Here is a 57671-nt window from a genome sequence, read left to right as displayed (position 1 = left end):
TGCGGCAGCTTCAACGGCAACATCATCAGTGCCGCTCTGAAGCTCGCCAAGGAGAAAACAGCGGCCGGCATGCAGGTCAGTTTCGCCTGCGTGGGCCGCAAGGGCCGCGACACGGTACGCAAAAGCGATTACGCCATGCTCTCCTCCTATGGCGACCGCATGGGCAGCATTGACTTCGCCCTGGCCAGCTCCGTGGCCCAGGAGGTCATTCACGGCTATGAAACCCTGGCCTTTGACGAAGTCTGGCTGGTGTACGGCGAATTCGAGTCCATGGGACACCAGCCGCCGCGCACGCTCTGCCTGCTGCCGTTGAAGACGCCGGAGGCCGAAGAAATCGCTGAGGAGGCCGGTGAAGCCCGTTGCGAGTATGTGTACGAGCCGCATGAGGAAAAGCTGCTGGCGGAACTTCTGCCGCGCTACGTCAAAGTGCAGGTCTACCGTGGCCTTCTGGACACCTCGGCCAGCGAGCACGCCGCCCGCATGGCCGCCATGGACAACGCCACGCGCAACTGCAACGAGATGATCAACATGCTGACCCTGCTCTACAACAAGACGCGGCAGGCTTCCATTACCAGCGAACTCATCGACATCGTCGGCGGCGCGGAAGCGCTGAACGGTTAAGGAGCCCAAACATGAGCAAAAACATCGGTAAAGTCGTTCAGGTTATCGGCGCCGTGGTGGACGTTGAGTTCAGCGACGGCAACCTGCCGGATATCTTCACCGCCCTGGAGATAAAAAACCCGAACAACAGCGACGCTCCGGATCTGATCTGTGAAGTGGCGCAGCACTTGGGCGACAACGTCGTGCGCACCATCGCCATGGACGCCACCGAAGGTCTGGTGCGCGGCATGGACGTGGTGGACACGGGCCAGCCCATTATGGTGCCCGTGGGCAAAGCCGCAGTGGGCCGCATCCTCAACGTCATCGGCCGTCCGGTGGACGAACTGGGCCCGGTCAATGCCGAAAAGTACTACCCCATCCACCGTCCCGCTCCCGGGTTCACGGACCAGAACACCAAGGTGGAACTGCTGGAAACCGGCATCAAGGTCGTGGACCTGCTCGTTCCCTTCCCCAAGGGCGGCAAGATGGGCCTCTTCGGCGGCGCTGGCGTGGGCAAGACTGTTATCCTCATGGAGATGATCAACAACATCGCCAAACAGCACGGCGGCTCCTCGGTGTTCGCCGGTGTGGGCGAGCGCACCCGTGAGGGCAACGACCTGTACAACGAGCTCAAGGAAGCAGGCGTTCTGGAACGCGCCACGCTTGTCTACGGCCAGATGAACGAGCCTCCGGGAGCCCGCGCGCGCGTGGCCCTCACGGCTCTGGCCTGCGCCGAATACTTCCGTGACGAAGAGCACCAGGACGTGCTGCTGTTCATCGACAATATCTTCCGTTTCACCCAGGCGGGTTCGGAAGTGTCCGCCCTGCTGGGCCGCATGCCGTCGGCCGTGGGCTATCAGCCCACCCTCGGCACGGACCTGGGCGCTCTGCAGGAACGCATCACCTCCACCAACTCGGGTTCGATCACCTCGGTGCAGGCCGTGTACGTGCCCGCCGACGACTTGACCGACCCGGCCCCGGCCACGACCTTCTCGCATCTGGACGGCACCCTGGTGCTTTCCCGCCAGATCGCGGAACTGGGCATCTACCCGGCCGTGGACCCGCTGGACTCCACCTCGCGCATCCTTGACCCCAATGTGGTGGGCGAAGAGCATTACAGCGTGGCCCGGCGGGTGCAGATGGTGCTGCAGAAGTACAAGGAACTGCAGGACATCATCGCCATCCTGGGCATGGACGAACTCTCGGACGAGGACAAGCTCACCGTGGCCCGCGCCCGGCGCATCCAGCGCTTCCTCTCCCAGCCCTTCCACGTGGCCGAAACCTTCACGGGTACCCCCGGCCAGTATGTGAAGCTGGAAGACACCATCAAGGGCTTCAAGGGCATCCTGGACGGCGAGTATGACCACCTGGCCGAAGGCGACTTCTACATGCTCGGCGGTATTGAGCAGGCCGTGGCCAAGTATGAGCAGCGCAAGCTGCAAGAGGAAAACTAAGGGGCGCCGCAAAACGCGCCTTTTGCCCCTTGGGCCGCGTCCGGTCGGGCGCGGCCCAGGGAACAAAATGTATTTTGTGAGCGCACCTGGAAATTTTCAGGACGTGCCGGTGTAAAATGGTTTGCATGTCCGGGTATCGGGACATCAGGAGCGTAAGGAGTGACTATGGGCACGCTGCAACTGGAAGTGGTGACGCCGGACAAAACCGTGGTCAGCGCCGAGGTGGAAATGGCTGTCTGCCCCGGGGTGGAAGGCGAATTCGGGGTGCTGCCGCAGCACGTCTCCATGCTCTCGGCCCTGAAAATCGGCGATCTGCGCTATCGGGTCAACGGCAAGGATGAGAACGTCTTCATTTCCGGCGGCTTTGCCGACGTGAACAATAACGTGCTGAGCGTGCTTGCCGAATCCGCGGAACTGGCCACGGACATTGACACCGCCAGAGCTCAAGCCGCCAAGGAACGGGCCGAAAAACGCCTGTCCGCGCACGACGACAGCCTGGACGAGACGCGGGCCGAGGCCGCCCTGCAACGCGCGGTCACGCGCCTGCAAGTGGCGCAACTGCGCTGACGTACATTGCCTTAGATGCATAAAGAGCCGGAGGCATTGCCTCCGGCTCTTCTTTTTACAAAATTTTGCGCTTGAACGTGCATCGCCTACCCGCCACATCACAGACCGGCAACAGTATGAACCCGAAAAATGCCGCTCCACCAGGTGCCGCTCCGGTCATGGACTTCGCGCAACTTTTCGCCTAAAATATTCTGTTTTCATACTCCCAGCCCTTGCAGGATAAACTATGCCCACACAGGATCGCATCCGCAATTTTTGCATCATCGCCCATATTGACCACGGCAAATCCACCCTGGCCGACCGCATTCTGGAACTCACGCGGGTGGTCAGCGCGCGTGAGGCCCGGCAGCAGTATCTGGACAGAATGGATCTGGAGCGGGAACGCGGCATCACCATCAAAGCCCAGACCGTGCGTATTCCCTATGTGGCGGCCGACGGCAAGGAGTATGAGCTCAATCTCATCGACACGCCCGGCCACGTGGACTTCAACTATGAGGTTTCGCGCTCCCTGGCCGCCTGCGAGGGTGCGCTGCTGGTGGTGGACGCCACCCAGGGCGTGGAGGCCCAGACCCTGGCCAACGTCTACCTGGCCCTGGACCACGACCACGAAATCATCCCGGTGCTGAACAAGATCGACCTGCCCAGCGCCGAAGTGGAGCGGGTCAAGGCTGAAATCGAAGAAAGCATCGGCCTGGACTGCTCCGAGGCCCTGCCCGTGTCGGCCAAGACAGGCATGGGCGTGGACGCGGTGCTGGAAGCCATTGTGAAGCGCCTGCCCGCTCCCAGGGGCAACCCGGACGCGCCGCTCAAGGCCCTGATTTTCGACTCCTGGTACGACAGCTACCAGGGCGTGGTGACGCTCTTCCGGGTGGTGGACGGCGCGGTGCGCCTGGGCGACACCATCCGCCTCATGAGCACCGGCAAGGAATACGAGGTGCTGCGTCTGGGCGTCTTCTCGCCCGAGGCCGCGGATGTGCGCGAGCTGACCGCCGGTGAAGTGGGCTTTTTGTGCGGCTCCATCAAGGAACTGGGCGACGCCCGCGTGGGCGACACCATCACTCTGGCCGACAATCCGGCCGCCGTACCCGTGCCCGGTTTCAAGGAAGTGAAGCCCATGGTCTTCTGCGGGCTCTACCCCACGGAATCCGACGACTATGAAAACCTCAAGGCCGCACTGGAAAAACTCCAGCTCAACGACGCGGCCTTCAGCTTTGAGCCGGAAACCTCCCAGGCTCTGGGCTTCGGCTTCCGCTGCGGCTTCCTGGGCCTGCTGCACATGGAGATCATTCAGGAGCGCCTGGAACGCGAATTCGAGGTGGGCCTCATCGCCACCGCGCCCTCGGTGGTCTACAAAGTGGACACCGTGGACGGCAAAACCCTGGAAATCGACAACCCCAGCCATTTGCCGGACCCGACCAAGACCCGCGCCCTGTACGAGCCCTATGTGAGCATGGACATCCATGTGCCCAATGAATACGTGGGCAACGTCATGAAGCTCTGCGAGGAAAAGCGCGGCACGCAGAAAAACCTGCACTATCTGGCCGCCAACCGGGTGGTGGTGACCTATGAGATGCCCTTTGCCGAAATCGTCTACGACTTTTTCGACCGTCTCAAGTCCGCCACGCGCGGCTACGCCTCCATGGACTATCAGCCCATCGACTACCGCGAGTCCGACCTGGTGCGGCTGGACATTCTGCTGAACAGCGAACCCGTGGACGCTCTGGCCGTCATCGTGCACCGGGACAAGGCCTATGTCTACGGCCGTTCCCTGGCCCTCAAGCTCAAGCGCACCATTCCGCGCCAGCTCTTCCAGGTGGCTATTCAGGCGGCTATCGGCCAGAAGATCATCGCCCGCGAAACGGTCTCGGCCTTTCGCAAGGACGTGACCGCCAAATGCTACGGCGGCGACATCACCCGCAAACGCAAGCTGCTGGAAAAACAGAAGGAAGGCAAAAAGCGCATGAAGCGCATGGGCAATGTGGAATTGCCGCAGGAAGCCTTTCTGGCGGCCCTCAAGGTGGGCGACGAGTAGCTCATCCGTTGCGCCACGGACCTGAAAAGAAACCCGGCGCAGGATTTTCCATACTGAGGCAGCCTCCAAGGAGGCTGCCCTTTCTTTTAGAGCGGATTAACGTTGAGAAGTAACATTCTCAGCGTTGACGCTACCCTCAGCCAGCGGCTGGAACGTGGCCCATCATTGCTCTCTTTATCCGTAACGCTCGCTTTGCTCGCGAGCGGCTAAAGGCACCGTGGCTAGCGCCAGGCGCGGGCACCCGCTTTCGCAGCCGCTAGAGCAAAGTAACTTTGAGAGATTACTTCGCTCTAGCGGCAAAACACATTTTTATAAATAGCAGAGAGAGAGGATATATGTGTGTGTAAAAAAATTCTTGCAATATAAAATTATTATAAATAGTATCATGATAATTATCTAATAATATAGATTATTACACCTTCACCTATATTTTTAACTCCATTCAAAGATAAAAAACCGCCTTTTCCCCTAATTTTTTTCTCCCTTCAGCCGAAAATGAGAGTACCTTCCACTTTCATAAGGCATCATCCGCTACGCCACGACAAAGCCACTGAAAAACGACAGCCGGGGCGCGACGGTCAACACCGTTTCTGTGGTGAAACTTGCGAGAGCCTCTGGAGAAGGCAAAGGGCGGACCGTATGGAAAATCTGAAAATCTGGCAAAAAATGGCCATGGGCATCGGCCTTATTCTGCTGCTGGCCGTGGTCATCAGCGCCGTGTCGCTGAACGTGATGGAAACAGTGGATGAAGAAACCACCAATATCAAAATGGCGTTCGCGCCTCTGCAACAACTCGCCAACAATCTGGACCAGCAGGTGACCGCCATTCCCGGCCAGATGCTCGCCTACCAGAACGGCAAGGCCGAAGCCTGGGATAACGTGCGGCGCCTGCTTGACCAGACCGACCAGAGCCTGACCAAGTTGGCGGCACACCTCAAGGCCAATCCCGTCATCCCGGACACGGGCAAGACAGCGGCAGGTCGCGCGGCCTTTGAAAATCTGAAAAAATCCCTGCTCGAAACGCATACAGCCCAAGAGAGCCTGGTGGTCCTGCGCAACGACATGAACAAGACCGGCGCGAAGCTCCTGCGTGAAACACAGGACTATATGGTGCAGATGAATACCGTGCTCAACCGATTCATGGAGGACCAGAACAACGCGGAAGCCACCAGAGCCCTGCCCCTGGTCCAGGCCGGTCAGCGCATCATGAACGCCATCAACAGCCTGCGCATCAATATGTTGCGCGGCATGGCCGAAAACAGCCGGGACTACGCCAAAGACAATCTGCCCCGGCTTTTCCCCGCGCTGCTCACGCAGGTGGACGAACTTTTGCCCCGGATCAGAAGTGCCGAGCTGCAGGATCACCTGAAGACTCTGCGCGCTCATATTGAGGAATACCGTGATGCACAGGCCAAAACCCTGCAGACCTGGGAACGCATCGACGCACTCAACGCGCAGTGCAACCAGGCCAGTGAGGAGGGCATCAGCGCCGCCCGAGGCATCGCCGGAGCCGGCGACCGACTGCAGACCACGGCCATCGGCACCACGGACGATGAGGTCAACAGCGCCATCACCCTGATTTACACGGTCAGCGTCGCTGCCCTGCTCGCGGGCCTGTTGATCGGCCTTGCGCTCACCCGAGGCATCACGACCCCGGTGGGTCAGGCCCTGCGCTTCGCCCGCGCGGTGGCCGGTGGCCGGCTGGACCAGCGTTTGAGTCTGCGCAGGAAGGATGAAATCGGTCAGCTCTCCGTGGCTCTGGACAGCATGGTGGACGCGCTGAACGAGAAAATCAGCGAAGCCGAGCGGCAATCGCATGAAGCCGAGGAACAGTCGCGCAATGCCCAGGCGGCCATGCGGCAGGCCGAGGCCGCCGGCAAAAGCGCCCAGGCCAAAACCGAGGCCATGCTGGCGGCCGCCGACAAACTGGAAGCCATGGGCAATGTGCTTTCCTCGGCATCCACCCAGCTTTCGGCCCAGATCGAGCAGGCCGACAAGGGCGCGGCGGAATCCGCCCAGCGCCTCTCCGAAGCGGCCGCGGCCATCAATGAAATGGACGCCACCGTGCAGGATGTGGCCCGCAACGCCGGCGCGGCTGAATCCGCCTCGGGGGAAACCAGAGAGAAGGCCGAAGCCGGCGCGGGCATTGTGGAAAAGGCAGTGCAGAGCATTGAAGAAGTGCACCGGATGTCCATCACGATCAAGGACGACATGGCCCAGCTCAGTGAGCACGCCCAAGCCATTACTCAGATCATGAACGTCATCTCGGATATTGCGGACCAGACCAACCTGCTGGCCCTGAACGCGGCCATTGAAGCGGCCCGCGCGGGCGAGGCCGGGCGCGGTTTCGCCGTGGTAGCCGACGAAGTGCGCAAGCTGGCCGAAAAAACCATGGCTTCCACCAACGACGTGAGCAGCGCCATCAAGGCCATCCAGGAAAGCACGGCCAAGAGCATGGAGGCCGTGGACGGCGCCGTGAACCAGATCGGGCAGGCCACGGGCTTGGCCAATGATTCCGGCAGGGCCCTGCAGGAGATCGTGGCCACCGTGGAGTCCACGGCCGACCAGGTCCACGCCATTGCCGCGGCCAGCGAGGAACAGTCCGCGACCAGTCAGGAAATCAACCAATCCATCATCCTGGTCAACGACAGGGCCAGGGAAACCGCCGTTGTCATGACCGAAGCGGCCACGGCCGTTGAGGAGCTGGCAAGCCAGGCCCAGGGTCTGACCCGCCTGATCCAGGAACTGAAAAACAGTTAAGCGGGTGGGACCTCCCGCGCAGCGGGAAGTTTTCGTCCGGATGGCAAAGGAAGAGCGCCGCTCCCCAGGAACGGCGCTCTTCCTTTACAGTTGTATCAGCAGGTCAGGGCAGCATCCAGTGCAGCACCCCGGACTGCAAGTACGTCAGGACGCAGATGAACAGGGTCATGGCGACGCTGTGGCCGAGAGTGAAACGGAAGAGGTTGCCCTCCTGTCCCACCAGGTTGGTGGCCGCTGTGGCCACGCTGATGGACTGGGGCGAAATCATCTTGCCCGTAACGCCGCCCGAGGAGTTGGCCGCCACGGCCAGATGCGGGTCCATGCCCACCACTTCGGCCGTGGAACGCTGCATGCCGCAGAAGAGCGCGTTGGAGGAGGTGTCCGAGCCGGTCAGGAACACGCCCAGCCAGCCCAGAAGCGGCGAGAAGAGCGGGAAGAGCGAGCCGGTCAGGGTAAAGGCGATGCCCAGAGTGGAGCTCATGCCCGAATAGTTCATGAGATAGGCCAGGCCCAGAATCATGGCAATGGTCAGAATGGGGAAGCGCAGCTGCACGGCCGTGCGCGCGAAGCAGGCCACGGCCTTGCCGAAGGAATAGCCGGGCATGAAGGGCACGGAGAAGAAACCGGCCAGCAGAATGGCCGTACCGCCCGCCGAAAGCCAGTTGAAAGTGAACATGGCCGGGTAATTGGGGTCCTTGCCCGCGGCCAGAATGGGCGCCGCCTTGTGCACCATGCCGTCCAGGCCGGGCCAGGCGAAGGTGACCACCGCGCCGGGGATGGCATTCAGCAGGTTCTTGAACTGCGGCAGGCCCCACAGAAAGACCATGACGGCCAGAATGATGTACGGCCCCCAGGCCCGCAGCACAACACCGGCCGACGGCGGGGCCCCTTCCAGCACGGAGGCTGATTCGCCCGCGAAACGCCAGATCCGGGCGGGCTTCCAGACCCGCAGCAGCAGGACCAGGGCCACGATGGTGATGAGCGCCGACATGATGTCGGGCAAGGTCGGGCCGTGGAAGTTGGAGAAGAGGAACTGCGAGGCGGCGAAGCTGATCCCGGCCACGGCAATGGCGGGCAGCACTTCCATGGCGCGCCGGAAGCCGCACATGACCACGCAGAGCCAGAGCGGCACGATGACGGAAAGGAAGGGCAGCTGCCTGCCGACGATCTGGCTGATGGTCAGATCCGAGAAGCCTGAAACCTGCCCGGCCACGATGACGGGCACGCCGATGGCGCCGAAGGCCACAGGCGCGGTATTGGCGATAAGGCAGATGCCCGCCGCGTACAGGGGCTGGAAGCCCAGGCCCACCAGCATGGCGGCGGTGATGGCCACGGGCGTGCCGAAGCCCGCCGTGCCTTCAATGAAGGAACCAAAGGCAAAAGCGATGAAAATGGCCTGCAAACGCCGGTCGTCGGTAAGACGGGCCAGCGATTGCTTGATATGCTCGAATTCTCCCGATTCCACGGTCATGTTGTAGACCCAGACCGCGGTGATCACTATCCAGATGATGGGGAAGAGGCCGAAAGCCGCGCCGTAGATCAGGGAACTGAATGCCGTGCCCACAGGCATGCCCCACACCAGAACCGCCAGCAAAAAAGAAAGGATCACGGCCGTGGCCGCGGCGTAATGCCCTTTGGCGCGACGCACCGCCAGCATGTAAAAGAGGGCAAAAAGAGGAATACCGGCCAGCAGCGCGGAAAGAAGCGCGCCCCCGGCGGGGTCGTAAATTTGCGTCCAGGCCATATTTGCTCCTTCAACGGTTAGATGTTGCCCATCTCTTATTTGAACAGAACCCATGCGAAAGGCGGCCCGGTCCCTTGCGCAAAGGGCCCGGAACATCTTCCGCAACATATCCACCGGGTCAGCTTTGCATTGAAATTGGGTCCAATTTCAATGTCAGCCGCCTTGACCCGTTGCGACGCAGGAGCTTCAGCCGCAGGCGAACTTGTGTGCGCATACGGGCAAAGATGACATCGTCAACCACGGCTGAAGACTGCAATTGCGTGCGTGGCCGCCGGAACAGATCAACGCGAAATTCACACTGTTCCGTGGCGTGTGGGAAAAGCTGGTTCAGGAAAGACTGGCGGGAGGGGCGAGGGAAAAGGGCAACATGCCCCGGATTTCACGAAAACCGGGAATATGTTCATTGGTGCGGGGAAAATCGATCCGCGCGAGAAAGCGGGACGGAAAAACAAGCCGGGCGGCAACGCGGGCGAGCGATCCCGGTTCCGGTCCGGCGGATGCGGAGCGGTGACGCTGCTTTCCTTCCGGTTGCCGGAAGGAAAAAGAAATGGAAAAGGCGGGAAGAGCTCGAAAAACGCTGGAGGTCATGAACGGCGACGTTACGAACTCCAGGGATCGGGCCGGAGCGTTCCGTCCACAGGTCAGCAGGAAGACCGTAACGATCCCCATGCATATTCCGCAGAAAAGGCAGAACCGACGAATGGCGTTCATGGCCGCGCTCTTTTTGTCTCTGGAGCCTTTCAACGTTGAAAGGCTCAACCGTGCGGCATGGGGTCAAACCCGGCTTGTCAGGCAAGCCGCCGCACGATGGGACCGTACAGCCGTCCCACTGTTTCAAGCCTATCCTAACGGTGGGATAAATCAACAGGTTTATCGGGGCCGCATCAAATAAGGAAGCGATATTACACAAAAAAGAGGTATGGCTAAAGCGCGCGTGACACGGAAAGGCGCGAGGCGCCTTCAGCGCCGCAGACCGGAGGGCAGGGCGAAATAGGCCCGCGCCGCCAAGTCGAAGAGAGAGCCGGGCAGAAAGCTGGCCCACCAGAACAGGCGATGCTTGCGCGAGCTGTCCCGCCAGGGCGCGATGCAGGCGCGGGCCTCGGCATTGCGCCCCTCGCGCCAGAGGGCCACGGCCTTCTGAAAGGCCGCCCGCCGGGTCAGCAGGGCCGCCAGATCGGCGTGCTCCGCGTCATAGCCGGGATAGAGGCGGCGGTGTTTGTCCAGAATGCGCAGGGTTTCGTCCGCGAATTGGCCGAACTTGCGGAAGGTGGTGTTTGCCCCGTGCACCCGCCAGAGGGTCAGGGGCTCGTCCACGAAATCCAGCTCCCAGTCATGGGCGATGCGGTAAAAAACGTCGGCCTCCTCGCAGACATTGAGGCTTTCGTCAAACCAGCCGCCGTCCCACGCGCCGGGGTCCGCAGCCAACCCGGCCAGGGCTTCGCGCCGGATCACGGCCGAGGACATGGAAATCCACTGCCGCTCCATGAGCTCGCCGAAAACCATGCCGCGCGCGGGCCGGGTCTCGGCGAAAAGGCGCTTGAGCACGCGCTTGCCGTCAAAGATCTCCGTATCCGTACAGACCAGGCCCACCCGGGGATCGGCCTCGAACAGGGCCACCTGCGTTTCCAGCTTGCGCGGCCGCCAGAGATCGTCGCAATCCAGAAAAGCCAGGTAGCGGCCGCGCGCCCGCATCAGGGCCAGGTTGCGCGCCGCGCCCAGGGGCACGGTGGTTTCGCCGCGAAAATAACGCAGCTTGGGGCCGTAACTTTGGGCAATGGCCGGACTGTCGTCCGTGGAGCCGTTGTCCCAGAAGATGACTTCAAAATTCCCAAAGGTCTGGGCCATAAGGCTGTCCAGAGCCGCGCGCAGATCGCGGGCGCTGTTCAGGCAGTTCATGATCACGGACACGGCGGGAGCGCTCACGGCTTCTTTGCCTCCGGAGTTGTTGCGGCGGGTCCGGCCAGCTCCCGCGTCCGGCGGAAAACCCAGTATTTGCAGAGCAGGTAGACAAAGACCGGAACCAGCACCACGGCCACGGGCATGGCAAACTCATAGGCCAGGCCCAGGTGGACGAGCAGCCAGACAATGCAGGAGTTGAGCCCCAGGCCCACGGCCTGGGTGGCGGCGAAGCGCGGCAGCATGGCCCGGTGGCCGCCCCTGGCCTGGAATGTCCAGAGGCTCTGGCCCAGATAGGAGACAAAAAAGCTGATCAGATAGGCCAGGCCGTTGCCCGCCAGCAGGGGCAAAGCCCAGACGTTCACGAACAGCAGGCCCAGCAGGGCGTAGCAGAGGGTCGCCAGGCCGCCCATCAGGCCGAAGCGTATCCAGCGCCGGGCCAGCAGGCTTTGCACGAAGCGCCGCAGGTCCTCCCAGGTGGGGACAAAGCCGGTCACAATGTTTTCTCCACAATATAGCGGGGCCGACGCCGCACTTCCGTGAAAATCTTGGCGATATACTCGCCCATGACGGAGAGGCAGAACAACTGCACCGAGCCCAGCAGCAGCACCACGATGATCAGCGAGGTCCAGCCCGGAATGACCGCGCCTTCCATATACTGGAACAGCGAAACCAGGCTGTAGGCCAAGGCCGCCAGCATGCAGAGCAGGCTCATGAGGCCCGCCAGGCGCAGGGGCGCGGCGCTGCAGGAGGTGATGCCCTTCCAGGCGAAGGAAAGCATTTTCAGCAGAGGGTACTTGCTCTCTCCGGCCTGGCGCGACAGGCGCGCGTAGTAGACCTTGCCGCTCTTGAAGCCCAGACCGGGAAAAAGCCCGCGCAGAAACAGGGTCTGCTCCCCGTAGGACGGCAGAACCTCCAGCACGGGCCGGGCCACCAGGCGGTAATCCGCGTGGTCCGGGATCAGGCGCACGTTCAGCCAGTTCATGAAGCGGTAGAAGAAATGCGCGGTGCCCCGCTTGAAGGAGGTGTCGGAACTGCGGTCCTTGCGCACGCCGTACACAATGTCGCAGCCTTCGGCATAGCGGGCCAGCATTTCCGGGATGACCCCGATGTCGTCCTGAAGATCGGCGTCCAGGCTGATGATGCAGTCCGCGCCCCACTGGCGGGCCGTGTCCATGCCGGCCCAGACCGCGTTCTGGTGTCCGGCGTTGGCCGCGAAGCTGATGCCCCGGCAGAAGGGATCGTGCCGATGGCGTTCTTCCAGCACTTGCCAGGTGCGGTCGCGGCTGCCGTCGTCCACATACAGGGCGTAGCTTTCCGGCCGGATCAGGCCCTCGGCCTTGCAGCGCTCCAGCAGCTCCGCCAGGGCGTTCAGCGTGCGCGGAAGAGTTTCTTCCTCATTATAGCAGGGAACCACCAGGGCCAGCAGAGGCGCGGGACGGGACGGCATGGCAAACTCCTGTGAGACGGCGGCGCGCCCTCAGGCCGCCGCGGCGCGGGCCAGGGCCGCGCAGACGTTTTCCACATCCTCCCGGCTCAGGCCCGGATGCAGGGGCAGGGTCACCAGTTCCGCGTACAATTGTTCGGTGACCGGCAGGCGCACGGCCCCGCCGCCGAAAAAGCTCAGCAGATGGTTGGGCTTGTAATGCACGCCCGTGGGAATGCCCTCCTGGGCCAGGGCCTCCTTGACCGCGTCCTTGCGGCCGTTCAGGATGCGCACGGGCATAATGTGCGGCACAATGAAGTCCTCCGGGTCGGTGTGCAGCAGGGCCAGACCCGGCAGGCCCGCCAGGCGCTCGGCGTAGACGGCGGCCAATGCGCGCCGGACCGGGATAAATTCGCTGTCCAGGCGGGAAAGCTGCACCCTGCCGATGGCGGCCATGAGATTGCTCATGTGGTAGCGCCAGCCCTGGCGTTTGACGTCCGGGTCCCAGGAACGGATACCGGCAAAGCGCTTCTGGGCGTCGTTTTCCACCGAAAGCAGGCGCGCGTCCGAAGCCAGACGCGCGGCCTCGGCGTCAAAGGCCACCAAGCAGCCGCCCTCGCCGGAGGTGATGTTTTTGATGCCGTCAAAGCTGAAGCAGACCATGTCCCCGAACGAGCCGATCCTGCGCCCGTGATGGCGGCAGCCGAAGGCGTGGGCCGCGTCCTCCACCACGCGCAGAGCCTTGCGCCGGGCAAAGTCGTAGACCTCGTCCAGATGCCAGGGGTTGCTGGCGTAGTCCACGGGCATGACGGCGATGGTGCGGGGGGTGAGGCGCTTTTCCGCGTCGCGAAGATCCAGAGTGCCGGTTTCGGGCAGCACGTCGCAGGCCACGGGCACGCAGCCCGCCGCCGTGACTGCCTGGAAGGAAGCCACAAAGGTCAGCGAGGGCACCAGCACCTCGGCCTTGCCGTCCGTGGCGCGGCACTGGGAAGCCACGGCGTCCATGGCCAGATGCAGGGCCGCCGTGCCCGTGTTCGTGGTGATGACCTGCTGCGGGGTCACGCCGAGATACGCGGCCAACTCCTCTTCAAACAAACGGGTCTCATTGCCTATGCCCAGATAGCCGTCTTCCAGAATGACCCGGCTGACGGCGCGGGCCTCGGCTTCACCCACAATGGAACGCGAAAGACGCAAGGACATGAGCCCCTCCGCAAGAGTGCAAAAGTTCTCCGGACGCGGCATGCGCCCGGAGAACTTTTGCAATACCCTCTATCGCCGCCCGGAGCAAGCGCCGGGACGGGGCGGCGGCAAAGGCCACCGCCCCGGTCCATTTTCCCTCTTACAGCGCCGGGGCTGTTTCCGGCGGATTCGCGGGCCTGAAATCCGCGAACACGGAGCAGACCTTGCTCAGCACATGCAGCGAAGATTGCAGGCTGCTGCCGATCAAGTGGATGGTGAAGCCGTCGAGATCTTCCGCCTCGCCGAAATGTTCCATGAGATATGCCGTGACATAGAGATCGTCATACACCTTGCCGAGCAGTCCGGACAGATCCTTTGCCCTGTGCGCGTCAAGCACGTCCTCTTCATATTTCAGCATATACGACGGCACGCGGTAGCAGCGCAACTCATGCGGCACCTCTTTGGCCGGGCCGCCGGGATTGACGGGAGAAGCATCCGGCACGGCGCATTCCGCCGGTTCCGGCTCTTTTCCGGCCGCGAAGGCCAGCAAGGCCCGCGCCGTCTGTTGCAGCGTTTCGGCCAATGCGGCGCAATGGGAAAAATCTGGAGAAGCGGCGGGCGGGATGGGGCGGGGCTGTGAACGCTGAGCGTCCAGAGAAGGATCGGACATCAGGCACCTCTACGGTTTTCTTATTGGAGCCTTCAGAATGAAAAGCTCCGGGTGCTAAGAACTGCCGCAGAGCAGCGGACTATTTCCCGGCAAGCCGGTCTTGTATTTCGCCCACACCCGGAACGATAATGCGGGAAGGCGCGCCCCGCCGGAGGCAAGACGCAAGAAAACCCACAAGCTGTCGGGGTGGGAAACCGTCTACGGAAAGGTGTTCTTAGGCACCTGTGGAGAGGGCAACATATTTCAGGGCGGCAGTCAAGAATTCCCCGCCTGGTGTCTAATTTAAAAAATCAGACACATCAAACCCGTAGGATTTTACGGCGGTGAAGCCGCCATGATCCCGCGAAAAACCATGTTTTTTCGTGGACGATCCTGCGAAAATTGTGGGCATAGTTATGCTCTCAATTTTTGCAATCAGACACTAGGATGTGGGTGGGGATTTTTTTGGGGGGGCTTGTCGCACAAACGACGTTTCTCGCTGCCCTGCGGGCACAGAGGCCTTACGCCTCCCGGCGTTTGGGCCGCCGTTCAGGCGAAAAAAGCCGTGCCCGAAGGGCACTATGCATACCGCTTGGGAGCAAGCCCCCCCCCAAAAAAAAATCCATCACCGGAGGCGCGTCACACGCCCCGCCCCGAACCCGCCCTACGTCGCGCTGAGATCAATATCGCTGAGCAGATTGTCCAGATCCAGCAGAATGAGCAGGCGGTCGTCCAGCTTGCCGATGCCCCGGATATATTCGGAACCGATGCCCGCCACCACCGGCGGCGGGTCCTCGACCGTGCCCGCCGGAATGCGCAACACCTCGGAAACGCCGTCCACCAGGAAGCCCACGATTTTCTGCCCCAGTTCCATGACCACGATGCGGGTGTTGCTGTCGTGCTCAAGGACGGGCATGTTGAAGCGCGTGCGCATGCTGATGACCGGGATGACCTTGCCGCGCAGGTTGATGACGCCCTCAATGAAGGCCGGAGCGCGCGGCACCATGGTAATCTGCATCAGGCGGATGATTTCCTGCACGGCCAAGATATCCACGCCGAATTCCTCTTCGCCGATGCGGAAAGTGACCAGCTGGATCAGGTCGCCGTCGTGCTCGTCGTGTCCCTGGCTTTTCATATCTTCTATAATCTGACTCATGGCAAAACCTCCTCAGGGGCTGTCCGGGACACGCCGCCTGTCATGTGCGGTACAGCGGAGCGGTCCGGAGCGCGGCGGCATGGCCGCCCTCACCTTGTCCGTTTGTCCGCCCCGATGCTCTTGCTTGAGCTGACTCGCCGACAATCCTTATCGGCTGCTGTGAAAAATACTTGAGGCCTGCTGCTCTAACCCCAGGCTTCGGCCTGCGCGCGCTCCGCCTCGCTGAGATAGCCCAGCCAGACGCGGCGCATGGCTTCAAAATGGTTGACGCGCAGATCCTCGGCCCAGGCGCTGCGGACATCCCAGGGCTTGGGGCCGTGGAAATGCACGATATGCCCCGCGTCCAGGCAGTCGGCCTGATAGGGCGGGCAATTCCAGCGGTCCTCCAGGCGGGTGACGCGCTTGCCGAAAAAATAGTTCAGCAGGGACTGGTCCAGGTTGCCGATGCGGCCCACATTCTGAAGGGAAAAAGCCAGAAAATGCCCGATCAGGTCGCGCCGCCGCAGACGCGCCAGATTGAACAGCACCACGCCGCTGGAAAACGTCCAGATGGGAAAAGGCATGGGCACGGTATAGCGCTGTTCCCGGAACTCATAGGCAAGACTTTCATACTCATGGTAAAACGGGGCCGTTTTTTCGCGGGCCATGCCCATGTACAACGGCAGCGGACCGTTGAAAAGCGCGTCCAGGGGACGCTGGAACAGCATGTCCGCGTCGCAGTACAGCACGGCTTCATCCCCGGCCAGTTCCGGCACCAGGGCCAGCTCCAGCTTCAAAAAGCAGCCGATGTTGGCATGGGTTTCCGGCGGCAACAGGTCGCGGCTGAGGCGGGGCCGGTAGCGCGCCAGCGGGATGCCTTCGCGGGTCACGCCTTCAAGCACCTCCTGCTTGTCCCCGGCATAGACGCAGAGACAAGGCGCGTCGGGCCCGTGCAGGGCGCGCAGGGAACGCACGGCCACCTTGAGCAGCAGCAGATAGCGCGGATTGTCGTCAATGCAGAAGACGACTTTCATCTTCCTCTCCGCGTAGGTGTCGGCGCAGCCGCTCGACACGATCGGCCATGTCCGCCGGGTTGAAATCATTGACCGCCGCCAGCACCCCGGCCAGGTCTTCGGCGTAGGGCGTGCCTTCCACCAGGGGGATGAAGGCTTCCAGCGCGCTTTCCACGCCGCCCCAGTCCGTTTCCATGCGCCGCGGCAATTCCTCAAGCAGGAGCAGCAATGCGCGCTTGTGCTCTTCGGCCAGGCGCAGGTCGCCCGCCGTGACGGCCAGGCGGCTGTGGCTCTGAAGCTGGCGGATCCGCTCCAAAGCCTCGTCCATGGCCGCCTCAAAACGACGCAGCAGGTCTTCGCCGGGCGGCACGCCGGGCAGGGAGGACTCCATCCGCCTGGTCAGTTCCGTGACCCGCTCCACGCCCAGGTTGGCGGCCACGCCCTTGACCGTGTGCGCCAGCCGCGCCGCGCCGCGATAGTCATTGCGGGCCAGCAGCTCGCGCAACTGCACGGCGCTTTGGCCGTAGTGCTCCACAAAACGGATCAGCAGCTCGTTGTACAGCTTTTCATTGCCGCCCACCGTGGCCAAGCCCGCCTTGATGTTGACGGCCTGCCTGTCCCCGGAGGGGACAGGCGCGGGCGTCGCAGCGACGCCCGCCTCCTCCGACGTGCGCCCGGCGGCCTCCCGCACGGGATTGCGGGCCAGCCCACCGGGCAGCCACTCATCAAGGGCCGCATACAGTTCCGCCGGATTCACGGGTTTGGTCAGATAGTCGTTCATGCCCACGCTCTTGCCGTCCATGCGCGAGCCCTTGTCGGCATGGGCCGTCATGGCCAGAATGGGCAGTTCCTCCGGGGAGCGGCCCAGTTCACGGATCCGGCAGGTGGCTTCAAGGCCGTCCATAACCGGCATCTGCACGTCCATGAGCACGAGGGACACGGGCTGCCGCCGCACGTATTCCACGGCTTCGCGCCCGTTCCCGACCACAGTCACCGCAAGCCCGGCCTGTTCCAGCAATTCCCTGGCGATCTGGCGGTTGATCTCGTTGTCGTCCACCACCAGCACCGGCGGCACGACTCCCGCGTCCCGCTCCCCGCCGTCCGGAACAGGCAGGGGATCATCCTCTTCCACATCCGGCGGCAGGTCGAACTCCAGGTCAAAGCTCAAGCGGCTGCCTCGGCCCGGCGCGCTGTCCACCGTGATCTCGCCGCCCATCAGCTTGACCAGGTGGCGGGCCAGCGCCAGGCCCAGTCCCAGGCCGCTGCCGGAACGGGTCATGGACATGTCGCCGGGCACAAAGGGTTCGAACAGTTTGGCCTGGTTTTCCCCGCTGATGCCGGGGCCGCTGTCCGCCACGCAAAAACGCAGGCGTACCTTGCCCGCGGCCGCGTCCGGCAGCGGGGCCACGCTCAGCTCCACGCCGCCTTCCGCCGTGTACTGCACGGCATTGTCCAAGAGAATGCGCAGCACTTCCTCCAGATGCCGCTCGTCGCCGAGCAGGCGCGCGGGCAGGCCCTGGGCCGCATGCAGCGCCAGGGACAATTTTTTCTCGGCGGCCTGGGCGGCCACGCTCTGGCGCAGCAGGTCCAGAAAACGGCCCAGGGGGAAAAGCGTGAGTTCCGGCCGCAGGCTGCCTTCGTCCACGCTGGCGAAGTCCAGAATGCGGTTGAACATGTCCAGCAGCACGCTGCCGGATTTGTTGATCTGGGAGAGATACTTGCGCTGGCCGGGGCCCAGCTCGGTCTGCAGGCAGAGATAACTCATGCCGATGATGGCGTTCATGGGCGTGCGGACTTCGTGGCTGATCCGGCGCAGAAAATCCTCCTGCACGCTGGAGGCCTTCTGGGCTATCCGCAGGGAGGAAAGCGCCTGGGCCCTGGCCTGCAGGGCCTGTTTCCGGCTGGCGTGCGCCGCCGTCTCCGCCGTCTTGAGCTCCTGGATGCGCAGAAGCAGCGCGCTCTTCATCTTTTGCAGGGAGCCGAACATGCCCGCCAGCTCGTCGCCGTATTTCAGACGCAGGGGCGCGGGGTCGTTGCCCGCGGCCACGTCCTCGGCATAGCGGCCCACCAGGCCCAGGGGCCGGACCACCCGCTTGTGGAAAACAAACATGCCGGCCGCCACATTGACCGCCAGCAGGCCCAGGCCGACGACGGCCAGACCGAGCATCCACCACAGGGCGCGCTTCCGCTCGGACATATGCGCCAGAAAATCCTGATAGAGGTGGGCGCGCAACTGCCGCCCGGCATTGCTGATTTTGTCCGGAATACGCGCCAGCTTGGTGTCGTAGACCCATTGCAGGGCCTGCTTTGGCTGGGGGTCGCCCTGAATGGAAAATCCGCCCCGCGCGTCGGGGAACAGGCCGCGCGCCCGCATCACGGCGATTTCGGTCAGACGGCTCAGCAGCTCGTTCTGCTCCAGGCAGAACTGGAGCAGGCTTCTTTCCTCTTTGTCCAGATCAAGGCTGTTCGCGATCTCCTGCAGGGAGCGCCCCCCCTCCCCTTTGAGAAGTGAGCCCGACGGGCGCCCGACATCGCCGCGCTCGGCCAGAAGAAGGGCCTGCCATTCCTCCAGCCGGCTCTCATTGGGCGCGCTGACATAGTCCAGGGCCAGACGGTATTTGTCGGCCGCGCCGCCCCCCAGCTCGCTGAGCAGCGCGTCTATGCGGTAAAAATTGTGCAGCAGGCCGTTGACTTCCCGCAGGTCGCGGCCGAGCCAGAAAAAACAGACCCCCAGCAGGAGCACCAGGCCCAGTTGCACCAGGTTGGAGGTTTTGATAATGGCCCGGATCGTCATGCCTTCACTCCCACGCACCCCAGGGGCGCGGCCTCGGCGGCCTTCTTGATGTTGTTGCCGTAGTACCATAGGCTGCCGGAAAAATCATCTTCCAACCCATTGCCGGACGCGGCGATGGCAGCCCGGCGCGACGCCGGGCGCGGTGACGCCATGGCAGCTTCCGCCCCACGCCCCTTTTCCCGCCTTGTCCCCCACCTGGCCCTGCTCACGGCCATGTGCGTCTGGAGCACTTCCTACGTGGCGTTGCGCATCGCGCTTTCCGGCCTCACGCCCCTGCAGGCCATGGCCGGGCGCATGCTGGTGGCAAGCCTGGTCTTCGCGCCCCTCTGGCCCCGCCTGTTCCGGGATCTGCGCCGCCACGGCCACCTGGGGGCCCTGCTGCTGATGGGCTTCTGCGAACCCTGCTGCTATTTTCTGTTCGAAACCCACGCCCTGCGGCTGACCACAGCCTCCCAGGCGGGCATGGTGGTCTCTCTTCTGCCTCTGATCGTGGCCGGCGTGGCCTGGGTCGCCCTGGGCGAACGGATAAGCGGACGGGTCTGGCTGGGCTTCGCTCTGGCCGTGGGCGGCGTGGTCTGGCTTTCCCTGGCCGCCGCGCCCGCGGACAACGCGGCCGACCCCATGCTGGGCAATGCCCTGGAAGCTCTGGCCATGCTCTGCGCCGCCTTTTACACAGTCATCGCCCGGCGGCTTTCCCCGCTCTACAATCCCATGCAGATCACCGCCGCGCAATCCGGCCTGGGCATGCTTTTCTTCTGCCTGCTGCTGCTTTTTCTGCCGGAAACGAGCCGCCCCATTTCCCTGGGCCTGGAACTGCCCGCCTGGGCTCCCTGGGCCAGCGTGCTCTATCTCGGCGGCTGCGTGACCTTCGGCGGCTACGGGCTGTACAATTTCGGGGTCAACCGGCTCTGCGCCGGGCAGGCCGCGGCCTATACCAACCTGATCCCGGTCTTTACCCTGCTGTTCGGCGTGAGCCTGCTGCACGAGGTCTTTCTGCCCTCGCAGTACCTGGCCTCGGTCCTGGTCATCGCCGGGGTGCTGCTCAGCCAATGGCGAGGAAATACGCACGCGAAAGAACCCTGCAAAAAATAGCGGCGGACCCGTTGCGCGATTCGGCTTTTTTTCAGCGTTGCCCGGCTCCGGCTGCCTCCCGGCTTCTTCGGACTTGCGGCCTCCTTTTTTCAACCTCTCGATATCAGCACCGCCTTTACCGCGAAGAACGCCGCTTCCCGGAGGATGCGCGGCGCTCCCCCCGGCCGGGAAGCAGCGCGTCGCCGTCGCCGTCGCGCAGGAACAGAAAAACCAGGGAGGCCAGCAGGGTGACGCCGCCGACCGTGAGAAAGGTTTCATGAAAATGGTCCAGCAGCGACCCCGGCGCAAGGGCGTTGAACAAGCGCAGCACCGCCGTGCTGCTGGCCACGCCGAAGCTGATCGAAAGCTGCTGGGTGACGGCGAGCAGGCTGTTGCCGGTACTGACATGTTCCTGGGCGAGATCCCCCAGGGTGATGCTGTTCATGGCCGTGAACTGCGTGGACATGGCCATGCCCAGCAGGATCATGGGCAGGATCAGCATCCAGAGGGGCAGCGAGGGGGTCTGGAGTGAGAACTGGGCGATCATCAGGCCGATGCAGGCGGTGACCCCCACCAGGGTGTTGCGGTAGCCGAAGCGGCGCAGCACGCGCACGGCAAATGTTTTGGCCGTGAGGGAGCCCAGGGCCATGGGGGCCATCATCATACCGGCGGTCAGAGCCGGGTGGCCCAGCCCCACCTGGAGCATGAGCGGCATGAGATAGGGCATGCAGCCCGTGCCCAGCCTGGAAACCACATTGCCCGCGATGCCCACGCGGAAGGTGTGGATGCGAAAAACGCCCAGGCGGATCAGGGGAGCCTGGTTGCGCCGGGCGTGCCGGGCGTACAGCGTCAGAAGCGCCACACCGGCGAGCAGCAGAAAGGGAGCCAGGCATTTTGACTCCGCACGGCCACCGAAAAGCTCCAGGCCGCCGGAAAACAGAGCCAGCCCGAGACCGAAAAAAGCGAACCCCGTGAAATCAAACGGCCCGTGCGGCCCTGTGAACTGGGGCATAATCCGCCAGGCATAAAGCATGCCCGCCAGGCCCACCGGGATGTTGATCAGAAAAATCCAGTGCCACCCGGCATAGGTCACCAGAGCGCCGCCCAGCAGCGGTCCGACCACCGGCCCCACCAGTCCCGGAATGCTGATGAAGTTGAGCACGGCCACCAGTTTCTCGCGCGGAAAGGCCCGCAACACGGCCAGCCGGGCCACGGGCATCATCATGGCCCCGCCGATGCCCTGGATCACGCGCGAAAGCACCAGCATGGGCAGGCTGCCGGACAGGGCGCAGGAAAGGGACCCCAACACGAAGAGGGCCACCGCGAACAGAAAGACGTTGCGGGTGCCGAAGCGGTCCGCGAACCAGCCGCTCGCGGGGATCAACAGGGCCACGGTCAGGGTGTAGCCGACCACGGTCATCTGCATGGCCAGGGGCGACTCGCCGAGGCTTTCGGCAATGGCCGGCAAGGCGGTGTTCAGGATAGTGGCATCCAGAGCCTGCATGAAAAAGGCCGCGGCCGCGATCAGGGGCAAACCGGCCATGCCGCCGGGGGAAATTCTCATACGCTGTCTCCGCCCATTACGGGCCCCCGGTATCTGAGACAAACACGAACGCCCTGCTGAACGCCAGCAGAGCACCCCGCCCAAGGATTTGCAAGCAAATCCTTGGGCGGGTCAGCGTCATCAGCGTTTATTTGCTCCGGGACCGCGGCAGGCCGGGCTTCCGCCGGAGCTCACGGCGGTGCGCGGCTACAGCCCCAGCATGGCGTAAATGGCCGCCATATCCAGATTCGCCTCCACCGCGTCGGCCAGGCGGTCCAGCTCCGGCCCCAGGCTGTAGGCGACCCCGGTGCGCGGCGCAAGGCCCCGCTCCCGGCGCAGCCGGTTCAGAAAGGCATGGCGGAAGGCGTCCGCATCGAAAACCCCGTGCAGGTAGGTGCCCCAAACCCGCACCGTGCCGTCGGCGCCGGGCAGGCCCCAGCCCAGCGTCCGCCCTGCCTCGTCCGTCATGACCGGCGTCAGCGGCATTCGCGGCGCGCAGGCCGCATCGCGCCGCTCTTCCGCCGGGACGCTGCGCCCGTGGTGGATTTCATAGCCCCGCACCGCCAGCTCCTCTCCGGCCAGCGCGGTCAGAGCCCGGCCGACGGTCCGGCGCAACAGTTTCGCGCCGCCCAGTTCCGTGCTCAGCGGCAACAGGTTCAGGCCCGGCTCCAGGCCGCCCTCCTCCAGGCCCAGCGGGTCGGCAATGCTTTGCCCCAGCATCTGCAGGCCGCCGCAAATGCCGACCAGCGCCCCCCGGCTCCGGCAACGCTCCGCATAGCCGCACAGGGCCTCTGCCAAGCCCGTCCGGCGCAGAAAACGCATGTCCGCAATGCTGTTCTTGCTGCCCGGCAGAATCACGGCATCCGGCGCGCCCAGCTCGTCGGCGTGCCGCACAATGCGCAGGCGCACGTCCGCCTCGGCCCGCAGGGCGTCCAGGTCGGTGAAGTTGCTGATATGGGGCAGGTCCACCAGGGCGATATCCAGGCAGTCCGGCGCAGCGGGCCTGTCCCCGTCCGCCGCGTCCAGGCCCGGCGTGATCCCCAGCTTGAAGCTGACGGAATCCTCCTCCGGCAGGCGCAGATCCTCGAGCATGGGCACCACGCCCAGAAAAGGACGGCGCGTCCGGCGGCTCACCGCCTCCAGGGCCGGGTCCAGCAGGGAGGCGTCGCCCCGGAACTTGTTCAGCACATACCCGGCCACGCGCGCCCGGTCGGCCCGGCCCAGCAGGCTCATGGTGCCCACCAGGGAGGCAAAGGCCCCGCCCCGGTCGATGTCCGCCACCAGCAGCACACGCGCCTCGGCATGGCGGGCCATGCGCATGTTCACGATGTCGTGAGCCCTGAGATTGATTTCCGCCGGGCTGCCCGCGCCCTCCAGAACCATGACGTCCATGCCCGAGGACAGCTCGCGGTAGGCGCGGCGCACGGCCTTCCAGGCCTCGGGCTTGTAACGCAGATACGCGCCCACCCGCATCTGGCCCACGGGACGGCCCAGCACAATGACCTGGGAACCCACATGGGAAGTGGGTTTGAGCAGCACCGGATTCATGCGCGCGTCGGCGGGCAGGCCGCAGGCCACGGCCTGCAGGGCCTGGGCCCGGCCCATTTCCTCGCCCTGTTCGGTCACAAAGGAATTGAGGGCCATGTTCTGGGCCTTGAAGGGCGCCACTCTCAGCCCACGGCGGGCCAGCAGGCGGCAGACGGCGGCGGCGAGCAGGCTTTTGCCCGCGTTGGAGCAGGTGCCCTGGAGCATCAGGGCCGGCACGGCGGCTTTGGCCGAGACGGGTGCCGGAGCCGCATCCGGCGCGCAAAAAGAGGGTCGCATGCCTCTTTCCTTACCCGCATGCGCGGGCGGGAGCAAGAAAACTTGCAGGCTCTTGCCGCATCCTTTATATAAGGAAAGTCGTAAGAACAGATCGCAACCTCTGCACGGAGGCCGCATGAAACGTGTTCTACTCTGGATTCTGGGCATCGTGATCGTGCTGGGCGTGGCCGGGGCCATCCTGCTCGGCCGCATCGACACGCAATTCGTGGTCAATCAGATCGCTGACGCCACGGCCAAGGCCACCGGCAAACCTCTGGTCTTCGCCAGCGCGCCGAGCCTGTCCCTGCTGCCGCCCGGCGTGAAATTCGGGCAGGCCGGTTGGGGCGAGATCAAGGACGGCCAGGGCCTTGCCGTGTCCGTCAAAAGCGGCATGGTGGAGCTGGAACTGGCCCCGCTGCTCTCCGGCAACCTGGTGGTGCGCGAGGTGCGCCTGGACAATCCCGTGCTGGAAGTGCGCGAGGGCAAGGCCGTGTCCGGACAAGATGCGCCGGCGGCCGCTCCCGCCGCTTCCCCCGTTTCCGGCGCCCAGGCCGGAGCCGTCGCGCCTTCCGATGAGCTGCCCGTGGAACTGATGCGCCTCGTGGTGCGCCAGGGCGAAGTGCGCTATGTGGACGCCCGGGGCGTTCATCTGGAGATCAAGGACCTCAATCTTTCCGTGGAAAATCTGCGCCGCCGCGAAGAAGCCGGCATGCAGTGCGATTTTTCCTTTGATCTCAAAGAGGACCAAAAGGCCGTCCTGGCCGGCAATCTGGCTCTGGACGCCAAGCTGCGCTATTACGCGCCGCATCTGACCTTCCGCCAGATTTCCCTGACCTTCACGCCCCTGGGCGGCCTGTTGCCCAAGGAGGCCGGGCCCGCGCAACTGGTCTGCGAAGGGGCGCTCAATCTCCAGACCCAAAGCCTGCGCCTGGCCACGGCCCGGCTGAGCACGCCCCAGGCCCGCCTGACCCTCGGCGGCGAGGCCACCCTGACGCCCCAGGCCTTCAAGGGCACCGTGAGCCTGGAAGGTTCGCCGCGCAAGCTGGCCGCCCTGGCCGGGCAGACGCTCAAGCCCTCGGACAACGACGTGCTGAGCTTCAAAAGCGTTCTGGAATACGCGGACGACACCCTGCATCTGCGCCAGATCGTCATGCAGCTGGACGACATTCCGGTGCGCGGGGACCTGAGCTTGGCCCTGGGCACACCCTTGGCCATATCCGGCGGCATCCAGACCGGTATGATCAATCTGGACAAGTACCTGCCCCTGCCCCAAAACGGCACATCCACCGCGCCGGCCCGCAAAGCGGCTGAAGGCAAGGCCCAGGGCGGAGCGTCGTCCGGGAGTTCCGCGCAGTCCACCCAGTCCGTGCAAAACCGGCCCGGCGTGAATCTGCGCGCGGCTCTGGCCGGAGTGCGCCAGGGCAAACTGAGCGTCACGGACATCGCCTTTATTCTCAAGGGTGAAAAAAACCGCTACACCGTCACCTCCTTGAGCTGCGCCCTGGGCAGCGGCGGCAGCATCAAGGGGTCGGCCGTTGCTGATCTGCCGAGCAAGGCATACAGTCTCAAGGCTACGGCAGCGGGCGTCAATGTGGGCGGCCTGCTGGAAGCTCTGGGCAAGGGCCGTCCGGTGGACGGCGTCGCAGCGCTGGACGTGGACCTGAGCATGCGCGGCGCGGACGCCAAGGCCATGCTGGCCGGGCTCAACGGCCGGGGCGTGCTGGAAGTGCGCAACATGCATCTCGAGGCCATGTCCGCCCTGCCTCAGAACGTGCCGGGCCTGACCGGCAAAAAAGGCGCGGTGCCCGACCGCTTTGATCTGGTGCGCGTGCCTTTCACGGCCCGCAACGGCGAAGTGACGGCCCAGCCCATCACGGTCAGCTCCGCCGGGCTCAACGCCTCGGGCCGGGCCCTGGCCAGCCTGCCGCGCGAATACCTGGACGCCACGGCGGACATCAAAACCCTGGGAATGACCATTCCCGTGGTGGCCAAGGGGCCCTTCAGCAATATTTCCTACGGCGTCGACCCCAAATTCGCCCTGGATATGGCGAGAAAACTGCCTGGCGCGTTGCTGGACGGCGGCAAGGCGGCGGGAGGCGCGACCCGGAACGGCGCGGAGGGTGCGGGCGGCGTGATGAAAAAAGGCCTTGAGGGCGCGGGCGGGCTGATGCGCGGGCTTTTCGGCAAATAGCGGCGTGCGGCCTGCGGGAGCGAGCGCGGGACTTCGGGCCCCGCTCCGGGAAAGCCGGGTTTGCCTTTTCCCGGCCCGAGGCTAAAGATTTTTTTTAGCCGACCGTTGAGAATGCTAATGTCTCATTGGAAAAATTAGACACACAAAACCCGTTAGGGTTTTGCGGCGGCATAGCCGCCGGAGTCAGCGAAAAACCACGTTTTTTCGCAATCAGGCACGAGAAGCGGCCCACCGAGGGCAGGCCCAGTCCCGTTGGCGACGGATGCCGACGCGGGTGGACGATAGTCATGGATTGAGCGTACAGGCGGCAAAGTATGTACTTATTAATAGGTCTTGCCATCGTTGCGGCCTCGGTGTTTACCGGCTACACCCTGGCCCACGGCGAATGGGGCGTACTTTTCCAGCCTGCGGAATTCATCATTATTCTGGGGTGTGGCCTGGGCGCGTTCTTTGGTTCCCAGACCAAGTACACTTTCAGCCTGATCGTCAAAAGCCTGAAGCATCTGTTCGCGGACCCCGGCTCCAGCAAATCGCGCTATCTGGAAACCCTGGCCCTGCTTTACGCGCTGTTTTCCAAGATGCACCGCGAAGGCGTCATCAGTATTGAAAGCGACGTGGAAAAGCCGGAAGCCAGTCCCATTTTCAGCAAATACCCCAACGTGTCCAAGGACACCAGGATCGTCAACTTCATCGGCGACACCCTGCGCGTCTACCTGACCACCGGCGACCCGGCGGACATCGACAGCCTCATGGACGTGGACATCGCCACCATGCGCGAGGAAGGCATTCTGCCCGCCCATGCCGTGAGCCACATGGCCGAATCCATGCCGGGCATGGGCATCGTGGCCTGCGTGCTGGGCGTGGTGCTGGCCATGGGCAAGATCAACGAGCCCCCGGAAGTGCTGGGCCACTACATCGGCGCGGCCCTGGTGGGCACGTTTTTCGGCATTCTCTGTTGTTACGGCCTGTTCGGCCCCATGGGCGCCAAGCTGGAAAACTTTGTCTCCGAGGAACATTTTTATTATCATTCCATCAAGGAGGCCGTGGCCGCCGCCATTCGCGGGTCCACCCCCCTGATCGCCGTGGAATACGGCCGCCGGACCATTCCCTATCCGTTCCGGCCCACGTTCGCGGAAATGGAAGAAAAGCTCAAAAACGGCTAGCCCCGAGCCCGGCCGCTCTTCCCGCCGTCGGCGGGAGCCGAGTCCACAGCCGGGCGCGTCCCGGCTTTTGCTTTTTATCGTGAGGAAAAATTATGAGCAGCGCCTGGAAAGTCGCGTACGCCGACTTTGTGACGGCCATGATGGCCTTCTTTCTTCTGCTCTGGGTGCTCAACATGGTGCCCCCGGAGACCAGGGCCGGCCTTGCCGCCTATTTCAGCGGCGAGCGCAACTTTGATTCCAGCTCCACCTCGCCGGTGTCCAACAACCCCTTTATCCAGAACACCGATAAAATCGACACCAGGGATCTCAAGATCAATGAAGTGGAAAAATCCCACTACGCCATTGCCCAGAAAATCAAACAGATGCTCATGGCCGATGCCGTGCCGCAGAGTTCCTCGGGCATCAGCGCCGACGACGTGGGCGTGCAGCTGCGTGTCAATTCCGACGTGATGTTCAAGGCCGGTTCCGTGGATTTTCTGCCTGAAGGCGAAAAAGTGCTGGGCAGCGTCTTGCAGATTCTGAAGGAATACAATCTCTATCTGGTGGTGCGCGGCCATGCCGACAGTACCGAGGCCAGGCCGCCCTATGCCTCGGCCTGGGAGCTCTCCGGCGCCCGAGCCGCGGCGGTGCTGCACTATCTGGCCGACCACGGCGTCAAGCCCACCCGCCTGCGCGGCGTGGCCTACGGCGACACGCGCCCGCTCAAGCCCGGCATCGACGAGGAAAGCCGGGCCGTCAACCGACGGGTGGAGTTTTTTTTCCACCGGCCCGAGGTGATGTCCTACAGCGTCGTGTATTAAGGAAGCGCTGATTAATGGTCTTTTTGCCCTCTGCCCGCGTCCGGTTCACTCCGTGCGAAGGTCGAATATGTTTGGATATACTCCCTCCGCCCGCAGTTCGCCGCCCTTGGCAGAGAACAAAAATTTTCATTAATCAGTGCTTCCTTAAGCGTCTGAAAAAGCAAAGGACCGACAGATGTCGGTCCTTTGCTTTTTCTCATTCACAACTGACGCCCGATGAGTTCCAAACTCACCGCCTACACAAACGAGAGGCTCTGTCCGGGGCGCATGGCAATGCAGTCGCAGGCGGGGCAGACCTCGGCCAGCCGGGCCTGGAAGTCCGCGGCGCTCTGGGCCAGCACCGGGAAGGTCCCCCAGTGCATGGGAATGACGGACTTGCAACCCAGCAGTTTACAGGCCATGGCCGCCTGGCGGGCGTCCATGGTGAACACGCCGCCGATGGGCAGCAGGGCCACATCAATATGGTAGAGTTGTCCCCAGAGTTCCATGCCGCTGAAAATGCAGGTGTCGCCCGCGTGGTAGACGACAAGGCCGTCGGGCATCTCAATAATGTAGCCCGCGGGGGCTCCGGAATCGCTGGAATGGAAGGCCTGGGTCATGGTGGCCCTGATGCCCTTGCATTCCATGGTGCCGCCCATGTTGAAGCCGATGCCGTTGAGGATCTGGGCCTGGGGCACGCCCGCCTCCATCAGCTTGTCCGCCGTGCCCACGATGGCCCCGAGCATGGCCCCGGTTTTGCGGCAGATGTTCACGGAATCGCCCACATGGTCTCCGTGGTCGTGGGTAATCAGCACCATGTCCACAGGGCCCAGACTTTCCGCGTTCACTCCGGAAGCGGGCGTAAAAAAGGGATCAATAACCACATGCGCCTGCGGGGCGCTGATCTTGAAGGCCGAATGGCCGTACCAGGTAATCTCGCTCATAGTTTTGCCTCGTAATATTATGCGTCAGCCCAGCGCCCCAGAGAGTGCGCCAGGCCCAGTTGATCGAAAATCCGCCCGCTGGTCTGAAGAAGCAGATCCTCCAGGCTTTGCGGACGCAGGTAAAAACCAGGGGAAAAGGGCATGATCACGGCCCCGGCCTCGCGTAGGGTCAGCATATTGCGCAGATGCACGCTGGAAAGCGGACTTTCACGCGTCACCAACACCAGGCGCAGGCCTTCCTTGAGGGCCACGTCGCCCGCGCGCTGAAGCAGATTGCGGGTGGCGCCGGAGGCCAGCGCGCCCAGCGTGCTCATGGAACAGGGCACGACGAGCATGGCGGCGGGTTCCGCGCCGTGCCACCAGGAACCGCTGGCCGGACCGGCGGCCAGATTGTCCGGCTCATAAACATAGTCGGCACAGGCGGTCAGCAGTTCCGGCCCTGCCCCGCACTCGGCCCGCAGAACCGCATGCGCGCCTTCTGAGACAACGCAATGGGTCCGCACGCCGGGCATGGCGGCCAGAGCGCGCAACACGCACAAAGCCAGAGGCATGCCGCTGGCCCCGCTGACCCCCACCAGAATGTCGCGCATGCTTTTGTTCTCCTTGCCGTTCATTACAGCGCAAACTCTACGCCGCCCGCGTGCCGCGGAAGCCGTTGGCGGGTCTTGGAGCCGTAGGGATACCGACAGCAATGCTAAAACGCGGTTTAGCGCGGCTGTCGATGCCCGTAAGCGCTTTTGGGCTAACGGGCGCGGAGTCAACTCACGCGGCCGCCGGAGCAATTCACTCCTTTCAACCGTGAATTGCTCTAATCCGCCTATTTTTCCCACAAAAGCGGCGAACTGGCAAATGCGGCCCGCGATGTCCGGCGTGGGCTGCCCTGACCGGCGGGCATGCCTTGACAGAGCCGGATACAAAGCATATCAAGAATACCCTGTGCGCTCGTAGCTCAGTTGGATAGAGCGTTGGCCTCCGGAGCCAAAGGCCGTGAGTTCGAATCTCGCCGGGCGCACCAAAATTCAAGGCGGTCAGCTTACAGAGCTGACCGCCTTTCTTTCAGGGCTGAAGCGGGGCCTGCGGATTCTCCGCGAAAAACGCGGATGTCTACAAAAAATATCCTGTCCGCGCAGGGCCGCCAGACACGCTTTCCAGAGGCAGATCTTCGCTGATCCGCCGCCAGTTCCGGCTTTCCGCCAGGGCCTCTTCGGCCAGGTCACGCAAAGCCACATAACTCTCCGCCAGGCTGAAACGGTCCGTATCAACGACGCGATCGGCCCGCAACGGCTCGTCAAAAGCGTCGGAAACGCCGGTCAGCAAATCCATCTCGCCGCGCGCGGCCCGTGCATAAAAGCCCTTGGTATCCCGTTCCACCAGAGTGTTCAGCGAGCAGCGCACCCAGACTTCGCGGTAAAGAGGAATCTCGTCGCGGTTTTTCTGGCGCATGCATTCATACGGCGTGATGGCCGCCACAATGCAGATCTTGCCCTGGGCATGCCTCTGCAGCACGTGTTCACGCATGGCGTCGATATTGCGCAGGCGGTCCTCGGGACGAAAACCGCTGAAGCCGAAGCGGCGGCGGAAGCAATCGCCGTCAATGAATTCGACCTCATGGCCCCGCGTTTCCAGATACAGGCGCAACAGTGACCCCAGGGTGGTTTTGCCGCTGCCGGAGAGCCCCAGCAACCAGATAACAGGCATCATGCGAACCTCGCTTTAGGGTGGCGGCCCGGCATGCAGCCGCGTACCGTCGTGATCGGAACGTACATATCTGTTCCGCAGTAATGCAAAAAACCGGCCAATGCTTGTCTTTTGCGGCAAAGCGCCCCGTCCGGTTTTCTATCGGAAAAAGCGAAGGAAATTTTGACAGCCCGCGCGCCAGGCGGACGCTATACATCCTGGGCGAGACCGGACTTTCACCCCTCTCTGGAGCATGCAACACGTAAAATACGCGTTTGCGGCGAGAAAGCCCTTTTATTCGCATTTCATGACGGGAGTTGCAGGCAAAGCCCTGCGGAGCAATTCGCGCATGAGACGCGCTGACGGTTCAAGAGTATTTTGCGTTTGATATATTGCACATTTCAAACGGTACGCCGCCCGCGTGCCGCGGAAGCGGTAGCCGTTGGCGAGTCTTCGAGTCATACGGATACCGACAGCAATGCTAAAACGCGGTTTAGCGCGGCTGTCGATGCCCGTAAGCCCTTCGTGGCCTAACGGGCACGGCGCCGCCTCCGGTCGCTTTCTTGCACTTGGGCGCGGGTGCCCGCTCACGCGCCCACCAGAGTAATTCACTCATTTCAATCGTGAGTTGCTCCAGAACCCGACATTGCGAAAAAAATAACTTGACAAAAACGGCGACACGACAAAAACTACTTTCAGGTCTTGTTTGAATATACAAACAAGACCTTTCCCCAAGCAATTAAAAATTTCCGGCATGGCCGCTCCCAATGGCAAGGGAGGGAGCGGCCAACGCGCCGGGAACGGAAGAAACGGCGAGGGCCGCGTCAGTCGCGCGGTTCCGCCTGGAGCATGAATTCCACATGCTCCTCACAGTCCGGGCACTGCACGGGCGTCTCCTTGAGAACGCCTTTGCGCGCGGCATAGACAAAGGGGAAGATGGCGTTCAGCGCCATCATGCACAAATTGCCGCTTTTGCCCTTATCCAGCAGCGGGCCGTCAAAATAGACGGCATCGCCCACGGCGTAGAGAGGGCAGCCCGAACGGACGACCACGGCTTTGATTCTGCTTTCTTCCATATAGACCTCCTTGGCATATGGGCGGTCCGTATTCGCCCGGCAGCGAATGCGGACCGCCCGCCGTTTTCCGGCAAGACCGGCTTTTTTCATAGCGGCAGGCACCCTTTCGTACCGGCCACAGTATACGCCCACCGCGCCCGACGGGCTATCCGGAATTGCAGCGGTGCCTTAGGGCCTGCTAACGCCATAGAATTTTTGTTCGCCTGCAAGGAAGATAAACCTGCTTTGAGGGAGTGTACTCTTCTGGTACTCGACCGAAAAAGCAGGTGAAATCTGACGCGGCAGGAGGGCAAAAAGGCATAGCGTTAACAGGCCCTAACAGGCCCCAGAGCAGTTTAGCGTTTAACGTTAAGCTGCTCCAAAAGCCCGCGGTCCTTTTCCCTGAACGGCTCTGACCGGGACGGCCCGACTGCGGCCGGGTGTGGCAAGGCAAGCGGCTCTTTTGGGCCTGAACGCTGCCATGACAAACAGCCCCACGCACTGCGCAGGGCTGTTTGCACAAAAAAGGAACCCCCCGGCATAGCCGGGGGTTCTTCATATGCGCCTGTAAGGCTTTCTTACCAGCTGCGCCCTAGCAGGCGCTCTTGCGATCTGACATTTGCATTTCTGTTACTTGCGGCCCGTAAACGGGCTCCTTGGGTAGGGTAGGCTCAACTGATCGCCAAGTTTATCCGACTCCAGCTGATGCTTGATGTAATCCTGAATCTTGGCCTTATTCTTGCCCACTGTATCGACGTAATACCCACGGCACCAAAATTCTCGATTGCGGTATTTGAACTTCAAATCCCCAAATTGTTCATAGATCATGAGACTACTCTTACCCTTCAGATAGCCCATAAAACTCGACACACTCATTTTGGGGGGAATCTCAAGCAGCATGTGGATGTGGTCTGGGCAACATTCTGCCTCCACTATTTTTACATCCTTCCATTCGCACAACTTGCGCAGAATTTCGCCAATGGCGCGCTTCTTTTCACCATAGAACACCTGGCGGCGATATTTAGGCGCAAAAACAATGTGATATTTGCAGTTCCACCTTGTGTGGGCTAAACTTTTGGCGTCACCCATCGTGACCTCCTTTTGATTTGTTGACTCGCAGTTGCCAGACCGCGAGACTTTTTAACAAATCAAAAGGAGTTTTACTGACATGGGCAAAGCTGTAAGCTTTTTAGAACCCCCCGCCTAGCGGGGGGTTTTCTCCATACAAAAAAAGAGGGTCAGCTTTGGACTGACCCTCTTGAACTAGCTGGCGGAGCGGAAGGGACTCGAACCCTCGGCCTCCGGCGTGACAGGCCGGCGTTATAACCGTCTTAACTACCGCTCCGTGGTGGGCAGTACAGGACTTGAACCTGTGACCCCCGCCGTGTGAAGGCGGTGCTCTACCAGCTGAGCTAACTGCCCTCGTCGGGAGACATTTAAGTATGCGAAACAGGCTCCAGAGTCAAGCGGAATTCATCGAGTAAAAAAATTTTTACAAAAACAAAATATTAACTCATTAATTTTAAACAATAATTTTTTAAAAGCTCGCGCGAATGCCGCACCTCGACTTGCGGGGCGGTTTGCGGAGTGATAGAGCTTAATCAATGACTCAGGGGTAACGGACAGCACAATGAAATTCCCATGGAAACAACTCAGAGCGGCCGCGTTATGCGGCTGTATGCTTTTGGCGGCCCAAAGCGTTTTGGCCCGTGTGGTGGACGGCAACAACATTATGGATCAGCGCATGAGCGAGAACCTCTGCGCCATTACCTTTGATGACGGCCCCTCGCGCAATACGCCCCAGCTTCTGGACATGCTCGACCAGTACGGCATCCCGGCCACTTTTTTTCTGCTGGGCAAGCAGGCTGAACTTCATCCGGGCATCGTCCGGCGCATCGTGGCCGAAGGCCATGAAATAGGCAATCACTCCTATTCCCATCCCAACCTCCGCTTGCTGTCATCGGAGCGCAAGGACGAGGAAATCCGCCGTACCGACGCCATTCTGCGTTCCCTGGGGGCCACGCCGCTTTTCCTGCGGCCGCCCTACGGCGCGTTTGACCACAACACCGTGGAAACCGCCGAGTCTCTGGGCCTTTCCGTGGTACTCTGGTCCCTGGACAGCCGCGACTGGAAAGGCCTGCCTCCGGACTACGCCAAACTGCGCAGCACGCGTGGCTATGCCTATCCCACAGGCTCGTTGCGCGGCATCTTTCTCTTTCATGATACACACAAAAGCACGGTGGACGATCTGCCCCGGATCATTGCGGACTTGCGCGCGGGCGGCTGCCAGCGTTTCGTGACCGTGAGCGAATACCTGGAAGGCGTGCTGGACCCGGAACCCGGCCTGCTGATGACCCGGCGGCCCGTGGGCGGAGAGCCGGGCCAGATGCCTCTGGCGGCCCGTCATACTGTAGAGGGCGTGGAAGAATCCGCGGAACTGCCGCCGACCCGCGGCTGGCCGGCGGGAACGGGTCCGCTGCCTCTGGCCCGCAGCAGCAAGCCCTGGCAGCCCGAAAGCAATGCCGCGCCTTTCAGCGGGCAGGCCCTGGACCAGCATGAACGGGGCGGCGCCTCGCCGCAGTCGACCCTGCCCACAGGGCTGTCCTTGCGTCCCTCGCCCCGCCCCGGCGCACCGGCGCCGCTTTCGTAACAGCCGACCGAGACTGACGCATAAAAGGCCGTCCCTGTTATTCGGGGACGGCCTTTTCCACACCCGGAGGCTACGGGGAATGAACGCCCCTCTCCGCTTCAGGATAATCTGTTTCTGAAATCCGCATAGCCGAACTCGCGCAGCAGGCGGAAGCGGTTCTCCCCACTCGCGTTCCCGGCCTTGCAGATGCCGATGGACGGCAGGCGCAGGCCGTTGAAGGTCGTGGTCTTGACCATGCTGTAAATGGCCATGTCCCCGAATACCAGACGCTGCCCGGCTTCCAGGGGCGCGGCAAAGCCGTATTCGCCGATCACGTCTCCGGCCAGGCAGGACTTGCCCGCCAGGCGGCAGGTCCAGGCCCGTTCACCGGCGGCCCCGGCGCGCGCGGTCGCGCCCTCATGGCGGTAAAAGACCTCCGGCCTGTAGGGCATCTCCAGCACATCGGGCATGTGGCAGGCGGCGGAAACGTCCAGCACGGCCACGGGCATGTCGGCCATGACCACATCCAGCACCGTGGCCGTAAGCCAGCCGGCGTTAAGGGCCACGGCCTCGCCCGGCTCCAGATAGATCCGGGCGTCATAGCGTTGACGCCAGCGCGTCAGGCAGGCGCAGAGCAGGTCCAGATCATAGCCCGGCTTGGTAATGTGATGCCCGCCGCCCATGTTGATCCAGCGGCAAGCGGGTAAATACGGCCCGAATTTTTTCTCCACGGCGTCCAGGGTACGGGCCAGGGCGTCGGCCCCCTGCTCGCAGAGAGTATGAAAATGCAGGCCGGAAATGCCCTCCAGGTCGGCGGGGTCGAAATGGCGCTGGCGGATGCCTAGACGCGACCCCGGCGAACAGGGATCATAGATGGGCACAGCGCCCTCGGAATGCTCGGGGTTGAGGCGCAGGCCGCACTCTATGGGATTTTCTGCGCGGCGCGCGCGGTTGCGCGCTTCGATGACGGGCCGGAATTGCCGCCACTGAGCCGGGGAATTGAAGACAATATGGTCCGCCAGATCCAGCAGCTCGACGATTTCCGCCTCAGTCCAGGCAGCGGCAAAAGCGTGCACTTCACCGCCGAACTCCTCCCGCCCCAGGCGCGCCTCGTCCACGGAGCTGGCGCAAACGCCCCAGAGAGGTCCCGTTCCCGTGCGCGAGAGCAGCGGAAAGGTGGCCCAGGCCGCATAACCCTTGAGGGCCAGCAGAATCTTCGCGCCGGTGCGGCGCTGCACCTCGTCCAGAATGGCGGCGTTGGCCGCCAGGCGCGCCTCGTCCAGCACGAAGCAGGGGGAAGGGACAGGGGTTTCGTCCGAAAAAAGGAAGTCCAGGCAGTCCATGTATGTTCCTTTGCAGCGGCACCTTGCGTCCGCGCCGCAGTCAGGCTTTTTAGAGAAGAGAAACGCGGGCTTGTCTCCTGCTCCCTGGCTATCGCGGCCTACGGGCGCCGACGCTTAGACCGCCCCCTGCCGCACGCCAGACCGACGGCCATCGATAAATCGGGGAGCCACTTCGCCAGAAGTTGACGCGCGGCGATTCCGGGGCGCAGCTCGCCATGCGAGCAAGACCCGTTATACGCCGCGTTGTCGCGTTACGTTGTTAGGGGGGTGATCCGGGGGGAATGCAAAGGGGGCCTCGGAGGGGGCGCAGCCCCCTAACAGGCCCCCTTGCCGCACGCCGCGTAGGCGGCTCAAACGCCGGCGGGCGGGAAATCTCCGTGCCCAAAGGGCACCCATACCGCCAGGCCCCGCTCTTCCAGGTCTGGATATAAACGCCGCCCTGACGGCCTTATCCAACTCTACTCCATTTCCACACACTGCCACGGCAGCCCGTAGACGTTCAGATCCGCCATGAAGGGATCAGGGTCAAACTGCTCCATATTCCAGACGCCGGGCTCGCGCCACTTGCCTTCCACGATCATCTTGGCGCCGATCATGGCGGGCACGCCCGTGGTATAGGAAATGGCCTGGGAACCCACCTCGGCATAGCAGGCTTCGTGGTCGCAGATATTGTAGACGTAAACGGTCTTTTCCTTGCCGTCCTTGACGCCGCGCATGAGGTCGCCGATGCAGGTCTTGCCCCTGGTCAGCGGGCCCAGGGAGGACGGGTCGGGCAGCAGGGCCGAAAGGAACTGGATGGGCACGATCTCCCGACCCTGGAAGCGCACCGGGTCGATGCGGGTCATGCCCACATTGCCGAGCACCTTGAGGTGGTTGAGATAGTTGTCCGAAAAGGTCATCCAGAAACGTGCCCGGCGGATGCCCTTGAGGTTCCGCACCAGGGATTCCAGCTCCTCATGGTACATGAGGTAACATTTCTTTGTGCCGATGCCGTCCGGAAAGTCGTAGTTCATGGACCAGGCCAGGGGGTCGGTTTCCACCCATTCGCCGCGCTCCCAGTAGCGGCCCGGCGCCGTGACTTCCCGAATGTTGATTTCCGGATTGAAATTGGTGGCAAAGGGCTGGCCGTGATCCCCGGCGTTGCAGTCGATAATATCCAGCACGCGCACTTCGTCCAGTTCGTGCTTCAGGGCCCAGGCCGCGAAAACATTGGTCACGCCCGGGTCAAAGCCCGAACCCAACAGGGCCGTGAGCCCGGCTTCGCGGAAGCGGTCGGCATAGGCCCACTGCCACTTGTATTCAAACTTGGCCGTGTCCAGGGGCTCGTAATTGGCCGTATCCAGATAGTGCACGCCGCATTCCAGGCAGGCGTCCATAATGTGCAGATCCTGATACGGCAGGGCGAGATTGCAGACCAGATCCGGCTTGACCTGCCGGATCAGCCGGCAGAGTTCCGGCACGTTGTCCGCGTCCACCTGGGCGGTGTCGATGTCCACGCCCGTGCGGGCCTTGACGCTGCGCGCCACGTCCGTGCAGCGGGACAGCGTGCGGCTGGCCAGGGTGATCCACTCGAACACGCCAGTTTCCTTGGCCGCCTGGGCGCACTTGTGGGCTACCACGCTGCCCACGCCGCCCGCGCCGATGATCAGGATCTTCGCCATATCTGCTCCTTCTTTCTCCAAATGATAACGCCGTCGGAGACCCGAGATTCCCCAGTTCCGGAAGCCTCTTCCGGAGCGATTCACGTTTGAAATGACTGCATTGCTCTGTAAAAACTTCTCTGCAAATCCTTGCCACGACATGCTGGCGGGCTTTGCTCGCCGTAAACCAGTGTTCCAAGCGTTAAATTCTCTATGGTCCGGAACAGACCGCATCGTCAAGCCGCAACGTCGCTCTTGTCTCCGTCCAGCACCAGCACATGCGCGTAACGGCCGCTTTTGCGGGCCTGCTCCGCCAGGGCCGCGCCCTCGCCCCGGCAGCGCGGGCAGGCGTGGCGCGGAATCAGCAGGCAAAGGGAACGGTCCACCCGTTCCGAGCTGGTTTCAATGCGGCCCAGGCCGGAACAGTCCGCGCAGAGCCGCCAGGCTTCGCGCTGGCTTTCGCGCAGCATGTCCGTGTCGTAAAAAATATGCTTGCTCCGCACCCACCAGCCGTCTTCCTCCCGGCCTTCGGCGGGTTGTGCCGGAGGCCGCCGGTAGAGTTCCACAATCTGGTCGCAGAGCTTGGCGATATACTGGCCCACTTCGGGCCGCTGGCGGGTGGAGGACGGGGTCCAGCCCGGCTCGCGGATGTCTTCCGCCGAAAGTCCGGCCAGAGCCAGACAGATGCCCATATTGACATAGGGCAGCGCGCCCCGGATGGCGTAACCGCCTTCCAGCACGGCGATGTCCGGATTCAGGGCCTTGTTCAGGGCCGCGTAACCCTGGGCCGACAGGCGCATATTTGCCAGCGGGTCGGTGAAGTGATTGTCCTGTCCGGCGGAATTGATGACCAGATCCGGCTTGAATTCGGCCAGAATGGGCAACACGGCATGCTCGACGGCGTAAAGGTAGCCCTCGTCCGAGGTTTCCGGCGGCAGGGGGATATTGATGGTCCTGCCCAGGGCCGCCGGGCCGCCGCATTCCTGCGGAAAACCGGTGCCGGGATAGAGCGTGCGGCCGTCCTGGTGCAGGGAGATGAACAGGGTGTGCGGATCATTCCAGAACACATCCTGGGTGCCGTCGCCGTGGTGCACGTCCGTGTCCACGATGGCGATGCGCAGGGGCCGACCATCGGGATGGGGATAATGATCGCGGATGTACTCCACCATCACGGCTTCGTTGTTGATGTTGCAGAAGCCGCGATTGCCGTGGACCACGCGCATGGCGTGGTGTCCGGGCGGGCGCACCAGGGCGAAGGCCTTGTCCTCTTTTTTTTCCAGCACCAGGCGCGCGGCGGCGATGGCGCCCCCGGCGGACGCCAGATGGGAATCCGTGCTCACCGCGCCCACCGAGGGCAGGCAGAAGTGGGCGCGCGCCAGTTGGGCGTGGGAGGCAAAAGAAGGCCGGTATTCGGTGATGCCCGGAATGTCGAAAAGGCCCTCTTCCTGCAACTGGTCGCGGGTGTAGAGCAGGCGCTCCTCGCGTTCCGGATGGGTGGCGGAAATGGCCCAGTCGAAAGCCGGAAAAAAGACCACCCCCAGACGGCGGGCGGCCACAAGGGGCTCAGTCATCGGACTCGTCCATATTTTCGAAAATATCGGCCCCGTAACGGGCATCGGAAACCATTCTGCCGAAAAAGCCCTGGCCCAGGCCGAAGGCCAGATTGCTTTCCGCCACGGCGGCGAACAATGGGCCGTTGCCGTCGTACAAGGCGAAACAGCCGCCGCTGCCCTCGCTGCGACGGAAGACCGCGCAGTGCAACAGGCCGGGATCGCCCAGACGGCTGACGATCTCATAGTCGCCGGACTGCTTGCCCAGAGCCAGAATATCGTCCAGGACGTCGTCCTGGCGCGGCTCAAAACGCAGGCGGCTTCCTTCCGCGAGGAGGGTGTATATTTCGCTCATGCCGTGCTCCTTATGCTTCCGGTTCCGCTGAACAGAAATTCAGTCCAGTCCTCGGCCCCGCTGTCGCAACGAGGCCTCCACCGCCGAAATGCATTGCAGCACCACATCCTCGGGCGGCTGGGCCGCGTCGATGATGGCAAAGCGCTCGGGTTCCTCGGCGGCCAGGCTCCGGTACCCCTGGCGCACGCGCTCATGAAACTCCAGGCTTTCGGCGTCGAAACGGCCTTCGGAGAGCACGGTGCCCTCTTCCCGGTTGCGCAGACCGGCCCGCTCCAGGCCGCAATGCACGGGCAGGTCCAGCAGCAGGGTCAGGTCCGGCATGAGGCCGCCGGTCGCCATGTCGTTGATGCGGCGCAGATGTTCCGGGTCCAGGCCGCGGCCATAGCCCTGGTAAGCCAGGGTGGAATCCGCGTAGCGGTCGCAGAGCACGGTCTGCCCGGCTTCCAGGGCCGGGCGGATGACCTCGGCCACATGCTGGGCGCGATCCGCCAGGAAGAGATAGAGCTCGGCTCGGCTGGACAGGCCGCGCGTGCGGGCGTCCAGCAGAATGGGACGCAGGCTGCGGCCCAGAGCGCAGCCGCCCGGCTCGCGGGTGAGCAGGGGGTCGTATCCGAGCCCTTGCAGATGTTCGGCCAGCAGGCGCTGGGCCGTGGACTTGCCCGAGCCTTCTATACCTTCAAAAGAGATAAACATTCTTCCCTCACCGCTTTTTTACGGCCTTTTGCCGCGGACGAGGCGGAAGCCGCGGTCTCCGGTTTCGAGGCTTCCGGGGTGCGCGGGGCCCGGTACAGGGGCCGCCCCAGAGTGGCCTGCCAGGGCGTCCAGTCCTGGCCTTCCCCGCCCAACTGGTCAAACAGGCCCCGGCACTGGGCCATTTTGGCGTCCAGGTTGTCGGCATAGTGCAGGGCCAGAGCCTCAGCGGTGTGCGGCTGGCGCACCGCGCCGAACTGCAACTCGCCGTGATGACTCAGAATGAGATGCTTGAGATGGCGTTGCAGCCCCTCGTCCAGACCGGATTTAGCCAGGTACGGGGCCAGCATTTCCACGCCCAGCATGAGATGGCCCAGCAGGCGGCCTTCATCCGTGTAGTCGTTGGCCAGGCCGCCGGAAAATTCGCGGATCTTGCCGAAATCGTGGAACAGGGCCCCGGCCAGCAGGGCCTGGCGGTCCAGTTCGGGATACTGGTCGGCAATGCGCCGACAGAGCCTGAACACGCTCAAGGTATGTTCCAGCAGGCCGCCCACATAGGCGTGGTGCACGCCCTTGGCCGCCGGGCAAACCCGGAAGGACGCGCGCAATTCCTGATTGTTGAACACGCCAAGCACCAGCTTGCGCCAGGGCGCGTGGCTGAATTCCTCTTTGCAGAGGGCCAGCAGCTCGTCCAGCATTTCGTCCAGGGAAAATGGGCTGGCGGGCAGCAACGCGGCCTGGTCCACAGCCGCGCCCTCCTCTTCGGAGAGCGGGCGCAACTGTTCCACCGTGAGCTGGACCTGGTCCCGGTAGAGACCGGCGCGGCCTTCGGCCCAGACCACGGAACCCACGGGAATGTCGCTGAACTCCGCGCTGAGCGGATGCCAGATCTTGGCCTCCAGGCTGCCGCTGGCGTCGGCCAGGGTCAGCCGCCAGTAGGGCCCGTTGCGCGACTGCCCCTGGGCCGCCTGACTGACCACGAACAGGCCGCGCGCCTCGGAGGCCGGACCGATGTCTTTGACGTAAGAACCTTTTTCCATATATTGTCCGCGTTACGGCGCGCGACCGGGGCCGGGCTCCGGCCCGCCGCGCCCGTGCTTTGAATGACTCTTTTCTCCCGCGCGGGCCACGGCGGCGCGGGAATCCCTGTCTTTGCAGATTCCCTTCTTTCCGAGGTATTGTCAAATGGACGTTCTGCTGACCAACGACGACGGCATCCGGGCTCCGGGCCTCAGGGCCATGTACGCGGCCCTGCTGGAAGCCGGGCATAGCGTGCATGTGGTGGCCCCCATGCGCCAGCAATCCGGGGTGGGGCATTCCCTCACGGTCTTCGACCCCCTGCGGGCCATGGAATTCGAGGAGCCCGGCTTCAGGGGCACGGGCATATACGGCACGCCCACGGACTGCGTCAAGCTGGCCCTGGGCCGCCTGCTGCCGCGCAAGCCGGACATGGTGATTTCCGGCATCAACGCCGGGCCCAATGTGGGGCCGGACATCCTTTATTCCGGCACGGTGGGCGCGGCCACGGAAGCGGCCCATGAGGATCTGCCCAGCCTGGCCGTCTCCCATGACGACCATCTGGGCAACGGGGATCTGCTGCCCCAGGCCCGTCACGCCGTGGCTCTGGCCGGACGCATCGACTGGTCCCGCCTGGCCCCTCGCCGGGTGATCAACCTCAATTACCCGGCGGGAACCCTGGATGAGGCCAAGGGCCTGCGCGCCTGCCCGCAGACCAGCGCGGTCTGGAAAAACGTCTATCTGGAGCGTTTTGATCCGCGCGGCGCGCCCTACTGGTGGCTGGAAGGCGAAATCCCGGCTCATACCATCAACGCCGGGTCGGACAAGGACCTGCTCAACCGGGGCTATATCACTGTGACGCCGCTTTGTTTTGAATTCACGGATCACGCGGGCCTGAAAGAACTGGAAGGCATGGAGCTGGGATAGGGCCCGCCTCCGCGGCGGCTTCTGAGAGATATTGAACGTACTGTTTCTTACAGGAGGAAGACATGTGCACTAGAGAGATATTTTTATCCCTTATAATTCCCTGCTATAACGAAGAAAAAACGCTTCTTTCCTGTGTTGAGCGCTGTCTTGTTTTAAAAGAGCATGGCGTCAGGCTTGAGTTGATCATTGTCGATGACTGCTCAACGGATAATAGCGTTGCTCTTGCAGACAATCTCGCCCGCAAGCACCCTGAAGTGACGCTGCTCTGCCATGAAAAAAATCGTGGCAAGGGCGCTGCCCTTCGAACTGGTTTCACTCGCGCCAATGGCGACTATGTGGGCGTTCAGGACGCCGATGCCGAATACTCCCCCCTGGACTATCTGGAACTTCTCAAACCGCTGCTGAGCGGCAAGGCGGATGTTGTTTACGGCTCCCGCTATCTGCGCCAGGACAGCCGGCGAGTGCTCTACTTCTGGCATACCTGGATGAACCGATCTCTGACATTCGTGTCCAATATGTTCACCAATCTGGACATCAGCGACATGGAAACCTGCTATAAGCTCTTTAGCCGGGAGACTATCCAGGACGTCGTGCCACTTTTACGTGAAGACCGTTTCGGATTTGAGCCGGAAGTCACTGCCTTGGTGGCTCGTCTGAAATGCCGAGTTTATGAGTGCGCTGTTCACTATGAACCACGCAGCTATGAGGAGGGGAAAAAAACCGGCTGGCGTGACGGAGTGTGGGCGCTGTACTGCATTTTGCATTACGGGGCGCCTACTGCGCCCCTACCCATGCAGGTACTGCTCTATTTCTTCATCGGCGCTGTCTGCGCCCTGGCCAATATCGCCCTGTTCGCCGCTTTTATGGCCGCCAGCCTGAGCCTTTTCACAGCCACAGCATGCGCCTTTTTGCTGGCGGCGGCCCTCAATTACCTGTTATGCCTCGCTGTTCTTTTCCGCCACAAGGCCCGCTGGTCGGCACCAGGAGAAGTGCTGGCCTATCTCGTCACCCTTTGCATCATGGGCGCTCTGGATTACGGAGTTACCGCCGGCCTGACGGGCTTGGGTCTCTCGCCGGTCTGGAGCAAGGCATGGTCAACGCTGGTCGGCTTTGTGGGTAATTTCTTGCTACGGAAACAGCTTGTCTTTTAATGGTAAAGGATTATCGAAGCCCCATGAAGGAACAACCTTTCGCACCAGCGTTGTGGAAGAAAAACACTCTGCAAATATTGCCATTTTCGTATGCAGCCATCTCACAACTATTTACAGGCAAAAAATATATTATAACTATAAATAAATCGAGATAATAAATGTTACTCATTTTTTTATTTCTTATAATATCTATTATTATCCTTACTTGTTCCGGAAACACACTATTTTTAATACTGCATGTGCGCTCCAACAACCCCTTTCTTTCCCTTTGGCTTGGTATATTTTGCATCACACTCATGGGCCTTGCCACATCGCTCTTCCTGCCCATCGGACATCCTTTTAACATTTGCCTTGTTTTGCTTGTGACGTTTATGGGTATTCCGTCCACAATACACAATTTTTGCACTTTTCTGAAAGATACGCGTCCCGTCCAGCTTGTCCTCTTTTCCTTACCGTTGTTTCTGGCATTGCTAGCCATAACTCTTAATCTGGCACATGAATGGCAAGGACAAGCCTATGATACCGACCTCTACCACGCTCAAATCGTACGCTGGTTAAAAGAGTACGGCAGCCCCCCAGGGCTGGGCAATGTGCATGAAAGACTGGCTCAGACATCCGCCTGGCTGATTCTGGCAGCCCAGATGGAAATCGGGCTCTTAAACGGCCGAAGCGCCTTTCTGCTGCCTGGCCTCTGGTTAATGGGCGGTTTGCTCTACTTTTTTTATAGCGTCTGCAGATCTCCGTATAGGCCTGTGCGCCTTTACGCGCTTTGCATTCTGCCGATTTTGTGCTGGCAGATGTGCAGTCTTGCCCCCGGCCTTTATTTTGATCGCCCGGCCTTATTGCTCTATCTTATCGCTTCTGCGGAAATACTGCCGATTTTTCTTTCCGCAACCGTCCGGGAAAATCCAACAAAGCGACTGACTGTTTTTTTTGTTCTCGCAGCGGCCTCTTTTCTGACCAAGCCGCTGGCCATCCCGGCACTCTTCGCGGCCATACTGTTACTTACCTGGTTCCTGTGGGGCGCACACAAACTTCATCTGCGCGACAGCCTGATCATTCTGTTTCTGCCAACTTCAGCCGCCATACTCTGGCTTGTTCGCAATTCCCTCGTGGCGGGTTGGCCCTTTTTTCCGGTAGCCTTTTTTCAATTGCCCGTTGACTGGGCTATACCCGTTGACGCTGTGCATGGGGTCAGCCGTGCCGTTTGGGGGTGGGCGCGACTGCCCGGCCCTGATTATCCGCTTGCGCTTGAAAAAGGTCTTTCCTTCTGGCTCGGTCCCTGGCTGGAAAGACATCTTGCTGATAAGTTTTTTTGGCTCACCACGCTGTGCCCGCTTATCCTTGGGGGAGTATTCTGGCTTTCCGCCTTTCGCAAGCCTGGCCGGAAGGCGGCTAAATGGTTCTTTTTTGCTTGGTCGCTGCTCAATCTCGTTTATTGGTTCTGTAGCGCGCCGGATCCCCGATTTGGTTTGGAATTTTTCTGGGGATGGCTGGCTTTGGGCGTGGTATTTGGTCTGGACAATGAGCAGATGAATCTGTTGAAGCCGCAATTGTTGATGATTACGGCAATACCGCTGTTGATATTTGGTTCAGCATATAGTATGAGTAAACAGCTGCCTTTCACAGCGATCAATACCTTGCTGGCCCCTGCGATCCTTCCCCAACATCCCAGTGTGAGCTGGCAAGAACTGCATCCCGGGACAGAGAATGCCTTCCGCCTGTACTATCCACAAGATGATGACCGTTGCGGCAATGCGCCCTTGCCGTGCGCGAATACCCAACGCCCGAACCTTTGCCTCCGCCAACCCGGCAGCATGAAGAATGGATTCCGTCCCTGTACCGCTCCACACAAGAAATGACGCGCTGTATTGGCTCCCCGCATCATCCGTCGAGGTAAAATTATTCGCTGTTATAGGTCGGGACGCGATGTTCTGACCGGTAAGTTTCACACCTCCGCCGGAACCTCAGTTTGCTGCTTCAGCCGTTGTACGAATGAAGACAGAACTTGGTGACTCAACACAATGACGTTAACACGCTGTCGCTCTTCATAATAAGCGGCAGGGCGGCAACCCCTATATACATAAGGCTTTGCCCGTCCGCTCTTCCTTCATGTTGTCCGCCGACTTGGCGGCGAACCAGGAACCGAGCAGGCCCATGACAGCGCCGCCGCCGATGCCCGCCAACAGGGGCAGGAAGAAAAAACGGCCGTTCCGATCCACCCTGCCCACGGGATCGTCCACGCAATAGTCGTAGAGGTCGCCGTCGCCGCGCCGGTCTTTGGCCGGGTCAGGGCTGATGAAGCGGCCCACCTCCGGATCATAGTGCCGGCAACCGAACTGCACCAGGCCCGTAGCCCTGTCCACAATCCCTCCGCCGAAACCCAGCGGAATGTACAATTCCGGCAGGCTGTCGAAGAGCACATTGCCGAAGCTGTCATAGTCCACGTGCTTGACGATGCTGCCCGCGCCGTTGATCAGGGCGCGGAACGAGCCCACCTGGTCCAGCCCCAGTAAAAAATAGTCCTTATCCGTGCCCCAGGGCCGCCCGCAATGCCCAGACGCCGCACGGCCTCGCCCTGAATGCCCACATACGTGGGCAAAGGCTCCCCGCCCCCCTCGTAGCCCCAGTCATAGCCGAGCCCGCTTCGGGCGTCCACGCAACGCACCGGCGTCTGCCGCCCCTTCCATTCCCAGGCCAGGCACAGCTCGCCGTCATCCAGAACCCGCGAAGGCATACGAGCGTTTCCTTCATAATGATAGGATCGAAGCGCGCCGTCCGGCAAGCGCACTTCAGCGAGGCGGTTGCCGTCATACCTGAATTCCATGGCCCCGCTTTCCCCGCTACGCTCCTCGCGACGGCCGGACCGGGCTTCCCGCAAGAGCGGGGGGACTGAAGCCCGCGCGGCGGCAGCGCCCTGACGCGCCCGGCTGACCAGCCGCCCGCCCTTGTCATAGGCCATGCGCAGCGCGCCCGCATGCGTAAGACGCCCGTCGGCGTCATAGATATAGCGGATGCCCCGCGCCATGTCCTCCACCCGTTGCCCGGCCCCATTATAGGCATAGGCCTCCTGCTCCCGGCCGTCGCACTGCACACGGAGCAGATGACCGGACGCATCATAGGCGTAGCGGAAGCAGCGCACGCCCTCGGGCCAATACTCCTCCCGGCGGAGGATTTTGCCCCCGGCATCACGGTCCACCGCGACGGAAAAGCATTCGGGCACGGATTTTTTTGTCCACAAATCCCGATACATACAGCCTCCATTTTATAGGTTTACTATAAAAATTAAATTTTGTTCAGGATAAATATATTTATTTTTATAATATTGCAAGAAATCTTTTTATTTTAAAAGTATAATTTTAATTATAGGTGGTTAATCACTTTCTCCGGACGGCACTGATCCGGCCCGCGTCCCTTCCGGCCGGGCCGGCGGCCGTCGCCCTGCCGGAAAGCTTCTCTCCCTTTGCGCTTTTCCGGCATATGGGATATATGTCAGACCTCAATTATCCGGCCGGGGACCATGTTTTCCCCGGCCCATACCGCAAGCAGAACAGGAGGAAGCCATGCCTCTTATGGGTCCCAGAGAAATGTTCGCCGCCGCCTACGCCGGGCGCTACGCCGTAGGCGCGTTCAACGTCAACAATATGGAAATCGTCCAGGGCATCATGCGGGCCGCCGCCGAGGAAAAATCCCCGGTGATCCTCCAGGTTTCCGCCGGAGCCCGCAAATACGCCGGTCAGACCTACATCATGAAACTGGTGGAGGCCGCCCTGATCGAAGACCCCGCCGTGCCCGTGGTGGTGCATCTGGACCACGGCCCCAGCTTCGAGATGTGCAAGGACTGCATTGACGGCGGCTTCACTTCGGTGATGATCGACGGTTCGCACCTGCCCTATGAGGAAAATATCGCCCTGACCAGACAGGTGGTGGACTATGCCCACCCCAGGGGGGTCTGGGTGGAAGCCGAGCTGGGCAAGTTGGCCGGCGTCGAGGAACACGTCAGTTCCGCCGAGCATGTTTACACCGATCCGGACCAGGCGGTGGATTTCGTGCAACGCACGGGCTGCGACTCCCTGGCCGTGGCCATCGGCACCAGCCACGGGGCCTACAAATTCAAGGGCGAGGCCAAACTGGACTTCCCGCGCCTGGAAGCCATCAGCGCCAAGCTGCCCGGCTACCCTCTGGTTCTGCACGGGGCCTCCAGCGTGCCCCAGGAGTTTGTGGAACTGTGCAACAAGTACGGCGGCCAGGTGGGCGGGGCCAGAGGCGTGCCCGAAGACATGTTGCGCAAGGCCGCGGGCATGGGCGTGTGCAAGATCAATGTGGACACGGACATCCGCCTGGCGCTCACCGCCTCCATCCGCCAGTTCCTGGCCGAACATCCGGAACAGTTCGACCCGCGCTCCTACCTTGCCCCGGCCCGCGAGGCCGTCAAGAACATGGTGGCGCACAAGATCCGCAATGTGATGGGTTCTTCGGGGAAAGCTTGATCAGAATACCAGTGATACTGCCAAGATGATTTCATCAACCATTAGGTCATATGAGAGGGCAATATGTCCGGATGGGAGTTTATTATGGCGATCATGATTAATATCCTGGCAAACTGGATTGGCGACACTGCGCTAGAACACCTGTCAAATCTGATCAATCTGCTGGTGTCTTTCTTCTCGGGACTGTTCTTCTAATCTACTAAGGAGCGCAACCATGCCCGTAAAATTGGGAATGAACGGCTTCGGCCGCATCGGCCGTTATCTGCTGCGCCTGCTGGCCGACGATCAGGATCTTCAGATCGCGGCCATCAACGCCCGCGCGGACAACGCCGCCCTGGCCTACCTGTTCAAATACGACTCCACCTACGGCACGTTTGCCGGTGAAGTGGATCATGATGACGACGGCATCATCGTCAACGGACGCCACGTCGCGGTGACCCGCCGCAAGGCCGGGGAATGGGAGTGGAAACGCCTGGGCGTGACCCTTGCCGTGGAAACCACGGGCACCATCAAGGACCGCGAGGGTCTGGCCCGGCATCTGGACTGCGGGGCCGAAAAGGTGGTCATTTCCGCGCCGGGCAAGGGCGTGGACGCCATGATCGTCATGGGCGTGAACCAGGAGATCTATGATCCGGCCAAGCAGGCCATCATCTCCGCCGCGTCCTGCACCACCAACTGCCTGGCCCCGGCGGTCAAGGTCGTGCATGAGAACTTCGGCTTCCGCCACGGCCTGATGACCACCATCCATTCCTACACCATGAGCCAGCGCATTCTGGACGGCTCGCACAAGGACTGGCGGCGCGGCCGGGCCGCGGCCGTCTCCATGGTGCCGTCCAGCACGGGCGCGGCCAAGGCCGTGGGCGTGGTCATGCCTGAACTGGAAGGCCGGATCAACGGCATGTCCGTGCGCGTGCCCACCTTTGACTGCTCGCTGGTGGACCTGACCTGTGAGGTGGAAAAGCCCTGTGACGCCGACGCCGTCAACGCGGCGCTCAAGGCCGCCAGCCAGGGCGCGCTCAAGGATAACATGGGCTTTTCCGAGGAGCCCCTGGTTTCCATCGACTACAGGGGCAGCACCTACGGCGGCGTGGTGGACGCCCTGTCCACCCAGGTGCTGGACCAGACCATGCTCAAGCTGCTGGTCTGGTACGACAATGAGGCGGGCTTCACCAACCAGTTGCTGCGCCTGCTGCGCATGGTGGGCAAGGACTGCTGAGTTTCACAGTGTTTTTGACGTCAAAGGCCCCGCCTGTCCATGACATAATCCATGGCAGGCGGGGCCTTTGACGTCATGTCGCTTGACCGCGCGGCATGCGCGGGGAGGAAAAATTTGCCGCCCGCGCGCCGAAAAAATCAAACCTTTTTCACTCTTCCATCAAAAACATAAAAAATACAGTAGGATGCTGGTAGGAAAAATTTTCCCACCAGCTCTAATCCATATCCGGAAGAACGCCGATAGGACTATAGAGGCGGAAGGACGCATGGACGCGTCGGCATTGGGCACCGCCCGTGGCATACAGCATTCATGGAGGAATGTATGTATATCAATCATAACCAGATGGCCTCCAACGTGGCCAACACCCTCACATCCCATTACGGAAATCTGCAAACCTCAACCAAGCGCCTGTCCACGGGCCTGCGCGTCAATTCCGCGGCTGACGACGCCGCCGGCCTGGCCATCCGCGAGCTGATGCGCACCGACATCACGGCTCTGCAACAGGGCGTGCGCAACGCCAACGACGCCATTTCCCTCATCCAGACCGCCGACGGCGCCTTGGGCGTCATCGACGAAAAGCTGACCCGCATGAAGGAACTGGCCGAACAGGCGGCTACCGGCACCTACGATTCCACCCAGCGTTTGATGATTGAGTCCGAATATCAGGCCATGGCTTCGGAAATCACCCGAATCGCCAATGCCACGGACTTCAACGGCATCCATCTGCTGAACGGCAATCTGTCCGGCAGCACGCACAGCGGCGCGGCTCTCAGCGCCACCGGCAAGCTGAAGGTGCACTTCGGCACGGCCAACGACTCGGCGGAAGACTATTACTACATTCAGATCGGCGCGAGCACCGCCTCGGCCCTGGGTGTGGGCAATCAGGCGACCGCCAGCAGCACCACAGCCGACGCCCGTACGGTCTCCACCCAGGAACAGGCCCAGAAGGCTCTGCTGGGCCTGACCAACGCCGTGGTCTCCAAGGACAAGATCCGGGCGCATCTGGGCGCGTTGCAGAACCGCCTGGAAAACACCATTTCCAACCTTACCACCCAAGCCGAGAATCTGCAGTCGGCTGAATCGCGCATTTCCGACGTGGACGTGGCCACGGAAATGACGTCGTTCGTCCGCAACCAGATTCTTACCCAGTCGTCGGTGGCCATGCTGTCGCAAGCCAACAGCATGCAGCAGATGGCCATGCAGCTCATCGGCTAGGAAAAACTTCGTGGTGGAGGGAGACGACCCGTAACCGGGCGTGCGGCAGGGGAGTGCCGCCCGACCGTAACAATGTGAGGGAAAACCCGGCCCGTGAAACGGACCGGGGTTTTTGCATCCCGAGGCCTGAGCATAACAGGTTATCCCTTGGGATAAAAAGCCCCCGCCAGAACGGCGGGGGCTCACGAGCCGGAGCGCTGGCCCGTGTGGAGGAGGACTTATTCCCTGGTTGGCCCAATGGGCTTTGCCGGGGACTGGGCAGGCGTATTGCGCGGTATGGTGGTCAGTACGCCGTTCTTGTTCGTGGCCGTGACGGCCTCCGCATCCGCGCACGCGGGTGTCACGGCCGGATCGTCCCGACGGGGCGCGACCTCACAAGGAGCAAGCCGACGGCGGGGAAACAACACATGCCGTTCATAACTGAACTCCTGTGAAAATCGTCCTATCTTATGGGTAATCATCCTGTTTATTGCGTCAAGAGGTTGTGGAAAAGTTTCAAACCGGACGGCGTGTTCGCCCTTCCCGCCAGGCGGCCATAGGCGGGGATGATGAGGTTTCCGCTTGCGGTCCTCAACGCAGCGCAGCCCCTTTGCGCGCCATGCTTCCGACGCTCTTTTTGGCACGGATCATGCTGGATGCTGGATGCAGGTTTTTCAGGCATTTTTTGCCTCCCCTGACGCCACGAGTCAGGGAAGACAAGGGTTTTCCCTTGTAGGTTGAGGCAGCGCCCCTAATGCTTTCGGCTGTTGCGCCGAAAGAACAGGCAGGCGTACTGGGGACAACATCATAAACCCTGCATGCGCAGGCATTGTGCGGCGGCAGTCCGCAAGGAAGCGGGCGTGCGTAGTGCACCGCCGGGCAGACAGCACATTCATGGAGGAATGTCATGTATATCAATCACAACCAAATGGCCACCAACGTCGCCAACACCCTGACCGGCCACTACAGCGACTTGCAGACCTCGACCAAGCGCTTGTCCACGGGCCTGCGCGTCAATTCCGCGGCTGACGACGCAGCCGGCCTGGCCATCCGCGAGCTGATGCGTACCGACATCACGGCTCTGCAACAGGGCGTGCGCAACGCCAACGACGCCATTTCCCTCATCCAGACCGCCGACGGCGCCCTGGGCGTCATCGACGAAAAGCTGACCCGCATGAAGGAACTGGCCGAACAGGCGGCTACCGGCACCTACGATTCCACCCAGCGTTTGATGATTGAGTCCGAATATCAGGCCATGGCTTCGGAAATTACCCGAATCGCCAACTCCACGGACTTCAACGGCATCCATCTGCTGAACGGCAATCTGTCCAGTAGCTCGCACGACGGCGCGGGAATGACCTCCACCGGCAAGATGAAGATCCACTTCGGCACGGCCAACGACTCGGCGGAAGACTATTACTACATCCAGATCGGTACGAGCACCGCCTCGGCTCTGGGTGTGGGCAATCAGGCCACCGCGAGCAGCACCACGGCCGACGCCCGTACGGTCTCCACCCAGGAACAGGCCCAGAAGGCTCTGGTGGGCCTGACCAACGCCGTGGTCTCCAAGGACAAGATCCGGGCGCATCTGGGCGCCTTGCAGAACCGTCTGGAAAACACCATTTCCAACCTTACCACTCAGTCCGAAAACCTGCAGGCGGCTGAATCGCGCATTTCCGACGTGGACGTGGCCACGGAAATGACGTCATTCGTCCGCAACCAGATCCTCACCCAGTCGGCTGTGGCCATGCTTTCGCAGGCCAACAGCATGCCGCAGATGGCCATGCAGCTCATCGGCTAGCCTGGTTGAGGGCGTGCACCGCACGCGCAGACCACATATCCCCGGGGGGCTGCGCCCTCCGGGGATATTTTCGTCCGGCCCCAACTGGCGCAATCCGGAAAAGACGGCGTCAGCGGGGTTCTTCCACCCGTTCCAGCAGATCGTTTTTCAGGGCCCAGAGCAGGGCAAAACGCGCCCCTTCAGGGTCGCGGCCCGGCGGACAAGCCCGGCGGATCAGTTCATCCGCCCGCACGGGGTGCCGGGCCTGTACCAGCAACCGGCGGAATTCCACGCCGTCCATGCACAGTTCCAGGCCGGGCCAGATGACGCAGAATTCGCGCCCGGCCCGCACGCGCTCGCCCCGGGCCGTGACATGCAGCCAGAGCGGGTCGCCGGGCAGATCCGCATCTGCGGAAAGCCCTGCGGAAGAATGGCCGGAAAACAATTCTCCGAGACGTAAAAAAGCCGGATGCCTGGCCGCGCGGATGCGTTTTTCCTCCTCCGCATCCAGAGGCTCCCGCCAGAGCGCGTCCCAGAAATCCAGCCAGCGCCGGATCACGCCCTCCCAGGTGAAGTTTTCCAGCACGCGCCGCCGGGCCGCAATTCCCATGCGGGCCCGCAGAGGCGCGTCAGAGATCAGGCGGCGCAGGGCTTCGGCCAGGGCCGGAACATCCACCGCCGTCTGCTGGGCCCGGAACAACTGGTGGATGTTGTCGGGCAGGGTGTGGGCCAGGCGGTCCAGAAGAGGCGTGTCCGCCGGAGCCAGGCAGGGCGTCAGAAAACCGGTGACATTATGCTCCACCAAGTCCCGATAGCCGTCCCAGTCCGAAACCACAGCGGGCAGGCCCGCCGCGCCCGCCTCCAGCAGGGTCAGACCGAAACTTTCCTGGATATTGTCCGACGGCGACACAAAGATGTCAGCGGCGGCGAACAGCGCGCGCACGGCCTCGGGCCCGGGATCGGGCAACAGGCTGAACGGCACCTTCAGAGCCCGCGCGGCGGCTTCCAGGGCTTCCGGGTAATGGTCGCCGGGGCGGGCTCCGCCGGACATGAGCAGACGCGGCCGGGCCGCGGGGTCGGCCTCCATGGCCCGGCGCAGAGCATAAAGCAGCGGCATGGCGTCCAGCTTGTCGTCCAGGCTTATTCTCCCGTGCAGCAGGCAGACGGCCTCCCCGTCGGTCAGGCCGAAACGCGCACGGGCCGCGCGGCGCGCCTCCGGCGTCGGCTCCGGAAAGGCTTCCGGGTCCACGCCCAGGGGAATGATCTCAAGCCGGGGCTGGAGCCAGGCCGGATTCAGGGCATAGCCTTCCCGCAACTGTGCGAAATAGCCCGCCAAGACCCTGGACGCGGCGCGCGATGTGGCTCCGATGGCGTCGCGCGCTGTGACGCCGGGCCAGATATGGGTCAGAAAGCGCTGGGCATAGTCAAGGTAGCTGATGCTGTGATTGACGCTGGTAATGGGAAAGATTCGGGGAGCCAGGGCGTTGCGCAGGGCGGCGAGTTCCGGCTGTCCGGAAACAGGATCGGAAAGGTGAAAACAGTGGTAGGGCGTGGCCCGCAACGCGTCCGCCAGATCCTGGCGGCTGAAGATTTTCACGGCACCGCGCGCCGCGCCGGGCAGATCGTTGCGCGCGGCAAAGGCCGTACGCAACGCATCCGGAGCGGTCACAAAAAAATGATATTCGTCAAAGGGATCAAGCCGCAGCAGGGCTTCCATAAAGCCTGTATTGGCCACCTTGCGGCCATACACCGCGCCGCCTTCCAGAAAAGGGTGCAGCGTGCCGAAAATGCCTCCGCCCATAATCTCTCCCGCCGCGTCGGTGAGTATCGCCCCGCGCTCAGGCCAGCGCCGTCAGATCGTACTCCGTATTCTCCACGATGTCGCACTCCACCAGCGCGCCGGGAGCCACGCCGGGGCCGCTGACATAGGTCATGCCGTCCACTTCCGGGGCCTGGAACCAGACCCGGCCGCTGTGCAGACCGGGCCATTCCGGATGCGGCGCGTCCACCAGCACGGGCAGGCGTTGCCCCACACGCTCCGCCAGCAGGCTTTCGCTGATGCCCGCCTGGATCTCCATCAGCGTGGCGCGGCGGCGCTCCCTGCTCTCTTCCGGCACCTGATCCGGCAGTTCAGCGGCTTTGGTGCCTTCTTCGGCCTGATAGGCGAATACGCCCAGATTCTGGAAACGGCTTTCCTCCACAAAACGGCAGAGGCTGTCGAAATGCGCTTCGCTTTCGCCGGGATAGCCCACGATGAAGGTGGTGCGCACGGCGGCTTCCGGCAACGCGTCGCGCACCCGGTCCAGCACGCGCCGGGGATCACCGGCAAAGGGCCGCCCCATGCGGGCCAGTACCTCCGGGTGGGCGTGCTGGAGAGGAATATCCAGATAAGGCAACAGCGGGCCGCCGGATTCCTTCATAAAACGCAGCAGTTCCGGCGTGACCCCGCTGGGGTAGAGATAGAGCAGGCGCAGCCAGGCCAGGCCGTCCAGGCCCAGCAATCCTTCCAACAGATGCAAAAGGCTTTTCTTCCCGGCCAGATCCCCGCCCCAGGCCGTGACGTCCTGCGCCACCAGCACCAGTTCGCGCACTCCCTGCTCCAGCAGGCCGCGAGCCTCGGCCAGCAAGCCGGGCACGGGTTCGGAGCGCAGGCCGCCCCGGATGGACGGGATGGTGCAGAAAGCGCAGTTATGGCGGCAGCCCTCGCCGATCTTGAGCCAGGCATAGGACGGCCCGGTGGAAAGCAGGCGGCCTCCGCTCCCGGCCCCTTCCGGCAGATTCAGGGCCCGTGCCAGCATGACCGGCCAGTCCGCCAGGTCTCCGGTGGGCAGCCAGAGGTCCACCTCGGGCAGCTCCCGGGCCAGTTCCTCCGCGCCGTAACGCCCCACCATGCAACCGGCCACGGCCAGCAGGGGTTTGTTCTTGCACCGGGCCAGCCGGTTCACGGCGTCCAGCACGGCCCGCACGGACTCGCGCACCGCCGGAGCGATGAAGCCGCAGGTATTGATGAAGACCAGGCGCGCCCGGCCCATCTGGCTCACGCTTTTGACGGGCAAGCCCAAGGAACCCAGCAGACGTTCGCTGTCCACCCGGTTTTTGGGACAGCCCAGGCTCAGGGACCAGACCGGCAGGGCTTTCGTTGGGGTATGGATGCTCATCGCCGCATGATACAGCGCCCGCGCCCGCTTGTCATCCGGTCCGCGCCCGGCGCACGGAGCGGGCACACCCCATCGGGAAAAAGGAAAACGGCACAGAAGGGCTTGCTCCGGCAAAAGGTTTTGAAGGGATGTTTTAAAATGAATCCACCATACATCTTGTTAATCCGGTGGCCGACATGCTAGTCTTTTTTGTCATTGGGACAAAAAGATACGGCGATCCTTCCGGCGGCCCCTGTCCTGCTGCCAGCCGCTGTTTCCCGAATATGCGCTGAAGGACGGCCTATGAGAGAGAGAGAGAGAGAGAGAGAGAGAGAGAGAGAGAGAGAGACCATGAGGCCGTATGCGCCGGATGACCCGGCTGCGGCGGCCGTGGAAAGGCGCTATGCCCGCCTGTTGAGCAATTTCTACGACCAGATCTACGACCTGGATTTCAACGCCGGGTTCTACCGTTCCGTCTTTCAGAGCGGCGCAAAATTCTGCGCGCCGCCTGAGGGGCGCGGCCTTGCCGCCATGCTGGAAGCGGCCGCCGACACCCTGATCCATCCCGAGGACAAGGCCGACTTCCGGCAGATGTTCCGGCGGGAGGAACTGCGCCGCGCCCTGGCGACCACGGGCAGAAGCACGGGCGCCGAATACCGCAAAAAGTGCCTGGACGGCAGCTACCGCTGGGTACGCGTCATGGTTTTCCCTTTCGACGAGAGCGGGCTGGAGCGATATCTGATCTGCTTTCAGGATATCGACGGCTACAAGCACCTCGGCGCCAGCACCCGCGAAAACGTCCTCCTTCACCTCCAGAGCCTGGACTATCTGCGCTACAGGGCGATCACGGAACAGACGCGCAGCCTGGTCTTCGAATGGCAGGACCAGACGCTTACCTATGTGGACGCCACGATTCCCCGGCTGCTGGCCGGCAGTTACGACGGCCGGCATCTCTTTGACCTCTGGCGCGAGGACAGCGTCCTTTTTTCCGAAGATCGCGCCATATTCGAAAACTTCCTGCGCGCCCTGGCCGGCAGCGACCCCTCCAGCGCGGTCACCGTGCGCCTGCGCCGCAGGACGGGCGCATTCACCTGGTACGTCGTTTCCTGCACCCGGATCGACAATACCGCGACCGGCGCGCGCTATGTAGGCAGCATCCGGGATGTGGACAAGGCCATCCACACAGCGCGCGCCCTGCGCCAGCAGGCGGAATACGACGACCTGACCGGCGCCTGCACCATGCCCACCTTTCTGGGAAAGACCGAACGGCTGTTGCGCAGAAATCCGGATGCGCCGCGCCACATCGTGCGCTATGACGTGGCGGGCTTCAAATCCATCGACGAACGCTTCGGCCAGGAAGAAGGCAGACGCCTTTTGCGGGCCATCTCCTACCTGACCAAGGAGAATCTCTCTTCGGACCGGGAGATTTTTGCCCGGCTCTCCGGCGATATCTTCCTGGCCTGCCTGGAGGGCGACCACGAGCGCGTCTGGGAATTCATGGAATGGCTGCGCTGCGGCACAGCGGAATACACCAAGTCCTACCGGCCCGAACTCTTTTTCGGCGTCTGCCGGGTGGACGACCCGGCAACCCCGGTGCGCGAGATCTGCGAGCGGGCCTATCTGGCCCTCAAGTCCGTCAAGGGCAGCGGCATGGCCGACTATGCCTTTTATGACGACGAGTTGCGCAGCCGGGTACTGGACGAACTCTTCATCAAGGACCAGATGTACACGGCCCTGGCCGAAGGCCAGTTTGTGGTCTACCTCCAGCCCAAGGTTGAAATATTCAGCGGGCGCATTGTGGGGGCCGAAGCCCTGGCCCGCTGGCGGCATCCGGAACGCGGCCTGATCCCGCCGAACCGTTTTGTGCCTTTTTTCGAACGCAACGGCTTCATCATCCTGCTGGACGAATACATCTGGGAGGAGGTCTGCAAGCTGCTGCGTTCCTGGCTGGACAAGGGCTACCGTCCCCTGCCCGTGTCCATCAACGTCTCGCGCATGCACTTCAACGACAACGGCTTCTGCGGCAAATTGCGGGCCCTGACCGACAAATACCGCCTGCCCCGGCATCTGCTGGAACTGGAGCTCACGGAGAGCGCCTTTTTTGAAAATGAAAAAATCCTCCAGCGGACCATGCGCAGCCTCCAGGAGGCCGGTTTCGCCTTTTCCATGGACGACTTCGGCACCGGCTACTCCTCGCTGAACACCCTGCGCGCCCTGCCTTTCAATACCGTCAAGCTCGACCGCGCCTTTGTCAGCGACAGCACGGACAATCAGCGCGGCCAGATCGTGGCCCGCAACACCATCGTCCTGGCCAAACAGCTCGGCATGCGGATTATCGCGGAAGGCGTGGAAACCGTGGAACAGGCCCTTTTTCTGCGGAATATGGGTTGCGACCAGGCTCAGGGCTTTTATTACTCGCGGCCCATGGACGCGCGGGAATTTGAAACCTTCAGCTTTGTGCACCGCAAGTGCTTCTGGGTGGACCCGCGCCTTCAGGACCGCCTCCCCGACGGGGAAAGCAACGAGACCACGGATAAGTAAACCACGCCGCTACGCGCCCGGATTGCCAACTGGCGGCGGGAGTGCTAAAAAATTACAAGGAAGTCTCCTGTCATGAGCTTCCAAACGCCGACCGCGTCAAGGATGCGTAATGGAACAGCGGGTTCAGACATCGGCCGCGCCGGGACCGGCAACGGACGAGATGGAGCAGGCCCGCTACAACTGCGTGCTGCGCAGCATCTTCGGCGAAATCTTTGAAGTGGATTTCAGCGGCGACAGCTACCGTCTGATCCACATGGGCGACGTGCGCTTCTGCCCGCCGCCGCCCGGCATGGGCGTGGCCGCCACCCTGCGGGCCATTGCCGAGACGCTCATCCATCCTGAAGACCGGGAAATTTTCCTGCGCGTGCTCAATCCCAAGGCCCTGCTCCAGGGAGAAAATCTCAAACAGGGCTATGCCTCCGGCGACGTGCGCAAAAAATGCCTCGACGGGCAATACCGCTGGGCGCGCTTCACTGTCTTTCCCCTGGTTTGTGCCGCTTCCGGCCGCCCCCTGCACATGATCTGCGTGCAGGATG

General features: G+C 62.2%; 47 protein-coding genes and 3 tRNA genes (2 of these 50 cut by a window edge). 21 read left to right on the top strand and 29 right to left on the bottom strand.

What is annotated here, in order from left to right:
- The 5 genes from AXF13_RS14620 to AXF13_RS14600 all read left to right on the top strand — a co-directional run.
- Window positions 1-621, top strand: the 3' portion of a protein-coding gene (locus AXF13_RS14620) for a F0F1 ATP synthase subunit gamma (RefSeq protein WP_062254343.1). The gene continues 264 nt to the left of window position 1, outside the view; the window shows 621 of its 885 coding nt (coding positions 265-885); its start codon lies beyond the left edge, outside the window; its stop codon occupies window positions 619-621.
- A gap of 11 nt (window positions 622-632) precedes the next feature.
- Complete coding sequence (atpD, locus tag AXF13_RS14615) at window positions 633-2054, top strand: F0F1 ATP synthase subunit beta (protein ID WP_008682594.1); 1422 nt, start codon at window positions 633-635, stop codon at window positions 2052-2054.
- A 165-nt stretch (window positions 2055-2219) separates the two neighbouring features.
- Window positions 2220-2621: a F0F1 ATP synthase subunit epsilon gene (locus AXF13_RS14610; RefSeq protein ID WP_009303148.1), complete on the top strand. Its 402-nt coding sequence runs from the start codon at window positions 2220-2222 to the stop codon at window positions 2619-2621.
- A 226-nt stretch (window positions 2622-2847) separates the two neighbouring features.
- A complete protein-coding gene (gene lepA, locus AXF13_RS14605; protein ID WP_062254342.1) occupies window positions 2848-4653 on the top strand; it encodes a translation elongation factor 4 in 1806 nt (601 codons plus the stop codon).
- Window positions 4654-5292: 639 nt separating this feature from the next.
- Window positions 5293-7413, top strand: a complete 2121-nt coding sequence (locus tag AXF13_RS14600; RefSeq protein ID WP_062254340.1) for a methyl-accepting chemotaxis protein — start codon at window positions 5293-5295, stop codon at window positions 7411-7413.
- A gap of 103 nt (window positions 7414-7516) precedes the next feature.
- Here AXF13_RS14600 and AXF13_RS14595 read toward each other — a convergent pair whose 3' ends face one another.
- Window positions 7517-9157 carry an L-lactate permease gene (locus AXF13_RS14595; RefSeq protein WP_062254338.1) on the bottom strand — a complete coding sequence of 547 codons (1641 nt, stop codon included), beginning with the start codon at window positions 9155-9157 and terminating at the stop codon, window positions 7517-7519.
- A gap of 547 nt (window positions 9158-9704) precedes the next feature.
- Here AXF13_RS14595 and AXF13_RS14585 point away from each other — a divergent pair.
- The gene (locus AXF13_RS14585; protein WP_150116192.1) at window positions 9705-10049 is read left to right on the top strand and encodes a hypothetical protein; all 345 of its coding nucleotides are present in this window, start codon (window positions 9705-9707) and stop codon (window positions 10047-10049) included.
- Between the two features lie 68 nt (window positions 10050-10117).
- Here the strand turns inward: AXF13_RS14585 and AXF13_RS14580 are convergent, their stop codons facing one another.
- The 9 genes from AXF13_RS14580 to AXF13_RS17170 form a co-directional block, all read right to left on the bottom strand.
- Complete coding sequence (locus tag AXF13_RS14580) at window positions 10118-11080, bottom strand: glycosyltransferase family 2 protein (protein ID WP_083522124.1); 963 nt, start codon at window positions 11078-11080, stop codon at window positions 10118-10120.
- Entirely contained in the window at window positions 11077-11550 is a 474-nt protein-coding gene (locus AXF13_RS14575) for a GtrA family protein (protein WP_062254332.1), read from the bottom strand. Before AXF13_RS14575 ends, AXF13_RS14580 begins: the two co-directional genes overlap by 4 nt.
- On the bottom strand, window positions 11547-12503 hold the full coding sequence (locus tag AXF13_RS14570) for a glycosyltransferase family 2 protein (RefSeq protein ID WP_062254330.1): 957 nt from the start codon (window positions 12501-12503) through the stop codon (window positions 11547-11549). Before AXF13_RS14570 ends, AXF13_RS14575 begins: the two co-directional genes overlap by 4 nt.
- 30 nt (window positions 12504-12533) lie before the next feature.
- Window positions 12534-13679, bottom strand: coding sequence for a DegT/DnrJ/EryC1/StrS family aminotransferase (locus tag AXF13_RS14565; RefSeq protein ID WP_062254328.1), 1146 nt, complete (start codon window positions 13677-13679; stop codon window positions 12534-12536).
- Between the two features lie 139 nt (window positions 13680-13818).
- On the bottom strand, window positions 13819-14328 hold the full coding sequence (locus tag AXF13_RS14560; protein WP_062254326.1) for a hypothetical protein: 510 nt from the start codon (window positions 14326-14328) through the stop codon (window positions 13819-13821).
- Window positions 14329-14971: 643 nt separating this feature from the next.
- The gene (locus AXF13_RS14555; RefSeq protein WP_008682618.1) at window positions 14972-15463 is read right to left on the bottom strand and encodes a chemotaxis protein CheW; all 492 of its coding nucleotides are present in this window, start codon (window positions 15461-15463) and stop codon (window positions 14972-14974) included.
- Between the two features lie 185 nt (window positions 15464-15648).
- Window positions 15649-16476 (bottom strand): glycosyltransferase family 8 protein, encoded by an 828-nt coding sequence (locus AXF13_RS14550; RefSeq protein WP_062254324.1) that lies wholly within the window; start codon window positions 16474-16476, stop codon window positions 15649-15651.
- Window positions 16454-19249 carry a response regulator gene (locus AXF13_RS14545; protein ID WP_062254322.1) on the bottom strand — a complete coding sequence of 932 codons (2796 nt, stop codon included), beginning with the start codon at window positions 19247-19249 and terminating at the stop codon, window positions 16454-16456. Before AXF13_RS14545 ends, AXF13_RS14550 begins: the two co-directional genes overlap by 23 nt.
- A complete protein-coding gene (locus tag AXF13_RS17170) occupies window positions 19246-19401 on the bottom strand; it encodes a hypothetical protein (protein ID WP_190276358.1) in 156 nt (51 codons plus the stop codon). Before AXF13_RS17170 ends, AXF13_RS14545 begins: the two co-directional genes overlap by 4 nt.
- On the opposite strand from AXF13_RS17170, the gene AXF13_RS14540 reads away from it, so the two are divergent.
- A complete protein-coding gene (locus AXF13_RS14540) occupies window positions 19400-20341 on the top strand; it encodes a DMT family transporter (protein WP_035061619.1) in 942 nt (313 codons plus the stop codon). The two genes, AXF13_RS17170 and AXF13_RS14540, sit on opposite strands and share 2 nt — an antisense overlap.
- A gap of 115 nt (window positions 20342-20456) precedes the next feature.
- On the opposite strand, the gene AXF13_RS14535 is transcribed toward AXF13_RS14540, so the two are convergent.
- Window positions 20457-21884, bottom strand: coding sequence for a DHA2 family efflux MFS transporter permease subunit (locus tag AXF13_RS14535; RefSeq protein ID WP_062254320.1), 1428 nt, complete (start codon window positions 21882-21884; stop codon window positions 20457-20459).
- Window positions 21885-22070: 186 nt separating this feature from the next.
- Window positions 22071-23687 (bottom strand): cobyric acid synthase, encoded by a 1617-nt coding sequence (locus tag AXF13_RS14530; protein ID WP_062254318.1) that lies wholly within the window; start codon window positions 23685-23687, stop codon window positions 22071-22073.
- 115 nt (window positions 23688-23802) lie between these two features.
- Here AXF13_RS14530 and AXF13_RS14525 point away from each other — a divergent pair, with 115 nt between their 5' ends.
- From AXF13_RS14525 to AXF13_RS14515, 3 genes are all read left to right on the top strand, one after another.
- Complete coding sequence (locus AXF13_RS14525; RefSeq protein WP_062254316.1) at window positions 23803-25857, top strand: AsmA family protein; 2055 nt, start codon at window positions 23803-23805, stop codon at window positions 25855-25857.
- 314 nt (window positions 25858-26171) lie between these two features.
- Window positions 26172-27020: a flagellar motor stator protein MotA gene (motA, locus tag AXF13_RS14520; RefSeq protein ID WP_008682633.1), complete on the top strand. Its 849-nt coding sequence runs from the start codon at window positions 26172-26174 to the stop codon at window positions 27018-27020.
- Between the two features lie 92 nt (window positions 27021-27112).
- Complete coding sequence (locus AXF13_RS14515) at window positions 27113-27820, top strand: OmpA/MotB family protein (protein ID WP_008682636.1); 708 nt, start codon at window positions 27113-27115, stop codon at window positions 27818-27820.
- Between the two features lie 236 nt (window positions 27821-28056).
- Here the strand turns inward: AXF13_RS14515 and AXF13_RS14510 are convergent, their stop codons facing one another.
- Together AXF13_RS14510 and AXF13_RS14505 are read right to left on the bottom strand one after the other, a co-directional pair.
- The gene (locus AXF13_RS14510) at window positions 28057-28743 is read right to left on the bottom strand and encodes a metal-dependent hydrolase (protein ID WP_062254314.1); all 687 of its coding nucleotides are present in this window, start codon (window positions 28741-28743) and stop codon (window positions 28057-28059) included.
- Between the two features lie 17 nt (window positions 28744-28760).
- The gene (locus AXF13_RS14505) at window positions 28761-29333 is read right to left on the bottom strand and encodes a UbiX family flavin prenyltransferase (protein ID WP_062254939.1); all 573 of its coding nucleotides are present in this window, start codon (window positions 29331-29333) and stop codon (window positions 28761-28763) included.
- Between the two features lie 348 nt (window positions 29334-29681).
- On the opposite strand from AXF13_RS14505, the gene AXF13_RS14500 reads away from it, so the two are divergent.
- A tRNA-Arg gene (locus tag AXF13_RS14500) sits at window positions 29682-29758 on the top strand.
- A gap of 89 nt (window positions 29759-29847) precedes the next feature.
- On the opposite strand, the gene AXF13_RS14495 is transcribed toward AXF13_RS14500, so the two are convergent.
- The 5 genes from AXF13_RS14495 to AXF13_RS14475 all read right to left on the bottom strand — a co-directional run bounded on the left by AXF13_RS14495 (window position 29848) and on the right by AXF13_RS14475 (window position 32897).
- Window positions 29848-30444 carry an adenylyl-sulfate kinase gene (locus AXF13_RS14495; protein WP_008682641.1) on the bottom strand — a complete coding sequence of 199 codons (597 nt, stop codon included), beginning with the start codon at window positions 30442-30444 and terminating at the stop codon, window positions 29848-29850.
- Window positions 30445-31244: 800 nt separating this feature from the next.
- Window positions 31245-31496, bottom strand: a complete 252-nt coding sequence (locus AXF13_RS14490; protein WP_008682643.1) for a TIGR04076 family protein — start codon at window positions 31494-31496, stop codon at window positions 31245-31247.
- A gap of 609 nt (window positions 31497-32105) precedes the next feature.
- Window positions 32106-32564, bottom strand: coding sequence for an IS200/IS605 family transposase (tnpA, locus tag AXF13_RS14485; protein WP_062251401.1), 459 nt, complete (start codon window positions 32562-32564; stop codon window positions 32106-32108).
- A gap of 179 nt (window positions 32565-32743) precedes the next feature.
- Window positions 32744-32820: transfer RNA gene (locus AXF13_RS14480), tRNA-Asp, on the bottom strand.
- A gap of 1 nt (window position 32821) precedes the next feature.
- A tRNA-Val gene (locus AXF13_RS14475) sits at window positions 32822-32897 on the bottom strand.
- A 256-nt stretch (window positions 32898-33153) separates the two neighbouring features.
- Here AXF13_RS14475 and AXF13_RS14470 point away from each other — a divergent pair.
- Window positions 33154-34125: a polysaccharide deacetylase family protein gene (locus tag AXF13_RS14470; RefSeq protein ID WP_223299939.1), complete on the top strand. Its 972-nt coding sequence runs from the start codon at window positions 33154-33156 to the stop codon at window positions 34123-34125.
- Between the two features lie 98 nt (window positions 34126-34223).
- On the opposite strand, the gene nspC is transcribed toward AXF13_RS14470, so the two are convergent.
- The 6 genes from nspC to AXF13_RS14440 form a co-directional block, all read right to left on the bottom strand.
- A complete protein-coding gene (gene nspC, locus AXF13_RS14465) occupies window positions 34224-35447 on the bottom strand; it encodes a carboxynorspermidine decarboxylase (RefSeq protein ID WP_062254310.1) in 1224 nt (407 codons plus the stop codon).
- Between the two features lie 458 nt (window positions 35448-35905).
- Entirely contained in the window at window positions 35906-37108 is a 1203-nt protein-coding gene (locus AXF13_RS14460) for a saccharopine dehydrogenase family protein (protein WP_062254308.1), read from the bottom strand.
- A 215-nt stretch (window positions 37109-37323) separates the two neighbouring features.
- Window positions 37324-38658: a histone deacetylase family protein gene (locus AXF13_RS14455; protein ID WP_062254307.1), complete on the bottom strand. Its 1335-nt coding sequence runs from the start codon at window positions 38656-38658 to the stop codon at window positions 37324-37326.
- Window positions 38651-38992 (bottom strand): hypothetical protein, encoded by a 342-nt coding sequence (locus AXF13_RS14450; protein WP_062254305.1) that lies wholly within the window; start codon window positions 38990-38992, stop codon window positions 38651-38653. The genes AXF13_RS14455 and AXF13_RS14450 overlap by 8 nt, the downstream gene beginning before the upstream one ends.
- Window positions 38993-39031: 39 nt before the next feature.
- Window positions 39032-39685: a dTMP kinase gene (gene tmk / locus AXF13_RS14445; protein WP_062254303.1), complete on the bottom strand. Its 654-nt coding sequence runs from the start codon at window positions 39683-39685 to the stop codon at window positions 39032-39034.
- Window positions 39661-40722 (bottom strand): 3'-5' exoribonuclease YhaM family protein, encoded by a 1062-nt coding sequence (locus tag AXF13_RS14440; protein ID WP_062254301.1) that lies wholly within the window; start codon window positions 40720-40722, stop codon window positions 39661-39663. The genes tmk and AXF13_RS14440 overlap by 25 nt, the downstream gene beginning before the upstream one ends.
- Before the next feature lie 145 nt (window positions 40723-40867).
- Here AXF13_RS14440 and surE point away from each other — a divergent pair, with 145 nt between their 5' ends.
- The 3 genes from surE (at window position 40868) to AXF13_RS14425 (ending at window position 44639) form a co-directional block, all read left to right on the top strand.
- The gene (gene surE, locus AXF13_RS14435; protein WP_062254300.1) at window positions 40868-41626 is read left to right on the top strand and encodes a 5'/3'-nucleotidase SurE; all 759 of its coding nucleotides are present in this window, start codon (window positions 40868-40870) and stop codon (window positions 41624-41626) included.
- A gap of 62 nt (window positions 41627-41688) precedes the next feature.
- Window positions 41689-42777 carry a glycosyltransferase gene (locus AXF13_RS14430; RefSeq protein WP_062254299.1) on the top strand — a complete coding sequence of 363 codons (1089 nt, stop codon included), beginning with the start codon at window positions 41689-41691 and terminating at the stop codon, window positions 42775-42777.
- A gap of 158 nt (window positions 42778-42935) precedes the next feature.
- Complete coding sequence (locus AXF13_RS14425) at window positions 42936-44639, top strand: LIC_10190 family membrane protein (protein ID WP_062254298.1); 1704 nt, start codon at window positions 42936-42938, stop codon at window positions 44637-44639.
- Window positions 44640-44852: 213 nt separating this feature from the next.
- Here AXF13_RS14425 and AXF13_RS14420 read toward each other — a convergent pair whose 3' ends face one another.
- Together AXF13_RS14420 and AXF13_RS14415 are read right to left on the bottom strand one after the other, a co-directional pair.
- Complete coding sequence (locus AXF13_RS14420; RefSeq protein ID WP_062254296.1) at window positions 44853-45275, bottom strand: RHS repeat domain-containing protein; 423 nt, start codon at window positions 45273-45275, stop codon at window positions 44853-44855.
- Entirely contained in the window at window positions 45254-46030 is a 777-nt protein-coding gene (locus AXF13_RS14415) for a hypothetical protein (protein ID WP_062254294.1), read from the bottom strand. The genes AXF13_RS14420 and AXF13_RS14415 overlap by 22 nt, the downstream gene beginning before the upstream one ends.
- 310 nt (window positions 46031-46340) lie before the next feature.
- Here AXF13_RS14415 and fba point away from each other — a divergent pair, with 310 nt between their 5' ends.
- From fba to AXF13_RS14395, 4 genes are all read left to right on the top strand, one after another.
- The gene (gene fba / locus AXF13_RS14410; protein ID WP_062254292.1) at window positions 46341-47267 is read left to right on the top strand and encodes a class II fructose-1,6-bisphosphate aldolase; all 927 of its coding nucleotides are present in this window, start codon (window positions 46341-46343) and stop codon (window positions 47265-47267) included.
- 214 nt (window positions 47268-47481) lie between these two features.
- Window positions 47482-48483: a type I glyceraldehyde-3-phosphate dehydrogenase gene (gap, locus tag AXF13_RS14405; RefSeq protein ID WP_062254290.1), complete on the top strand. Its 1002-nt coding sequence runs from the start codon at window positions 47482-47484 to the stop codon at window positions 48481-48483.
- Window positions 48484-48804: 321 nt separating this feature from the next.
- Window positions 48805-49698: a flagellin N-terminal helical domain-containing protein gene (locus AXF13_RS14400; RefSeq protein WP_008682675.1), complete on the top strand. Its 894-nt coding sequence runs from the start codon at window positions 48805-48807 to the stop codon at window positions 49696-49698.
- An 886-nt stretch (window positions 49699-50584) separates the two neighbouring features.
- Window positions 50585-51478, top strand: a complete 894-nt coding sequence (locus AXF13_RS14395) for a flagellin N-terminal helical domain-containing protein (protein ID WP_062254288.1) — start codon at window positions 50585-50587, stop codon at window positions 51476-51478.
- Window positions 51479-51587: 109 nt separating this feature from the next.
- Here AXF13_RS14395 and AXF13_RS14390 read toward each other — a convergent pair whose 3' ends face one another.
- Together AXF13_RS14390 and rimO are read right to left on the bottom strand one after the other, a co-directional pair.
- Window positions 51588-53258: a glycosyltransferase family 4 protein gene (locus AXF13_RS14390; RefSeq protein ID WP_062254286.1), complete on the bottom strand. Its 1671-nt coding sequence runs from the start codon at window positions 53256-53258 to the stop codon at window positions 51588-51590.
- 37 nt (window positions 53259-53295) lie between these two features.
- Window positions 53296-54615, bottom strand: a complete 1320-nt coding sequence (gene rimO, locus AXF13_RS14385; RefSeq protein ID WP_062254284.1) for a 30S ribosomal protein S12 methylthiotransferase RimO — start codon at window positions 54613-54615, stop codon at window positions 53296-53298.
- 282 nt (window positions 54616-54897) lie between these two features.
- On the opposite strand from rimO, the gene AXF13_RS14380 reads away from it, so the two are divergent.
- On the top strand, window positions 54898-57135 hold the full coding sequence (locus AXF13_RS14380) for a putative bifunctional diguanylate cyclase/phosphodiesterase (RefSeq protein ID WP_223299938.1): 2238 nt from the start codon (window positions 54898-54900) through the stop codon (window positions 57133-57135).
- Window positions 57136-57244: 109 nt separating this feature from the next.
- On the top strand, window positions 57245-57671 hold the 5' portion of the coding sequence (locus AXF13_RS14375; RefSeq protein WP_062254280.1) for a bifunctional diguanylate cyclase/phosphodiesterase. 1796 nt of this gene lie beyond the right edge of the window; the window shows 427 of its 2223 coding nt (coding positions 1-427); the start codon lies at window positions 57245-57247; its stop codon lies off the right edge, out of view.

The sequence above is a fragment of the Desulfovibrio fairfieldensis genome (assembly GCF_001553605.1).
GTDB lineage: Bacteria > Desulfobacterota > Desulfovibrionia > Desulfovibrionales > Desulfovibrionaceae > Desulfovibrio > Desulfovibrio fairfieldensis.
The sequence above is the reverse complement of the archived record's forward strand: the minus strand, read 5'-3'. Positions and strand labels throughout refer to the sequence as shown.

Excerpts from the sequence above, each read along its gene's own strand:
- atpD (WP_008682594.1), top strand. The coding sequence starts at position 633 with ATGAGCAAAAACATCGGTAAAGTCGTTCAGGTTATCGGCGCCGTGGTG.
- AXF13_RS14610 (WP_009303148.1), top strand. The coding sequence starts at position 2,220 with ATGGGCACGCTGCAACTGGAAGTGGTGACGCCGGACAAAACCGTGGTC.
- lepA (WP_062254342.1), top strand. The coding sequence starts at position 2,848 with ATGCCCACACAGGATCGCATCCGCAATTTTTGCATCATCGCCCATATT.
- AXF13_RS14600 (WP_062254340.1), top strand. The coding sequence starts at position 5,293 with ATGGAAAATCTGAAAATCTGGCAAAAAATGGCCATGGGCATCGGCCTT.
- AXF13_RS14595 (WP_062254338.1), bottom strand. The coding sequence starts at position 9,157 with ATGGCCTGGACGCAAATTTACGACCCCGCCGGGGGCGCGCTTCTTTCC.
- AXF13_RS14585 (WP_150116192.1), top strand. The coding sequence starts at position 9,705 with ATGGAAAAGGCGGGAAGAGCTCGAAAAACGCTGGAGGTCATGAACGGC.
- AXF13_RS14570 (WP_062254330.1), bottom strand. The coding sequence starts at position 12,503 with ATGCCGTCCCGTCCCGCGCCTCTGCTGGCCCTGGTGGTTCCCTGCTAT.
- AXF13_RS14565 (WP_062254328.1), bottom strand. The coding sequence starts at position 13,679 with ATGTCCTTGCGTCTTTCGCGTTCCATTGTGGGTGAAGCCGAGGCCCGC.
- AXF13_RS14560 (WP_062254326.1), bottom strand. The coding sequence starts at position 14,328 with ATGTCCGATCCTTCTCTGGACGCTCAGCGTTCACAGCCCCGCCCCATC.
- AXF13_RS14555 (WP_008682618.1), bottom strand. The coding sequence starts at position 15,463 with ATGAGTCAGATTATAGAAGATATGAAAAGCCAGGGACACGACGAGCAC.
- AXF13_RS14550 (WP_062254324.1), bottom strand. The coding sequence starts at position 16,476 with ATGAAAGTCGTCTTCTGCATTGACGACAATCCGCGCTATCTGCTGCTG.
- AXF13_RS14545 (WP_062254322.1), bottom strand. The coding sequence starts at position 19,249 with ATGACGATCCGGGCCATTATCAAAACCTCCAACCTGGTGCAACTGGGC.
- AXF13_RS14540 (WP_035061619.1), top strand. The coding sequence starts at position 19,400 with ATGGCAGCTTCCGCCCCACGCCCCTTTTCCCGCCTTGTCCCCCACCTG.
- AXF13_RS17170 (WP_190276358.1), bottom strand. The coding sequence starts at position 19,401 with ATGGCGTCACCGCGCCCGGCGTCGCGCCGGGCTGCCATCGCCGCGTCC.
- AXF13_RS14535 (WP_062254320.1), bottom strand. The coding sequence starts at position 21,884 with ATGAGAATTTCCCCCGGCGGCATGGCCGGTTTGCCCCTGATCGCGGCC.
- AXF13_RS14530 (WP_062254318.1), bottom strand. The coding sequence starts at position 23,687 with ATGCGACCCTCTTTTTGCGCGCCGGATGCGGCTCCGGCACCCGTCTCG.
- AXF13_RS14525 (WP_062254316.1), top strand. The coding sequence starts at position 23,803 with ATGAAACGTGTTCTACTCTGGATTCTGGGCATCGTGATCGTGCTGGGC.
- motA (WP_008682633.1), top strand. The coding sequence starts at position 26,172 with ATGTACTTATTAATAGGTCTTGCCATCGTTGCGGCCTCGGTGTTTACC.
- AXF13_RS14515 (WP_008682636.1), top strand. The coding sequence starts at position 27,113 with ATGAGCAGCGCCTGGAAAGTCGCGTACGCCGACTTTGTGACGGCCATG.
- AXF13_RS14510 (WP_062254314.1), bottom strand. The coding sequence starts at position 28,743 with ATGAGCGAGATTACCTGGTACGGCCATTCGGCCTTCAAGATCAGCGCC.
- AXF13_RS14505 (WP_062254939.1), bottom strand. The coding sequence starts at position 29,333 with ATGCGCGACATTCTGGTGGGGGTCAGCGGGGCCAGCGGCATGCCTCTG.
- AXF13_RS14495 (WP_008682641.1), bottom strand. The coding sequence starts at position 30,444 with ATGATGCCTGTTATCTGGTTGCTGGGGCTCTCCGGCAGCGGCAAAACC.
- AXF13_RS14490 (WP_008682643.1), bottom strand. The coding sequence starts at position 31,496 with ATGGAAGAAAGCAGAATCAAAGCCGTGGTCGTCCGTTCGGGCTGCCCT.
- tnpA (WP_062251401.1), bottom strand. The coding sequence starts at position 32,564 with ATGGGTGACGCCAAAAGTTTAGCCCACACAAGGTGGAACTGCAAATAT.
- AXF13_RS14470 (WP_223299939.1), top strand. The coding sequence starts at position 33,154 with ATGCTTTTGGCGGCCCAAAGCGTTTTGGCCCGTGTGGTGGACGGCAAC.
- nspC (WP_062254310.1), bottom strand. The coding sequence starts at position 35,447 with ATGGACTGCCTGGACTTCCTTTTTTCGGACGAAACCCCTGTCCCTTCC.
- AXF13_RS14460 (WP_062254308.1), bottom strand. The coding sequence starts at position 37,108 with ATGGCGAAGATCCTGATCATCGGCGCGGGCGGCGTGGGCAGCGTGGTA.
- AXF13_RS14455 (WP_062254307.1), bottom strand. The coding sequence starts at position 38,658 with ATGACTGAGCCCCTTGTGGCCGCCCGCCGTCTGGGGGTGGTCTTTTTT.
- AXF13_RS14450 (WP_062254305.1), bottom strand. The coding sequence starts at position 38,992 with ATGAGCGAAATATACACCCTCCTCGCGGAAGGAAGCCGCCTGCGTTTT.
- tmk (WP_062254303.1), bottom strand. The coding sequence starts at position 39,685 with ATGTTTATCTCTTTTGAAGGTATAGAAGGCTCGGGCAAGTCCACGGCC.
- AXF13_RS14440 (WP_062254301.1), bottom strand. The coding sequence starts at position 40,722 with ATGGAAAAAGGTTCTTACGTCAAAGACATCGGTCCGGCCTCCGAGGCG.
- surE (WP_062254300.1), top strand. The coding sequence starts at position 40,868 with ATGGACGTTCTGCTGACCAACGACGACGGCATCCGGGCTCCGGGCCTC.
- AXF13_RS14430 (WP_062254299.1), top strand. The coding sequence starts at position 41,689 with ATGTGCACTAGAGAGATATTTTTATCCCTTATAATTCCCTGCTATAAC.
- AXF13_RS14425 (WP_062254298.1), top strand. The coding sequence starts at position 42,936 with ATGTTACTCATTTTTTTATTTCTTATAATATCTATTATTATCCTTACT.
- AXF13_RS14415 (WP_062254294.1), bottom strand. The coding sequence starts at position 46,030 with ATGTATCGGGATTTGTGGACAAAAAAATCCGTGCCCGAATGCTTTTCC.
- fba (WP_062254292.1), top strand. The coding sequence starts at position 46,341 with ATGCCTCTTATGGGTCCCAGAGAAATGTTCGCCGCCGCCTACGCCGGG.
- gap (WP_062254290.1), top strand. The coding sequence starts at position 47,482 with ATGCCCGTAAAATTGGGAATGAACGGCTTCGGCCGCATCGGCCGTTAT.
- AXF13_RS14400 (WP_008682675.1), top strand. The coding sequence starts at position 48,805 with ATGTATATCAATCATAACCAGATGGCCTCCAACGTGGCCAACACCCTC.
- AXF13_RS14395 (WP_062254288.1), top strand. The coding sequence starts at position 50,585 with ATGTATATCAATCACAACCAAATGGCCACCAACGTCGCCAACACCCTG.
- AXF13_RS14390 (WP_062254286.1), bottom strand. The coding sequence starts at position 53,258 with ATGGGCGGAGGCATTTTCGGCACGCTGCACCCTTTTCTGGAAGGCGGC.
- rimO (WP_062254284.1), bottom strand. The coding sequence starts at position 54,615 with ATGAGCATCCATACCCCAACGAAAGCCCTGCCGGTCTGGTCCCTGAGC.
- AXF13_RS14380 (WP_223299938.1), top strand. The coding sequence starts at position 54,898 with ATGAGAGAGAGAGAGAGAGAGAGAGAGAGAGAGAGAGAGAGAGAGACC.